This is a genomic window from Butyrivibrio sp. AC2005 (assembly GCF_000424145.1).
Lineage (GTDB): Bacteria > Bacillota > Clostridia > Lachnospirales > Lachnospiraceae > Butyrivibrio.
Map to the genome: position 1 here is coordinate 1 of NZ_AUJI01000019.1, position 57,671 is coordinate 57,671.

General features: G+C 35.9%; 47 protein-coding genes. 41 read left to right on the forward strand and 6 right to left on the reverse strand.

Features of this window, described 5'->3' with window-relative positions; translation table 11 throughout:
• Nucleotides 1-158 precede the first annotated feature (158 nt).
• From G602_RS0106480 to G602_RS25485, 3 genes are all read right to left on the reverse strand, one after another.
• Nucleotides 159-962 carry an ExeA family protein gene (locus G602_RS0106480; RefSeq protein WP_026657311.1) on the reverse strand — a complete coding sequence of 268 codons (804 nt, stop codon included), beginning with the start codon at nt 960-962 and terminating at the stop codon, nt 159-161.
• Nucleotides 962-2,206: a DDE-type integrase/transposase/recombinase gene (locus G602_RS0106485; RefSeq protein ID WP_026512086.1), complete on the reverse strand. Its 1,245-nt coding sequence runs from the start codon at nt 2,204-2,206 to the stop codon at nt 962-964. Before G602_RS0106485 ends, G602_RS0106480 begins: the two co-directional genes overlap by 1 nt.
• A 62-nt stretch (nt 2,207-2,268) precedes the next feature.
• Complete coding sequence (locus G602_RS25485; RefSeq protein WP_155829656.1) at nt 2,269-2,787, reverse strand: DUF6431 domain-containing protein; 519 nt, start codon at nt 2,785-2,787, stop codon at nt 2,269-2,271.
• Nucleotides 2,788-3,029: 242 nt separating this feature from the next.
• Here G602_RS25485 and G602_RS25490 point away from each other — a divergent pair, with 242 nt between their 5' ends.
• From G602_RS25490 to G602_RS0106660, 34 genes are all read left to right on the forward strand, one after another.
• Nucleotides 3,030-3,713, forward strand: a complete 684-nt coding sequence (locus tag G602_RS25490) for an aldo/keto reductase (RefSeq protein WP_081675865.1) — start codon at nt 3,030-3,032, stop codon at nt 3,711-3,713.
• Between the two features lie 80 nt (nt 3,714-3,793).
• Nucleotides 3,794-4,222, forward strand: coding sequence for a MaoC/PaaZ C-terminal domain-containing protein (locus G602_RS0106500; protein WP_026658264.1), 429 nt, complete (start codon nt 3,794-3,796; stop codon nt 4,220-4,222).
• Nucleotides 4,223-4,244: 22 nt separating this feature from the next.
• Entirely contained in the window at nt 4,245-4,487 is a 243-nt protein-coding gene (locus G602_RS0106505; protein WP_026658265.1) for an acyl carrier protein, read from the forward strand.
• A 34-nt stretch (nt 4,488-4,521) separates the two neighbouring features.
• The gene (locus tag G602_RS0106510) at nt 4,522-5,541 is read left to right on the forward strand and encodes a DUF1919 domain-containing protein (protein ID WP_026658266.1); all 1,020 of its coding nucleotides are present in this window, start codon (nt 4,522-4,524) and stop codon (nt 5,539-5,541) included.
• A complete protein-coding gene (locus tag G602_RS0106515; protein WP_026658267.1) occupies nt 5,513-6,532 on the forward strand; it encodes a radical SAM/SPASM domain-containing protein in 1,020 nt (339 codons plus the stop codon). The genes G602_RS0106510 and G602_RS0106515 overlap by 29 nt, the downstream gene beginning before the upstream one ends.
• Nucleotides 6,533-6,560: 28 nt before the next feature.
• On the forward strand, nt 6,561-7,661 hold the full coding sequence (locus G602_RS0106520) for a glycosyltransferase (RefSeq protein WP_026658269.1): 1,101 nt from the start codon (nt 6,561-6,563) through the stop codon (nt 7,659-7,661).
• Nucleotides 7,662-7,769: 108 nt separating this feature from the next.
• Entirely contained in the window at nt 7,770-9,134 is a 1,365-nt protein-coding gene (locus tag G602_RS0106525; protein ID WP_026658270.1) for a 6-hydroxymethylpterin diphosphokinase MptE-like protein, read from the forward strand.
• Nucleotides 9,135-9,155: 21 nt separating this feature from the next.
• Entirely contained in the window at nt 9,156-10,046 is an 891-nt protein-coding gene (locus G602_RS0106530) for a class I SAM-dependent methyltransferase (protein WP_155829710.1), read from the forward strand.
• A gap of 17 nt (nt 10,047-10,063) precedes the next feature.
• Entirely contained in the window at nt 10,064-10,741 is a 678-nt protein-coding gene (locus tag G602_RS0106535; protein WP_026658272.1) for an acylneuraminate cytidylyltransferase family protein, read from the forward strand.
• The gene (locus G602_RS0106540; RefSeq protein ID WP_026658273.1) at nt 10,738-12,363 is read left to right on the forward strand and encodes an aldolase catalytic domain-containing protein; all 1,626 of its coding nucleotides are present in this window, start codon (nt 10,738-10,740) and stop codon (nt 12,361-12,363) included. The genes G602_RS0106535 and G602_RS0106540 overlap by 4 nt, the downstream gene beginning before the upstream one ends.
• A 3-nt stretch (nt 12,364-12,366) precedes the next feature.
• Nucleotides 12,367-13,248 (forward strand): TylF/MycF/NovP-related O-methyltransferase, encoded by an 882-nt coding sequence (locus G602_RS25495; RefSeq protein WP_049945089.1) that lies wholly within the window; start codon nt 12,367-12,369, stop codon nt 13,246-13,248.
• Nucleotides 13,241-14,374, forward strand: a complete 1,134-nt coding sequence (locus tag G602_RS28660; RefSeq protein WP_026658274.1) for a glycosyltransferase family 2 protein — start codon at nt 13,241-13,243, stop codon at nt 14,372-14,374. The genes G602_RS25495 and G602_RS28660 overlap by 8 nt, the downstream gene beginning before the upstream one ends.
• Nucleotides 14,375-14,527: 153 nt before the next feature.
• Nucleotides 14,528-15,730, forward strand: a complete 1,203-nt coding sequence (locus G602_RS28665; RefSeq protein ID WP_026658275.1) for a glycosyltransferase — start codon at nt 14,528-14,530, stop codon at nt 15,728-15,730.
• Between the two features lie 34 nt (nt 15,731-15,764).
• Nucleotides 15,765-16,949 carry a radical SAM protein gene (locus tag G602_RS0106560; protein ID WP_026658276.1) on the forward strand — a complete coding sequence of 395 codons (1,185 nt, stop codon included), beginning with the start codon at nt 15,765-15,767 and terminating at the stop codon, nt 16,947-16,949.
• Between the two features lie 145 nt (nt 16,950-17,094).
• Nucleotides 17,095-18,555 carry a glycosyltransferase gene (locus tag G602_RS0106565; RefSeq protein WP_026658278.1) on the forward strand — a complete coding sequence of 487 codons (1,461 nt, stop codon included), beginning with the start codon at nt 17,095-17,097 and terminating at the stop codon, nt 18,553-18,555.
• Between the two features lie 90 nt (nt 18,556-18,645).
• A complete protein-coding gene (locus tag G602_RS0106570) occupies nt 18,646-20,301 on the forward strand; it encodes a glycosyltransferase (protein ID WP_026658279.1) in 1,656 nt (551 codons plus the stop codon).
• A 38-nt stretch (nt 20,302-20,339) separates the two neighbouring features.
• Complete coding sequence (locus G602_RS0106575; RefSeq protein WP_026658280.1) at nt 20,340-21,650, forward strand: glycosyltransferase; 1,311 nt, start codon at nt 20,340-20,342, stop codon at nt 21,648-21,650.
• A gap of 36 nt (nt 21,651-21,686) precedes the next feature.
• The gene (glf, locus tag G602_RS0106580; RefSeq protein WP_026658281.1) at nt 21,687-22,787 is read left to right on the forward strand and encodes a UDP-galactopyranose mutase; all 1,101 of its coding nucleotides are present in this window, start codon (nt 21,687-21,689) and stop codon (nt 22,785-22,787) included.
• 2 nt (nt 22,788-22,789) lie between these two features.
• Nucleotides 22,790-24,190 carry a glycosyltransferase family 2 protein gene (locus tag G602_RS0106585; protein ID WP_026658282.1) on the forward strand — a complete coding sequence of 467 codons (1,401 nt, stop codon included), beginning with the start codon at nt 22,790-22,792 and terminating at the stop codon, nt 24,188-24,190.
• 18 nt (nt 24,191-24,208) lie between these two features.
• Nucleotides 24,209-25,573, forward strand: a complete 1,365-nt coding sequence (locus tag G602_RS28670) for a glycosyltransferase (protein ID WP_049945090.1) — start codon at nt 24,209-24,211, stop codon at nt 25,571-25,573.
• Between the two features lie 13 nt (nt 25,574-25,586).
• Nucleotides 25,587-26,921, forward strand: coding sequence for a glycosyltransferase (locus G602_RS28675; protein WP_049945091.1), 1,335 nt, complete (start codon nt 25,587-25,589; stop codon nt 26,919-26,921).
• A gap of 32 nt (nt 26,922-26,953) precedes the next feature.
• Nucleotides 26,954-28,957, forward strand: coding sequence for a radical SAM protein (locus G602_RS28680; protein WP_049945092.1), 2,004 nt, complete (start codon nt 26,954-26,956; stop codon nt 28,955-28,957).
• Nucleotides 28,935-30,002 (forward strand): glycosyltransferase family 2 protein, encoded by a 1,068-nt coding sequence (locus tag G602_RS25530; protein WP_049945093.1) that lies wholly within the window; start codon nt 28,935-28,937, stop codon nt 30,000-30,002. Before G602_RS28680 ends, G602_RS25530 begins: the two co-directional genes overlap by 23 nt.
• A 3-nt stretch (nt 30,003-30,005) precedes the next feature.
• On the forward strand, nt 30,006-31,367 hold the full coding sequence (locus tag G602_RS0106610) for a glycosyltransferase (protein ID WP_026658283.1): 1,362 nt from the start codon (nt 30,006-30,008) through the stop codon (nt 31,365-31,367).
• Nucleotides 31,368-31,517: 150 nt separating this feature from the next.
• The gene (locus G602_RS0106615; protein ID WP_026658285.1) at nt 31,518-33,173 is read left to right on the forward strand and encodes a hypothetical protein; all 1,656 of its coding nucleotides are present in this window, start codon (nt 31,518-31,520) and stop codon (nt 33,171-33,173) included.
• 106 nt (nt 33,174-33,279) lie between these two features.
• On the forward strand, nt 33,280-34,929 hold the full coding sequence (locus G602_RS0106620) for an AAA family ATPase (protein ID WP_026658286.1): 1,650 nt from the start codon (nt 33,280-33,282) through the stop codon (nt 34,927-34,929).
• Between the two features lie 17 nt (nt 34,930-34,946).
• Nucleotides 34,947-37,277, forward strand: a complete 2,331-nt coding sequence (locus G602_RS31340; RefSeq protein ID WP_242835500.1) for an adenylyltransferase/cytidyltransferase family protein — start codon at nt 34,947-34,949, stop codon at nt 37,275-37,277.
• A gap of 459 nt (nt 37,278-37,736) precedes the next feature.
• Complete coding sequence (locus G602_RS28685) at nt 37,737-38,753, forward strand: LicD family protein (RefSeq protein ID WP_049945094.1); 1,017 nt, start codon at nt 37,737-37,739, stop codon at nt 38,751-38,753.
• A gap of 31 nt (nt 38,754-38,784) precedes the next feature.
• Entirely contained in the window at nt 38,785-39,570 is a 786-nt protein-coding gene (locus G602_RS0106635) for a DUF6270 domain-containing protein (protein ID WP_026658287.1), read from the forward strand.
• Nucleotides 39,571-39,585: 15 nt separating this feature from the next.
• Nucleotides 39,586-40,353: a LicD family protein gene (locus tag G602_RS0106640; RefSeq protein WP_026658288.1), complete on the forward strand. Its 768-nt coding sequence runs from the start codon at nt 39,586-39,588 to the stop codon at nt 40,351-40,353.
• 108 nt (nt 40,354-40,461) lie between these two features.
• Nucleotides 40,462-42,033, forward strand: coding sequence for an AAA-like domain-containing protein (locus G602_RS0106645; protein WP_026658289.1), 1,572 nt, complete (start codon nt 40,462-40,464; stop codon nt 42,031-42,033).
• Between the two features lie 4 nt (nt 42,034-42,037).
• Nucleotides 42,038-43,075 (forward strand): metallophosphoesterase family protein, encoded by a 1,038-nt coding sequence (locus tag G602_RS0106650; RefSeq protein WP_026658290.1) that lies wholly within the window; start codon nt 42,038-42,040, stop codon nt 43,073-43,075.
• Between the two features lie 93 nt (nt 43,076-43,168).
• Nucleotides 43,169-43,966: a glycerophosphodiester phosphodiesterase family protein gene (locus G602_RS0106655; RefSeq protein ID WP_242835502.1), complete on the forward strand. Its 798-nt coding sequence runs from the start codon at nt 43,169-43,171 to the stop codon at nt 43,964-43,966.
• Between the two features lie 132 nt (nt 43,967-44,098).
• On the forward strand, nt 44,099-45,853 hold the full coding sequence (locus G602_RS0106660) for an AAA family ATPase (RefSeq protein ID WP_044931303.1): 1,755 nt from the start codon (nt 44,099-44,101) through the stop codon (nt 45,851-45,853).
• 57 nt (nt 45,854-45,910) lie between these two features.
• Here G602_RS0106660 and G602_RS0106665 read toward each other — a convergent pair whose 3' ends face one another.
• The 3 genes from G602_RS0106665 to G602_RS30185 form a co-directional block, all read right to left on the reverse strand.
• Nucleotides 45,911-47,455 carry a hypothetical protein gene (locus G602_RS0106665; RefSeq protein WP_026658294.1) on the reverse strand — a complete coding sequence of 515 codons (1,545 nt, stop codon included), beginning with the start codon at nt 47,453-47,455 and terminating at the stop codon, nt 45,911-45,913.
• Between the two features lie 73 nt (nt 47,456-47,528).
• Nucleotides 47,529-49,385, reverse strand: coding sequence for a flagellinolysin (locus tag G602_RS30180; protein WP_026658295.1), 1,857 nt, complete (start codon nt 49,383-49,385; stop codon nt 47,529-47,531).
• Nucleotides 49,386-49,651: 266 nt separating this feature from the next.
• A complete protein-coding gene (locus G602_RS30185) occupies nt 49,652-49,978 on the reverse strand; it encodes a hypothetical protein (RefSeq protein ID WP_207638169.1) in 327 nt (108 codons plus the stop codon).
• Between the two features lie 11 nt (nt 49,979-49,989).
• Here G602_RS30185 and G602_RS31355 point away from each other — a divergent pair, with 11 nt between their 5' ends.
• From G602_RS31355 to G602_RS0106705, 7 genes are all read left to right on the forward strand, one after another.
• Complete coding sequence (locus G602_RS31355) at nt 49,990-50,205, forward strand: Uma2 family endonuclease (protein WP_026658296.1); 216 nt, start codon at nt 49,990-49,992, stop codon at nt 50,203-50,205.
• A 125-nt stretch (nt 50,206-50,330) separates the two neighbouring features.
• Nucleotides 50,331-52,217, forward strand: coding sequence for an AAA family ATPase (locus G602_RS0106680; RefSeq protein WP_026658297.1), 1,887 nt, complete (start codon nt 50,331-50,333; stop codon nt 52,215-52,217).
• A 156-nt stretch (nt 52,218-52,373) separates the two neighbouring features.
• Nucleotides 52,374-53,750 (forward strand): ATP-grasp domain-containing protein, encoded by a 1,377-nt coding sequence (locus G602_RS0106685; protein ID WP_026658298.1) that lies wholly within the window; start codon nt 52,374-52,376, stop codon nt 53,748-53,750.
• A 289-nt stretch (nt 53,751-54,039) separates the two neighbouring features.
• Complete coding sequence (locus G602_RS0106690) at nt 54,040-54,405, forward strand: helix-turn-helix domain-containing protein (protein WP_026658299.1); 366 nt, start codon at nt 54,040-54,042, stop codon at nt 54,403-54,405.
• Between the two features lie 3 nt (nt 54,406-54,408).
• The gene (locus tag G602_RS0106695) at nt 54,409-55,212 is read left to right on the forward strand and encodes an ImmA/IrrE family metallo-endopeptidase (RefSeq protein ID WP_026658300.1); all 804 of its coding nucleotides are present in this window, start codon (nt 54,409-54,411) and stop codon (nt 55,210-55,212) included.
• Entirely contained in the window at nt 55,212-56,150 is a 939-nt protein-coding gene (locus G602_RS0106700) for a hypothetical protein (RefSeq protein ID WP_026658301.1), read from the forward strand. Before G602_RS0106695 ends, G602_RS0106700 begins: the two co-directional genes overlap by 1 nt.
• A gap of 77 nt (nt 56,151-56,227) precedes the next feature.
• Nucleotides 56,228-57,568 carry an acylneuraminate cytidylyltransferase gene (locus tag G602_RS0106705; protein ID WP_026658303.1) on the forward strand — a complete coding sequence of 447 codons (1,341 nt, stop codon included), beginning with the start codon at nt 56,228-56,230 and terminating at the stop codon, nt 57,566-57,568.
• Nucleotides 57,569-57,671: the final 103 nt, after the last annotated feature.

Sequence of the window (57,671 nt, forward strand, 5' to 3'; positions counted from 1 at the left end):
TGTTGTCCGGCACATTAAATGAGTCCTCAATCTTCACTTTAAATGAGGCTGCATAGGGTGTCAGACAAAGGGTACAGTTAGATTGTTTGACACCTGATTTTCAGATTATATAAATGAAATCATCCCTCACGCACTTTAAATGAGTGAGGGATGTAATCCTAACCAAGTTCGCAGTCATTGACTGCCTGCATGACGATGTCGGTTGTAATGAGATCAGCTTTGGCGCTGTCACCTATAAGGAGGCTGGCGTTACAGTACTTGTTTATGAGACGCGGAGTTCCATCAGCTGCGTTGAGTATTGCTTCTATTGCTGCACCATCAAAGATGGTCTGATTACAGCCAGCACCTTTGAGCTTTTCAGAGATATAGCTGCGGCCTTCTTCCTTTGTCACACCATCAAGGTTGTAGTTCATGACGATTCTCTGCCTGAGGGGTTCATGAATACCAAGCCCGAGTGTGGAATTAAGGTTCGGAAGTCCGGCAAGCAGAATGACTGCTCTGTCCCTGGAATCCATCTCAAAGTTAAAAAGAATCTTGAGATCGTTAAGGATGGTATTGTTGATATAGTTCGCTTCATCAATGATGATCACAGGCGTTTTCCTCTTTTCAACGGACAGGCGTGTGACTTCTTCCTGGATGATCTTGAAATTACTTGGTTTCTTGAATGCAGGCTGGGCGCCAAACTCTGAAACAAGATTTCTGTAGAAATCATTCGGGGTCAGGGTGGAAAGACTTGAATATATAACTTTATACAGCGAGGGATTCAGCGATGATGACCAGTGCCTTATGACAGTTGTCTTGCCTCTACCGGGACTTCCGGTGAGCAGGCCGAATCCTTTGGTCTTGGCCAGGTAGTCAAGGCGGAACAGGGCTTCCCTGTGTTCTGCGGTATCAACGATTATCTCCCTTGAGTTCTTGATAAATGGGTTAAACTCAAGCCCGTAGCGTGTAAAGTATTCCATCAGTCTTCTCCTCTGCAGATATGTACCTTGTCTCTCTTAACTTTGGAATTCTCCACTTTGTTTAGGAGACGGATTGGCGTAAGTGTTCCATCGGCTTCAACAATGTAAATTTCGTCAAGCCCTGGAGAATAGCGGAGCTTGATATGCTGCTTTGAAAAACGGCAGTCCACTTCGTATTCAACCTGGTCTATGGTGATGACATTATCAGCCGAGACTCTTCTCTCGATTTCGAGGAGGAAGGAGTGGTCTATCTCTTCATCGCTGAGGCGGTGGAAAAGATTTGGTTCTGAGAAGTATCTGTCCTGCGGTGATCTTCCGTTTAAGGAAGAATGTACGGTCTGATTGTACTTCTGCACATAGGCAAAGAGATTACCTCTGAGTTCATCGAGGGAATGGAAATCCCTGATGTCGAGGCCTGACATCCACTGATCTTTCATGGTGCGGAACCAGCGCTCGATCTTTGCTTTCTGTGTAGGCGTGTAAGGCTGGTCATAATGGATGACTGAGCCGATGCGGGCGGCAAGGAGTTCCATCTGCTTGTTCTTGTAGGAACTGCCATTGTCAAAGTTGAACATCTGTGGACGTCCATACTTTGCAACTGCTGATTTTATGACAGACATGAGGTTCACAAAGTTGTCATTGAAGAAAACATCTATGCCAACAATGAACCTGCTTGCATCATCGATAAGGGCAATGATATAGACTTTATGCTTCTTACCATCATCGGTCTTGAGATAAGGGCCAACGCTTGAATCTCCGCACCATACCTCGTTGATGTGTGGGCGCTCGTAACGTCGCATGTCAGGGTTTGTGGTGGTCTTCATTTCAAGTGAGAGCTGATTGACGTAGCGGTTGACTGTTGATTCTGAAACAGTGCCTACTTTTATGCTTCCGTTATCCTGAAGCTGTCTGTGGATAGATGCTGCGGACATGCGGGGGTAGTTGGTTTTGAGATATCTGATCTGTTCCTGAAGATCTGCATCCAGCTTTCGGGGCAGACCCTGATCCACACGGCCTGTAGGGATGAGAGCATCAAAACCGCCTTTCTTGTAGTTACGGTACCAGCGCTCAATGGTCTGTGGTGCAAAGTGCTTGACCGAGCCATCAGGAGCTAAAACTCCCTTGGCTGAGGCGTCATTAAAGAAAGCCGTAAGGGATGAGTAGTCTTCCCAGAGACCTGAAATGATTGGAGAGATAACAGAGTATCTCATAAGAGCAATGTTTTGTTGTTTTTCCTGATCCATGGCGGATCCTCCTTTCGTTTTTTCTTAAGTATATGGAGGATCAGGAGAGAGTTCGTGCCAGGTTATGTGGTATTTAGGAAAAGGATATTTGGAGTACATTTAATCTGCATGAACTGACGCTTGAAGTATTGAAAACAGCTGCTTATAAGGCTTTCGCCATCAACAGAAATACGTTCGGAGATAAGCCGTTGTTTCCAGTGCTTCAGGTACATCCTGATGATGTATCTAAAGTTGCTCTCGTCAAAAGACAGAGCTGAGGAAAGAGTGATGTTTGAAGGCGTCTCTTTTTCATGAGCTGTGATTATCTGAAGGTGATCCTGGAATGATATCTGGGAATAAGGAACCATTGATGACAGAAGGAGAGCGTGAGTGCGTCCACACTGATCGCATTTCACACGGCAGATCCTGAACATTACTTTTCCATCCTCGGTTTTAACATATCTGTTGTAATAACCATGGACGGATAGGCAGCCTGACTGACCACAAGGGCATTTGAGCTGATGGAACTGGAGATTGTTTAGGACAGAGTTGTAGAAACCTGGTGTAATCGGATTGTTTTCTTCGACGTAAAGGGTTATCATTGTCTTGCATGTTTTCGTACACTTCTGTGTACGGAGTTGCTAAGGCAGGATACCAAACTTTGGTCGGGGAGGGATCCTGCCTTTTATTGTCAGTAACTTTCCCATGATAACACAAAAGGCATGGCATTAAATAATCTGGTGTATTATGCACCTGAATAAATAAGTCCACACCTTTAAATAAAGTGATTCAAAAACAGAATTTAGAACGCAGGTAAAGTAACAAACAACAATATAGCAATGAGATCTCATTGGCAAAGGCAATTTCTGCTAAAGGTATTTCAAGAGATGATATTTATATTACTGATAAAGTATGGAATACCAGTAGAGGTTATGAGGCGGTTAAAGAAGCTTGTAAAAAATCATTGAAGAAGCTGAAGACCGATTATATAGATATATACCTTGTCCATTGGCCAGCTGCAATTAAACATCATAAGGATTGGGAAGAAATAAATGCAGATACATGGAGAGGAATGGAGGCATTATATAAAGATGGTCTTGTAAGAAATATTGGTGTGTGTAATTTCAAATTACATCATTTAGAGGCATTAGAGAAAACAGCAGAGATAATGCCTTTTATTAATCAGATTGAGATACATCCTGGCTTACCACAGAGTGAATTAATTGATTATTGTAAAAGCAAGGACATTGTAATTGAGGCATATAGCCCATTAGGAAATGGAAAGATTCTTCAAAATGAAACAATACTAAAAATAGCAAAGACTAAGAGTGTATCAGCTGCTCAAATATGCTTAAGGTGGGCTATACAAAAAAGTATAATTGTAATTCCCAAAACTGTTAATAAGGAACGATTACATTCCAATATAAATGTCTTTAACTTTGAATTATCTGATAGTGAAATGAAAGCAATTGATAGGATTCCGTATTGTGGGGGAATTGGAATAGATCCTGATGAGGCTGATTTTTGATAATAACATTGCGTGAGTGAAGAAAATTATAGTATTAACCGGATAAAGCACGGTAGTTAAGTAGCTTGAGGATACTTTTTGTGAATGAATATAAACTTGATCAAATAGAGATAGGGCTAGAAGCATCATTTAGAAAAACAGTTACGACGGATATGGAAAATGCATTTAGAGAAATATCCGGAGATGATAACCCTCTACATAGAGATGATGAATTTACTTTAGCTATAGGAGATGGGAAATTTAGAAAGCATGTAACATTTGGAATGCTAACGGCATCGCTATATTCTACGGTGGCAGGTATGTATCTACCAGGGAAATATAGTCTTATTCATAGTATCGATGAATTGTCATTTCTTAGACCGGTATATATTGGTGATGAATTGGAGGTTACAGGAAAAGTCATAGATAAAAGAGAAGAACTAAAATTGATTGTGCTTAAAGTGGTGATTTGTAATCAATTCAAAGAGGTTGTGTCTAGAGCAAAAATGAAAGTGATAGTTTTGAAATAGGACACTTCTTGTGGAGGAATTTATGACAAGACAAGATGTATACAAAAGATTAAATAATGTTTTTAGAGAGGTTTTGGATGATGAGTCAATCGAGTTGCATGACGAAACTGTTCCGGATGACATAGATGGATGGGATTCGTTCGAACATATAAATCTTATTGTAGGTATAGAAAAAGAATTTGCATTTAAAATTCCGGTTGAAAGGGCTGTATTATTAAAAAATGTTGGAGATATGGTTGACGTAATATTGGAAATGGGAAAATAGAAAAAACATTTAGCACTTATGTTGAGGACGACAGATGACCTTAAAAACTACAAATGATACAGAAATGTTTATTGAAAAAGAAAAGGGGCCATTATACATATATGGAGCGGGTAAGATTGGTTATAGAGTTGCATGGTTTTTACAAAAATGTGGAATTGAGTTTGAAGGATTTTTAGATATTACCGCAGAAAATTGTGATTATCCACTTAGTGTCAGGGTTGAAGAGGAGATAATAGATGTATATCCATTAAGTCTTATAAATAAACTGAGTGGAAATGTAAGAGTGATTATTGCTATATCTAAAATTGATTCTGCAATGAAAAAGCTTTGCGAAATTGGGGGAGAGGCAGAAGTATTATTACTTACTCCATACCACAGAGATGTAATACATGGCGATATTAGAATAAACATAAATGCAATGCTGAGCTATTTTCGATCAAAATTAGTAACGGTAGAGATTCCAAGCATTATTTCAAATACGTGCAATGCTGGATTTATATATGAGATGCTAGGAATAAAGAGTATGGGACGGACATTAGTAAAATCGCCTACTATTGATACGTATATTGAGGCGAATGATTATTTGAAGCTATGTAAAGAGCCAGAAAAATACTTACAGACAGAGATGACCTTTTCAAGATACGGAGTATATGAGGGGAGAAAGTGTCCAATAGGAAGAATAAACAATATTGAAGTTATGTTTGTGCATAGCTTGGATTTTGAAAAATCAATAATTCGTTGGAATTATTTAAGAAAAATAGTTGATTTTAATAATCTGGCATTTGTTATGGAAGAATATTATGGGAGAGAGACAATTACTTATAATATAGCAAGTGAACTATGTTCTCTTAAGGAAAAGATAATTCTTCTTATGCGTTCTAAAATGTACAGTGGTCTTCAGGATGCAATGCTTGTTTCACATTCGAACTTTCATGAGAGAACATTAGTTGTTGAGGATTGGTTTGATTTATTGGGGGTGGATAAATCAGCCTCATGCTTATTAAGTTCATTATGTTTAGTGATATATGGCAGAATTCAAACAATGGCGAAATGAAAACAGAACATATTTAAAAGATGTTATTCCACTTGATACACCTTTTAATCTCAAGGTAGAAGCATCCTCTATATGCAATTTGAAATGTATATACTGTGCTCATTCCAAAAAGGATCATGGAGTGTATGAAGGCAACATGTCTTTGAAACTTATGGATAGAATTTTAGAGCAATCAAAAGATTTTCCACACAAGTTCAAGGTTATGGAGATGTTCTCATTTGGAGAATCGCTGTGCAATCCTAATCTGGAAAAGATGATATGCATGGCTAAAGGGGCGGATGTTGCTGAAAAGATAAATATCACAACAAATGGCTTGCTTATTAATAAGGAACGAGCGGATAAGCTTATTGCTTCCGGAGTAGACATAATTCGTATATCTTTGCAAGGGATTGATTCGGAAGGATATGAGAAGACTTGTGGAGTTAAGGTTAATTTTGTAAATTTTATCGAAAATCTAAAGTACCTGTATGATAATCGTGGGAATACTTCAGTCCGCATGAAAATCGCTGATATAGCTATTGCAGATATACCTGATGGACAAAAGAGATTTGAAGAGATATTCGGATCTATAGCTGACAGTATTTTTGTAGAAAAGATAATACCAATGTATGCAGATATGGATTATAGTACCATCAACAATAACATATATGATAATGCGATCCATGGTCGAGAGAACATAAAGCAAGATGAAATGCATAAGGTATGCAATAGGCCATTTTATAGACTACGTGTTGCAGCAGATGGAAAAGTAACAGCAGCATGCTGTGATATCCCTAATGATTTTTATTATGGAAACATTTATGAAGATACCCTGGTAAATATATGGAATGGGGAGAAGAGAAAAGCGCTTCTAATGATGCAACTTCAGGGGAAGCGATTTGACCATCCTATATGTAAGACTTGCATGATACCAAATGATATAACTACTGAGGCAGATGTACTTGATCCATGGGCGGAAGAGATACTAATGAAACTATCACCTTCCTATTGATTAGTATATAAGGTATTTGTGAGGAAATATGAAAAGAATACTGCATATGTTTTTGGGTAATTCCAAGGGCGGTAGAACACAATATATGTTAAACACATGGCAACACATAGACCATAATAGATTTCATTTTGATTTTTTAACATTGTGTGATGCCTTGGACTATGAACAAGTGCTATTGAGTACAGGAGCGTATGTCTTTCATATTTCTTGTTATGCAGAAGACAATCCGGAACAATTCAGAAAAGAAATGATGGAGATTTTTCAAAATGGATATGATGCTATTCATGTTCATTTTTCATTTTGGAGAGGATTTTTAATTGAGGAGTGTGCAAAAAAAGCACAAATTCCAAAGATTATTTTGCATTCACATAATAATGGAATAAGTATGGTAGCAGATGAACATGAAGTAAAACTATTAGAAAAAGAACATTTTCGTCTTCGCAAACTAATAGATGTTGGTATTGCTACCCATTTTCTTGCATGTTCAAAGGTAGCTGCTGAATGGATGTATTCTGATATGATTCCGGTCGACAGAGTCAAAATAGTTAGAAATGGGATTGATATTAATAAATTTCGTTATAATGCACAGCTAAGGGATAAAAAGCGTGAGGAATTGGGAGTAAAGGATTATTTTGTTATTGGGTGTATTGCCAAGTTCAATTATCAAAAGAATCATGATTTTTTGATAGATGTTTTTGCAAAAGTAGAGAAATTAAGGGGGGACATCGTTTTAATTCTTGTAGGAGTTGGAGAATTACAGCCAAAAATTGAAGCGAAAGTAAAAGAATTAGGATTGGAAAAGAAAGTTGTTTTTTTAGGAAAAAGAGATGATGTTCCGGAATTGTTGCAGGCTATAGATTTATTTGCATTACCGTCAAGATTTGAAGGCTTTGCTCTTGCTTTCATGGAAGCGCAAACTGCTGAATTGCCATGTGTGGTTGGTAATGTACCTGAGGAGAATTGCCTTACTGATAGAGCACATAGATTACCGTTGAATGTGGGAACTTGGGTTGATGTTATTGTTGATGAAATTGATAAGAATAGTAGGAATCATGTTTCAAAAGAAATTTTAGCATTATATGATATTAAGAAACAAGTTTCTTCATTAGAAGAAATTTATGAAGAGTGAAAAATTTTTATTTACTATAGTTACACATGGGATTTTCTAATAGGTCAGCTAGTGTAATAAGAGATACTTACATTAAGATATGAAAACATTTGAGATATTGGAAGAAGTATGAAATATGCTGAGTTTGTAATTTTTGGTGCTGGGGTACGTGCAAAAAGGATAGTGAAGATATTAGGGATAGATAGGGTTATTGCATTTGTCGATAACTATCCTAGTAGTCATGATTTGTTCAATAAACCAGTTATCAGTATAGAGGATTATCTGAATCATTATAATGATTATATTTTGGTTATTTCGCCTATGATATGCGGTGATATCATTTCACTAGTAGAAGTCAAAGGTATTAAGCATTATTTAGTATATTCAGAGTGCCCTTCAGAATTCATACATGATATACAACTGGATTCAAATATAAAAAAAATAAAGGACTATGTTATAGAAAAGGGAAACTCTATGGATAGAATCTTGGTATATGGAGAATCCCTGTTCAGCATAGTTGTTTATGAATGGTTAATTGAAAGCGGTGCAAGAACAGAATTGAACATATGTGACGAAGACACAGAAAGAAAAGTGGCAATCCAAGAAAGATTGAAGGGGTACGTTTTTGGCGATGGACATGACATAATAGGCAATTATAATGTTGCAGTGTTGAATTGCACAAAAAGGCAAATATCGCAATTAGATGGTATAGGTGATAATAATATTTTTGACATACATAACTTGAAAAGCGCGTTAGGGGAATATATTGATACTAGCATGAGTGTATTCAAAAATATACATAAAAAAGATAAGCGATGTTTTATAGTGGCAACAGGTCCAAGTTTAAAAATATCGGATCTAAATTTTTTACATAAAAATAGAGTTATTTGTATAAGCATGAATAAAATTTTTTATGCATTTGATGAAACAATGTGGAGACCAGATTATTACTTGGCTAGTGATCCTCTCGTTACAAAGGCGTGTAGGGAAGAGATATGTCAAATGGAAGCGAAAGCAAAATTCATTGGAGAATTAGATGCTTCTTTTTGGGAGGGGGAGCAGGACGATAATATTTTTAAAATTCATCAGGAAAAACAAACGAATCATGAATACAGATTTTCTGGTGATTTATCTCGTGCTTTTGAGCAGGCCCATACAACGACATTTTTAGCGATTCAACTAGCTGCGTATATGGGGTTTGATGAAATATATCTATTGGGAGTAGATCATACTGGTGGGGCCTATGTAAACTCTCCTGAACGGCATTTTTATGGGGGAAAAGATGAAAATGCTATTCCTATGCGTATGGAAGAAGAGTCATTTAAAAGAATTGAAGGTAATTATATTGAAGCAGAGAGATATTCTAGAAATAATGGATTTAGAATATATAATGCAACTCGTGGAGGACGCTTGGAAGTGTTTGAAAGAGTTGATATAGATGAGATATTTGATCAAATAAAATATGATGAAAAAAGTGCCGTAACAGACATTTAGGAAAGGAATTGCTTGTGTGAAATGCGTTGTAAAATATGCAATAGTTCAAATGTAAAAGAAGAATACAATGGCTTAATAAGGGATGGAGGATTAGGAAGATATACAAAAAAAAATGTTTCTATGTACCGATGTGCCGACTGTGGAGTTATTTGGCATGAGAAGATATATAAAGCGGATGAATACTATCAAACTGATACATATCGTAATTCCCTTGAAGGAACGATTAAGGAAAGTGATTTTTATAAACTTCACGACAAAGAAAGTCTTGCAAAGTTAACTTATACAGGGACGGAAATATATCGTGATAGTGTTGTTGCAGATATAGGATGTGGATGTGGAGCTTTTCTTGATTATGTAAATGGTGTCGCTAAAAAAGTTGTTGCTATAGAACCGGCAGAGTTCTATAGAGAAGTTCTGAATCGGAAGGGATTCTATACATATTCGTATGCAAGAGAAGCGAAAGATCGGTTTGCAAATAACGTGGATGTAGTAACGTCCTTTGATGTTATAGAGCATGTAGAAAGCCCACAAGACTTTTTGTTGGATGTATATGAATTACTAAAAGTTGGGGGACGTGCATTTATAGGGACTCCTACGGAGACTCCTATAATGAGATCCCTTTTGGGAAAAATGTATGATATGAAATTGTTATTTTCTACCCAGCATATATGGATTTTTTCAAAAGAGAGTTTGAGAATGATGGCAGATAAAGTTGGTTTTTTGCCTCAAAATATAAAATTTAAATACTATCAAAGGTATGGTATTGGAAATATGTTGGGATGGTTAAAATTTCAGGAGCCAAAGAAAGATATTCAAAATGATTTCATAACCAAGACCCTTGATGATGTTTGGAAGCGTGAAAGTGAAAAGCAGGAATTAGCAGATTATATTGTTTTAGAAATAGAGAAATAGGCTAATGAGGATTGTATATGAAAGTGGTGTTGTGGATACCATTAAAGCTGAATAATCAACGACTGCCAGGGAAGAACACAATGGTTTTAAATGGAAGGCCATTGTGTGACTATGTATTTAGTACTGTTTCGGAAATGGATCCTTGCATAGATAAGTATATATATTGCAGTGATGACGCCATTATTCCTTATATTAAACCCTATTATGATAAGGGGTTGATTTATTTGCAACGTGATAATTGCCTTGATGGTGATAAAGTTAAAGGATTGGAGATAGTAGAGCGTTTCGTAGAAGATGTCGATGCGGATATATATATATTGGCGCATGTTACACAGCCATTTATCAAACGAGATTCAATAGAAAAAGCATTAAATAAGGTTATGAGTGAAGATTATGATTCAGCTTTTTCTGCTATTAGATTACAGGATTATATGTGGCTTGATGGTAAGCCGCTTAACTATAATCCAACTGATATTATTCGAACCCAAGATATGGAGCCCATCTATATGGAAACAGGGGCTTTTTTTATTTTTGAAAAAAAAGTATTTACTGAAATGGGAAGAAGAATAGGGATAAAGCCATATGTTTGTGAGGTAGATCAATTTGAGGCCATTGATATAGATGATATGAATGATTTCAAATTTGCAGAAGCTGTAGCCAGATATCGTGATGAAAATAAGGATGTGATGATATGAAGCAAGGGAAAGTTATGCTGTTGGATTGCACATTAAGGGATGGTGGAAGAATTATTGATTGCAATTTTAAAGATGATATCATTAGCGGAATGATAAAGGATTTTGTCAATGCCGGTATAGATATAGTTGAAGTGGGATTTCTCAGGGGAAAAGAGCTTGTTAATTATAAAGGTAATTCCACTTTTTTTACTGAGAATAAGCAAATTGAAAAATTTTTACCCCTAAAGCGTGAAAATACTATCTTTACGGCATTTATTGATTATGGAATGTACGATTTTTCTTTACTTCAAGATTGCTATGACGCATCAGTCTCAGGAATTCGTATTGGATTTACTCATAAGAACTATATAAACGATAAAGAAGAAATAAAAAACACATTAAAGTTAATCAAAGATAAAGGTTATAAATTATTTGTTCAAAATGTAAACACGCCTGGTTATTCAGATAGAGAATTACTGGATGTTGTAGAAATGATCAATGAGATTCACCCGTATAGCTATGGAATTGTAGATACATATGGGAGCATGTATCTGGAAGATATGATGCATTATTACGAACTAGTGGATTATAACTTGAGATATGATTGTAGTATTGATATTCACTCCCATAATAATTTGCAGTCATCATTTGCTTTTGCTCAACAGATTATCAGTATGTCATTAGGGAAAAGAAATATTATTCTTGATTCCACATTAAATGGAATGGGTAAATGTGCTGGTAATTTGAATACGGAGTTGATTGCGGATTATCTCACGAGAAAAAAAGGATTTGATTATGATGTTGATCTAATTTTAGATATGATTGATAGATATATAGTTAATTATGTTGGTACGGAAGATTGGGGGTATTCAATACCTGCATTTATGGCAGGGATATATAGAGCGCATCCTAATAATGTTATTTATCTTACTCAGAAATATCGTCTCAATAATAAAGATATCAAATATATTCTTTCGGCGATAGATGAGGATACTAGACAGAGATATGATTATGATAATATTCAAAATATATATAGTAAGTACAATGATAATCAAATAGATGACAGTACTAATGTTGCTGGTTTAAAAGAAGTGTTCCAAGGAAAAAGTGTACTAATTTTAGCTCCGGGATCATCGGTTACGGAAAATAAGGAGGAAATACTCAGATATATTTATAATTATAAGCCAATTGTTGTGGGGATAAATTATCTATATGGTGATATTAGTACAGACTATTACTTTTTTGCTAATACCATACACTGGGATAGGTGGGAATATAAGTTACCACATGAAAAATGCATAACAACTTCAAATATAAAAACTAATGTAGGATATACGAATAGAGTTAACTATTCATCGTACTTGGCAGAAGGAAGTTTTTTGTCTGATAATAGCATGATTATGTGTCTTAATTTGATGAAGAAACTTGGGGTATCTGATATAACAATGGCAGGTTTTGATGGGTTACGAAGCAATCAAAATAATTATGTGGATGAAGTTTTTCCGGATAGGCAGGGAGAACATTCATTTAGTGAAATTAATGATGAAATCAAAAGGATATATGCAATTTTTCAAAAGAAGGTTGAAGGGAAAATTAGTCTTAGCTTTCTTACAGAAAGTCTTTATGATACAGGAAGGGAATAGATTATGAAAAAAAAGGAGGATGTAATCTGTTTTGGTGCAGGTGGAGGTGGAGAACGATTATTTAATACTATTTCTGATAAATATAATATTATTGCATTTGTTGATAACGATTGCAGAAAATGGGGAACATTTTTAAATAATGTCCCAGTATTACCTGTGTCAGATATTAAATCACTGGTGTGCGAAACTATAATTTTAACAAGCGCTCCTGGAAGAGATTCCATAATAAAGCAACTAGTTGAGGACTACGATATATTAAGGGGGAAAATAATCACTGATTATATCGATGAACCATTAGAAACAAGAAGGATATTTCTAAGAAATTTATCATTGATTCAAGCAGACCTAAATCCTATTTATCAAGTGGCAGAAGCTGGAGTGTTTCAGGGGGATTTTGCAGCATGTATCAATATGTATTATCCAGAGCGAATGCTGCATTTGTTCGATACCTTTAATGGCTTTACTGAGGCGGACATAGCCTATGAAAAAGAAAAGGCTTATTCAAATGCTAGGGAAGGAGATTATGCTAATACCTCTATTAGTACAGTTTTGGGGAAAATGAGTAATCCTAATAATGTGATTATACATAAGGGGATATTTCCTGATTCTGCTAGAGATATAGATGCAACATTTTGCTTTGTGAATTTAGATCTTGATTTATTTATGCCGACATATTTAGGACTATGTTTCTTTGAAAAAAGGATGGCAGAAGGTGGAGTGATTTTAATACACGATTATTTTGCGGATAATTTCAAAGGACCAAAAGAAGCGGTAGATAGATTCGTTAGCGAACGAAGAGGAATATATGATTGCGTGCCAATAGGAGATGGTATTAGTATTCTCATTATAGGATTTGGAAAAGCTTTAAGAGGTATATATGAATAAAGCTATTAGTGTTGTAATTCCAGTTTACAATGAAGAAAGATATATACGTGAATGTTTGGACAGCGTGGTTAATCAATCAAAGAAGGATATAGAAATAATTATAGTTGATGATGGATCAACCGATAATAGTGGTGCTATTTGTGATATGTATAGTGCAAAGGATAGCAGAATTACAGTTGTTCATCAGGATAATAAAGGAAAAATTGCAGCAAGAAGAAAAGGAGTTATGTGTTCCCAGGCAGATTATGTTACTTTTGTAGATGCGGATGATTTCATTGATTCTACATCTTTTATATTAGCAGAAGAATTTATTAGAGCTGATATAGATGTTATTTGTTTTAATATATCGAATTATTACGATGGCATAATAGCTGATCGTAACATATATTTGCCTGAGGGAAGATACGATAAGATTTATGAGAAAACAGGACAATTTGCCAAGTGGATTTATGATGAGAATATTGATGGATTTCAGCTACAACCTTCATTATGTACCAAAATTGTAAAAAGAGAATTATTAAACAATATTTTCAATATAGTAGGAGATTTATCAATAAATTATGCAGAGGATAGATTAATAACATATATGGTTTTAAAGAATGCGAATACAGTACAAATTATTAGTAATTCTTATTATAGGGCGCGTCATAGAAAAAACCATTATGCTAAAGAATATACTAGTGACAATCTATTCTTAGAAAAATTATTTGAGTATTATGAATTTCTAAAAGGCCAATTTAGTGGTAGTCCTGATATAGAGAGAGCATTAGCTCTTTCATATATTCAAATGGTAAACGATAGAAAAGCATTTTACAATGTCTGGGATAAATCATATAGATATTTGTTTCCTTATGAAAAAATAGATAAAGAAGAGAGAATCATTTTATACGGAGCAGGAAAAGTGGGACAGGACTATTATAGACAGATTACGGAGCTATCTTACTGTAAAGTAGTATTATGGGTTGATGGTAACCCTGATTGGTATGGAACTGAAATTTCACCAGTAGAAAAAATAATGAGTATGGATTTTGATAGAATAGTTATTGCTATAAAAAGTGATGCAGCAAGGAGAGACATTAAGAGAAAATTGATAAACATTGGGATAGAAGAAAAAAAAATTATCTAATAATTACTTTAGAGATTGAGGATTAGACTTGTTAAAAGTGAGCATAAAGGGTCAGGGCATGCAAGGAATATTGGAATTAGTTATTTACAAGAAATATTGAAAATGAATGGATGTTGGATGATTTTATGCGTGAAATAGAAAAGGTTTTGTAAAATGACTAAATTATCTGTGGTAATACCTATATACAATGCTGAAAAATATATAGAAAAGTGCTTGTTGAGTGTGATGCATCAAGATGTTACTGATATAGAAATCATTTGTGTTTTAGATGGTGCAACGGATAATTCAGAAAGAATAGTTAGAAATATGCAAACAATGGATGATCGTATCATTATTATTTCAAACGATATTAATAGAGGACAATCCTATTCACGTAACGTAGGAATAAAAAAGGCAACCGGAAAGTATAGTCTATTTTTGGATGCAGATGATTTTATTGATAATAAAGCTTTTGGATTATTGATAAAGAATGCTGACGAAAGAGAATTAGATGTGCTTGGCTTTAATTTATATCAGATTTATGAAGATAAACCACAGCAGACATTGAAAGCGAAAAGTAAAGAAGAAAAAGTATGTTCAGGAATAGAGTTTTTTCTAGATGGATATAAAACAGGCTATCATATGGTTACATGTACATACATGTATAGGACGGACTTTTTAATTGGAAATAGTATATATTTCATAAATGGAATTTTTTACGAGGACAATATTTTTTATTTAGATTGCATGTTTAAAGCTCAAAAAGTTGGTTATGTTGATAAAGCGTTATATTGTTATAGGCGGCATTTACAGTCAACATCTATGACGAGAGTGGATAGAATAAAGCACTTTGAGAGTATGTGTGTTGTTATCGATTATATTTTAAATAAGATAGATAAAGAAAATGATAGAATTATTATTCAAGCACTTCAAAAAATGGCTAGCGGCAAGATACTATATGCATATAAGTTGTATAGTGAAATAGAGTCCTTTCCAACATCATATATTCCTAAGTTTTCACAAGTGGATAAAGTATTACCATTTATACAGACAGCTTTTAGAGATGGATATTACCCATATAAGTTTGATGAACAAACTTTAATGAACCTAAGAAAAGCAGATAAAATTCTGATATATGGTAGAGGGAAATTGGGAATAGCTATGGAAAAATTGCTAAATGAAGTAGGTATAACTAATTATTCTTTTGTTATAACAAAAAGACAAAATGATAATGATATTGATGAGATTACAGATTGGATCGATTCAAAAGATAGAGTATCTGTTATTGTTGCTTCAAGCATATATAGTGAAGAAATGGCTGAAAATGCGAAAAAGCTTGGTTTTGATAAAGTGATAGTTCCACGTTTTTATTTTTAGTCACTTATGAAAAATTGATTGTGGAGAATTAAGAATGAAATGGACAAATCCAGGTTATGAGGATATTTATAACCATTATGATATTGGTAGAGGGATAATACTATTTGGTATTGGTAAGATTGGTCAAAGATATTTGAAATATGCTTCAAAAAGTGGATTATTAAGAGCTTGTGTAGATAATAAGTCAAAGTTAAAAAGTATAAATGATATTCCGGTATGGAATTTTGATGAATTAATAAAAAAGAGGAAAGATGAAAAAATTATTGTTACTGTAGGTAATAAGTATCAAAAAGAAATCGTCGAACAATTAGTAGAGGTTGGGTTAAATGAAGAAATAGATTTTTTTATTAATAATGATGAGTTGCTGATGCTGCTATACATGAAAAGTTTTGGAGTAAATGATGCAATTTTTATTCCGCTAGTTCAAATATCATTAACCGAAAGATGTACTTTGAGATGTAAAAAATGTGCTCATGGTTGCAATTATGTATCTAAATCATCTAGTGATCTGATGGTTGATATAGTGTACAAAAGCGCGGACTACTTTTTTAAATATACGGATTTATGTCAGGAATTTGTTTTAATTGGTGGAGAGCCATTTTTATATAAGGATTTAGATAAAGCTATAGAATATATTGGTAAGAATTATAGAAATAAAATGAGCATTTTTAGTATTACCACAAACGGAACAATTATTCCCACGGACAATATATTAGAATTGTGCAATAAATATAATATGTTAATACGTATATCTAATTATGAACTAGCAATTCCTAAATTAGTAAGGCAACATGAGTTATTGCTAAATAAATTGGAAGAGCATAGAGTGGAATACATTTTAGCTGAAAAAGAACGCGAATGGATGGATTATGGATTTGATAGTGCTGATTATGGGGATGATGAAAAAAGGCTAATTTCTCATTTTGATAAATGTAAAACGCCCTGTCGCGAGATACAAGGAAACAAGTATTATTATTGTGTAATGGCGCATACTGTAGGGAAAAATATGAATCATAAAGGTAATAACAATGATGACTTTTTGGATTTATCTAAGTTGGAAAACTATCCAAACGGTAAACGAGTATTTTTAGAATATAATTTAGGATATTCTAAAAAAGGCTATTTGGATATGTGCAGGTATTGTAACGGGGCATATGCCAAAGAATTACTAATACCAGCAGCTGAGCAAGATATAGATATTTTGTATGAGGATAAATGATTGATAAAGGATATTGATCGTAAAAAATCATATTACTTGGGGCGGGTAGAAGATATGACAGATTATGTGAAATAATGAATGATTTTGACATAAGAAATGTTACAATCTAGGATTCTGATGCTAAGAAAATGGGGTGGAATAGATCATGAATTGTGACACAGGACGGAATAAGAAGTTTTTAGATGTAGTTATTTATGGTGCTGGAAAACGAGCTCATAGTAGGATAGATTTATTAAATTGCCTTGGAGTAAGAATAAGAGGAATTGTTGATTCAGATGTCCAAAAGGCAGGGATGGAAATTGGACATTATACAGTGGGATTACCGTCTGCCCTTTATTCTATATATGATGATTGTAAGATTTGTATTGAAATTGTGGACGAAGAGGCTAAAGAAACAGTAAGAAATAATTTAACAAATTTGTTAGAAGCATATGATGAAATATCTGATATTGAGTTGATAATAGAAGCTTTTTCTAATTCTAATATATGTAATGGCATTGTTGGAGATTATTCAAAAAATAATTATAGGTCAATAATATGGGCGAGTGAAGCGGGACTAGGATTAGGTGGAGTGGAAGAGTATGTAAAAAATGTTAGCATTGCAATGATAAATGCAGGGATAGAACATATACGTATTTTGACAAATTGCAATAAGTATATTGTTCCAGAATCCATAACTAGGATAAGATTGTCAGCTGAATATGATGTAAATAAAAAAAATGGATTTGTTGATGGTATTTATCCATATTTTATAAAAATTATTCAAAATTTGCCATGTGTCATAATAACGAGTGGGATAGATAGTATTTTCTGTGCAGCAGCAATAGCAAAGAATTTGTTTCCACAAGATGTAAAAATAATATCGATGATTCATTTGGGAACAGTAAATATTTGCAAGTTACAAAGTAATGTATCAGATTATGTTGATGAATATGTAGCTGTAAGCAAATGGATTGATAATCAAATGAGAAAGAATGGGCATACTAACATATCGGTTGTTACATGCCCATATATTTGTTTACCCCAAATTGAGAGAGAATATACAGAAGATGAGAGATTGCCTATAAGAATTGGATATGCAGGAAGACTTGATGGGTATGCTAAGAGTCAAAAAAGAATGGATTTATTGATCCTTTTGTTTAAGGAATTAAGGAGAAGAAAAATTTTTTTTATAGCCGAAATTGCAGGGGACGGACCTGCACGTATACAGATGGAGAAGGAAATTAGTCATAATGATGAAATTGATAATATTCATTTTCTTGGAGTATTAGACCGTTCAGATATTCCTGCGTTTTGGGCTAAACAGGATATAGCAGTTAATGTGTCGGATTGTGAAGGTCATAGTATTTCACAAATGGAAGCTATGGCAAATGGGGCTGTTCCTGTGATGACACGTACATCTGGAACAGAGGATGATATTATTGATGGAAAAAATGGTTTTTTGGTAGAAATAGGAGATTATCTAGCTATGGCAGACAAGATTGAGTATCTGTTTAATAATAGATTGCTGCTAAGTGTTATGGGGACTCTTGCGCATGAGGCAGTATATTCTAAAAGTTTAATGAGTGATCATCTAAATTTTTGGAAAAATCTGTTGCAAGTATAGAGAGGAATGGTAATGGAGAACTATATTATTGGGATTAGATAATGATGATGGTATGGATGATAGGAGTTTCTATTTATAGAGGATTTTAATATGGGAATCAGTAGACAGCATATTATAAATACATTTTCGGATGACTTTGGAGATGAGAATATCGCTTGTGAATTGTTGGAAGAGACAGATCCTATTCCTCCACATGAGATTAGAAGCATAGCTATTCAGTATTTCTTTTCAGGAGTGGGAGGAACAGAGAGAGTAATAGCAGAACTAGCAAAAATGTTATTGAATCATGGCTACGACGTTTGCTTGATATTTGATGATACAGAAAATTCATTTTTCTATGACTTTCACGGAGATTATGAAGTTTATTATATTCCGAATGAAGAGGATGCATTTAAAACAAACAATTATGAAGAAAGAGCGAATGCACTAGAATCAATCATTAAAGATAATAGTATTGATTTAATAATTAATAATTCATATTATTCACGCATTTTACCATATGATTTACTTATATATAAACTTTGTTCTACTTATTCTGTGATAATACAACATGGACTTATTTCTCAATCTATGACCAAACTGTTAGATAGCATCTATTTACAATGGAAAGTTTTTCCATTTTTTGATGGTGTGGTCACACTGAACAAAATGGAGAACGAAGTTTGGAAGTGTTTTTGTAAAAATGTTGCACATATTCCAGATCCAGTCAGTTATGTTGATGAATTAAATAAAATAGTTATAGATAAGAAATGGAATCAGATTATTTGGGTTGGGAGATTGGATAATACACAAAAGCAAGTAATGGAATTGATTCCTATAATGAAATATGTATGTGAGAGAATTCCTGAAGCATATGTAGTGATATATGGTCCTGAGGAAGAATTTGGGTTGCTTGAAAGAATGATGCTAGAGATAAAGAGGAATCATTTGGAGAATAATATTATATACGGTGGTGTTTTAGGTAATGAAATACATAACGTATATGAAACTTCTTCAGTACAATTAGTAACGTCAGCATATGAATCATTTGGTATGGCTATATATGAGGGAAAGTGGCATAGTCTTCCACTAGTAACATATGATATGCCATACTTGGATTTGCTTCAAACAGGAGGATATATAGCTGTTCGTCAGGGAGACAAGAAAGCTGCGGCAAATGCATTAGTGAAAATAATGTTAGATGAAGCATTAAAGGAAAAGCTATCTAAAGAAGCACGAGAAAGTGCTGAAATGTATTCTGGAATTGATATATTCCAAAAGTGGAGTGATTTTTTTTCAATTTTGAAAAGTAATACCAACGTTGAGAGACATTATAATAATGAAAAGGATATGCTGAAAACACTACTTGAAACTATTTTTTTTCATTATCATATTGGGGTAGGCAAGAAGAATGTTTTGGCTTCTAAAGTTGTTGAATTGGATAGAAATTTAAAAATACATAAATGTTTATTACATGAATTAAAAAATATAGGTAGGGAGTATATCATATATCCTTATGGGAAAATTGGGAAAATGACAAAAACTATCTTGAATAATGATTTTGGAGTATTAGAGGAGGCTGTGTTAGATAATAATTCTAACGAAAAAAGCGTCAAAACTACTGATTATTTGAATGAATTGGATGTAGGCAATATATATATTTTGTTTGCATGCGGAAATGACACCATACGTGAAGAATTATTTATGGAGATTACAAAATATATCGCAGCTGAGAAGGTTATTGATGTTTTGCTTAATAATAGTTGAGGTTAAGTTGATATGAAGAGTGATTTTGAGATGAGTCTATGAAAAACGAGAAACTAGTGTCAATCATAACTCCATGCTATAATTCTATGCAATTTATATCGCAGTATATTGAAAGTGTTAAAGCTCAAGCATACCCATGGTTTGAGCTTATTTTAGTAGACGATGGTTCTACAGACGACACATATAGCATTGCATATAATTATTCAAAAGACGATGAGCGAATAAATGTATATCATAATACTGGAAAGTATGCTGGGACAGCAAGAAATTATGGACTCAGTCTATCCAAAGGAGAATATGTATTATTTCTTGATAGTGATGATTGGATTGCTCCCGATATGCTTGAAAAAATGGTATCTAAAGCTGAGGAAAGCAATTCAGATATAGTTTTATGTAATGCAGCTTATTATGATAACGATTCTGGTATCTTATACTATCCCGGCTTTGTATTACGTACGGAATTAATTAAATGTTTTAGTACATTCAATGCATATGATGTACCTGATCATATTTTTGAGATAACCACGCCTGCCCCATGGAATAAATTGTTTAGGAAAGACTTTATAGTTAAAAATGGGATTGAGTTTCAATCATTACATAGGTGTAATGATGAATATTTTTCAAATATGTCTTTAGTTCTTGCAGAAACTATTTCATGGATACCAGAGGCGTATGTTTTCTATAGAACTAATAATACAAATAGCTTGCAAGGATATTCAAATAGCGTAGATTCAAAAGATTTCTTTTATGCATTGTTGGAAATAAAAAATCAGCTATTAAAGAGAAATTTATTAAAAGAGTTTGGAAATAGCTTTAATAAAAAAGTACTACTCACCGCATTAGGAGCGCTTAATAGACAAGCTGATTATAGTGATTTTAGTATGCTTTATAAGTTTATACATGATGAAGTACTCTCTAGTTTTGAACTGAAGGGCTATAAAGACAGTGATTATATATGTAGTCTTATTTTGTCTGTAACAGATCCAGGCGAATTTTGCTTTTACAGTTCAAAAAATAGGCTGGACTACAATAGATATGGATATCCGTTTCGATATCTAGATTCAACAGACAAAAGAATAGTTATTTATGGAGCTGGTAAGGTGGGTAAAAGAGTATATACATCATTACGAAGCAACGGTTTAGTGCAAATTGTTGGATGGTTTGATGAGAACTATGAGGAGTGCATAAAAGATGGACTAGGAGTTAGTTCACCGGATGAAATAGGGAATGTGGATTTTGATAAGTTAATAATTGCAATTAAAAATTGTAATGTTAGTGAAAAAGTTAGAAAGATGATTATTAGTAAAGGTATTCCTGAGCATAAAATAATATGTTTTATTGACAACTAAAGCACAGCAAAGTGAATAAGAAGAGGATTCTGTAATATGTATGATTATTTATTAGTTGGATCGGGATTATTTAATGCAGTAGTTGCAAATGAATTAAATAAAACAGGAGCAAAGTGTCTAGTTGTTGAAAGGCGAAATCATATTGGTGGTAATTGTTACACCTATAATCAGGAGGGAATAATTGTTCATGCATATGGGGCACATATTTTTCGTACTTCTGACAAAAGAATTTGGGATTATCTATGTAGATTTGCCGAATTTAATCATTTTATTAATTCTCCTATAGCTAGATATAATGAAGAGATATTTAATCTTCCGTTCAATATGAATACTTTTTCAAGAATGTGGGGAGTTTTTTCTCCAGAAGAAGCAAAAAAAATAATAAGCAATCAAGGAAAAGAAATAGATTATGAACCCAGTAATTTAGAGGAACATGCAATAAAAATGGTTGGAAGAGATATTTATGAAAAGTTAATAAAAGGGTATACAGAGAAACAATGGGGAAAAAAATGTAGTGAACTTCCAATCTCGATAATGCGTAGAATTCCACTTAGATTTACTTATGACAATAATTATTATAATGACTATTATCAAGGAATTCCTATTGGTGGATATACACCAATTATAGAAAAAATGTTTAAAGGTAGTAAGATTGTTTTTCGACGGGACTACTGCAAAGAAAAGACATATTGGAATGCAAAGGCAAATAAGATTATATATACAGGAGCAATAGATGAGTTTTATGATTATAAACTTGGTAGATTAGATTACCGTAGTCTTCGTTTTGAAACAGAGCGCATAAATATAGATAACTATCAAGGGGTTGCTGTTGTAAATTATACATCTAGAGATATTCCGTATACTAGGATAATAGAGCATAAACATTTTGAATATGGAAAACAAACACACACAATTATTACTAGAGAATATCCGGAACTCTTTGGAGATGGTATGGAGCCGTTTTATCCCATCAACGATGAAAAAAATACGATACTATATAGAAAATATGTAGAATTATCAAAATCTGAACCAAAAGTAATTTTGGGAGGGAGATTAGGAACATATCAATATACAGATATGCAGGATACAATAAAAATGGCATTGGATTTATCTGAAAAGGAGATAAGGAATAACTGAATATGGCTGAAACGTTAGAAAAAAAAGAACTATTTGGAATAAAAGTTTCTGTTGTTATGCCATCATATAACGTCTGTCAATATATTGATGAATGCATGAAAAGTGTGCTAGAACAGACTCTATATGATATAGAAATAATATGTGTTGATGCTGAATCTACTGATGGAACACTTGATATTTTGAAAAAATATTCAGAATCAGATAAGAGAGTTACAGTTATTACTACGAACGTTAAGAGTTATGGATATCAAATGAATCTAGGAATAAGTATGGCTTCCGGAGATTATATCGCTCTTATTGATACAGATGATTATATTGAGCCTAATATGTTGGAAATACTTTATGATGAAGCTCGAAATTGTGATGTTGATTATGTTAAAGGTGGAGTTAGAAATATCTATGAATCAATGGAAAGTGGTGGTGTTTATTGCAATATAGATTGGCCATATGGCGATTTCTATCGTGGATTAGCAATAGAAAAGATAATGGTTTCTCCACGCAATGTGCCATATATTATTTTTCAAGATACATATTTATGTAATGGAATATACAAATCATCTTTTCTTAAAGAAAAATTATATAATGAGTCACAAGGTGCAGCAATGCAAGATTTGGGGATGTTATTTAAAACGATAAGTAGCGCTAATAAATCCATTTATATAAGAAAAGTTGTGTATAATTATCGTAGAACTAATCCATATTCATCTGGATATAATAGAAAAGGTGTAAACTTTATAGTTTCCGAATATGAAAATATCAAAGAATACTTGGAATTGCAATCAAATGAATTACAATCGACTTTTTATCATAAAATGATTCAAATGACTAATACAATGTTCAATAAAATGGGGGCAATTGAAGAATATTGGAATGAATCAAAAGAAGGAATAGAACTAATTCGAAGAGTATTAAAAGAAAAAGAACAACTGTTTATTAACGAATTAAATAGTAATGAACTAGTAAGATACAATTACTTAATGACAAATGATTATATGTTATTAGCTCATTATATAAAAATAAATAGGACAAGATATGATTTGTTCACAAAAATATATAGAATGTGTCAAGGGAAAAAAGTATGCGTTTTTGGGGCAGGCAAATATGGAAAATATATAAATTTCATATTACGAGGATATATGCATGTTATTGATATATGTTTTTGTGATAATAATGAAGAATTGGTCGGGAAAACCATTGATGGAAGTGAAGTGTATCATTTAGATGATGTTTTACAAAATAAGGATACTTATGCATTTGTAATTGCAAATAAAAAGTATGGTTTAGAAATGATGATGCAGCTTCTAATAGGAGGGATTGAGAGTGAGCAAATAGTTATATATGATGCTGCTCCCAATCCTGTTTTTGATGTTCTGATATTGAGTAGGACATTTGATAATTGTTGATCAAGAAAAGAGGATCGTATGAGTAAAATATTAGATAGACCGTTGATAACAGTAATTATGCCTTCATATAATGTTTCGAATTATATAGAGGAATGCTTATTAAGTGTAATTGGGCAAACTTTACATGAAATTGAGATTTTGTGTATTGATGCGGGATCTACAGATGGAACGAGAGAGATAATTAAAAAGTATGAAAAGATTGATAATAGAATAAAACTAATTGATTCAGAAAAAAAAAGTGTTGGATATCAAGAAAACATAGGTATTGCTTCTGCAAAGGGAGAATATATAGGATTTGTTGAAACAGATGATTATATTTGCGAAGATATGTATGAAAAACTATATAAACATGCAAAAGCTCTTGATGTAGAGTTTGTTAAGTGCGATTATTTTGAATTTGTTACAACAGATTATGGTAAGTGTTGTTTTGGGCATCGTATTAGTAAATCAATAGGAGCTGGAGAGATTATAAATCCAAGTGTATCACCAGAAAAAAGGGTAGTCGATTCTACTATGTGGAACGGAATTTATAATACTGCATTTCTTCGGCGTAAGAACATCAAATTAAATGAAACGCCAGGAGCTGCGTATCAAGACATAGGCTTTGTATTACAAGTTTATTTAAATTCAGAAAGAGCGTCATATATTAATGAAAGCCTATATTTTTATAGAAAGGATAGCGAAAATGCGAGTGTAATCAATCCTCATGGATTATTGATGATCTATAGAGAACTCCAGTATTGTAAGGAGTATTTAAAAAATTATGTAAGTGAAGACTCATGGTGGTGGATAGTATATTATGAAAGACTTTTAGGGGGGAGTGTTTCAAGTCGAATAATAAGATATTTAGATAATGATGATGGTAAATGTGATGAACTCTATTCAACGCTTGAATTAGTACGGGATGAGTATATAGAGGGTATTGAAAGAGGGTTTATTTCAGCAACTTATACCTCGTTGAACAACGTATTTATTGCTAATTTATTAAAAGATAGTATAGAGATATATTTGAGATATTACGATAGAATACGAATAGGTAAAAAGAACTATATTAAAGATTTGGTGGAGAAAGTCATAAATAGCGAGAATACTATTATATTTGGGGCTGGAAATTGGGGCAAATTATTATATCTATTATTAAAAAAGAACGATGCTGATTCAAAGGTGACAATGTATCTTGATAATGACGAAAAAAAATGGGGGAGGGAACTTTTTGATAAACCCATTTATTCACTAGAAAGCAAAAAAAATGAATCGAGAAAATCACTCATTATTATAGCAAATGGCCCAAGTAGATTTTGCATTTATCGACAACTTATTAGTGAAGGAGTATCAGAAAAGAGTATTATCTTATTTCAACCTACTGGATTGGAAATAAGATAGTAGCGAGGTTAATATGAATAATTATCCCAAAGTAAGTATTGTTATGCCTGTATATAATGCTGAGCGTTATATAGCAAGTACGATAGAAAATTTGCTTGCGCAATCGCTGAAAGAAATAGAAATAATATGTGTGAATGATGGTTCAACAGATTCGACGTGTGATATTTTGAAGAAGTATGCAGATTTAGGTAAAATTATGCTTATGTCTCAGTTACATTCAAATGCCGGAGAAGCACGAAATTTAGGACTTGCATATGCAAAGGGGGAATATGTGTCTTTTTTGGATGCGGATGATTATTTCGAAAATGAAATGCTATTATTGGCATATAATGAAGCGATTATGACGGATGCTGACGTTGTGATATTTAGGAGTGACCAATATGACGAAAAAAAAGGTGATATTCGTTCTGCAACATGGACGATAGATGCTAGAAATATACCTATTAGAAAAGTTTTTAATGGATCAACAGTTAAGGATCTTTTTTTGAGTTTTGCTGATTGGCCATGGGATAAATTGTTTAAGCGTACGACTATTGAGAAATTGAATTTGTCTTTTCAAAGCCAACCATGTGTAAACGATTCGTACTTTGTTAAAAGTTTTTTGGCTGGGGCAGAAAGAATAATTTGTTTAGATGATGTTTTAGTACATAAAAGGGTAAATAATAAAAATTCAATTACCCATAGATACATTGATGTGGGTGGATGGAAATACTCATTTAATGCTATGTATGGACTAAGACAGAGTCTTTATGCATGGAATAAATTTGAAGTTTTTGAGCAAGACTATATTAGATTTGTTATGCATTTTATAGTATGGAATGTTAAACGCTTTATGGAGTCTGATTTTTATGAGGAAATGTTTAATGCTGTAAAAGGTGAATGGCTGAATAAACTGGGAATTAGTCAAAACACAATAAAAACATGTGATTTAAATGATGATGTTAGAGAGATTTGCGAAATTATAAGATATGATTCGAAAATGTATAAATTTATGAAATTGATACAAGCATCTGGAAATAAGGATGAATATGTGTTCCCATTTGAATTGATAGAAAAGGGTGCAAATATAGTGTTATATGGAGCGGGCAAGGTTGGCAGAAGTTTTTATAGACAGATTACTTATACTAGATATGTATCAATGGTTGCGTGGGTGGATGAGAATTATTCTAAATATGGGGGAATTGTAGAATCACCCCAAAGTTTAGATAAATTAGAATTTGATTATATTGTTATAGCGTTAAGTAGTAGAGATACGGCTGAATTTGTTAAGGATAAAATAGAGAAAAGATTAGGCAAAAAAAATAAAATAGTTTGGAGACAACCGCGAGTGGTTTTTACATGTTTATAGAAGTTTAAAGAGGGCGATGAAAGGAGCGGTATATGCTTGAATCAATGTCAGATTTGTTAGAAATTGTTGCAAAAAATGAAGGCTTTTATTTATATGGAGCAGGATTAGTTGGACGTGCGGTAGCCTCTGCTTTAGCAGAATACGGTGCGTCAAATAAAATGATAGTAGCTATTGATGCGAGGGGGGAAAAATTGAGCCCAATTGAAGGACATATAGTGCAAACTGTTTCAGAAGTAATATTTGAAGATGAGTATCCTATAATCGTAGCAACTAGAGCTAAATTTCATTTGGATATTGGGAAAGTACTGCAGGAAAAAAATGCTAAAAATGTATACTATGTGGCTGAAGACCTAAGTCGACTTCTTTTAGATAAAGTGCAACCAGATCATGTAAATGTTATGGAATGTTTAAGGCGGATTATGCCACAGCCTAGACTTTCATATCTTGTTATTGATATTTTGACTCATTGTAATCTTAATTGTGCAGGATGTGATCATTTTGCTTCTATTTCTAAGAAAAATATTATTTCAGCTGAATCAATAATAAGTGACGTTAACAGATTTGCTGAAATTATGACATCTGGTATTGATAGAATAGGAATAATGGGGGGAGAACCATTACTCCATCCGGAATTGAAAGAAATTGTTAGGGCTGTAAGAAATGCTTTTCCTAAAGCTAGAATTCAATTAGATACGAATGGAATAACATTGCTAAAGCAAGAAGACGAATTTTGGGAGGTGTGTCGGGAATCACATATTGTTATTACTAATACGAAATATCCTATTGATTTAGATTTTAGTGCGATGGAAAAGAAATGCTATGATGAGAATGTTGAGTTTGAATATTATGGCAATTCTGGTGAAGTTCAAAAGACTTTATATAAAGTGCCACTCGATATAACAGGTGGGCAAGATCCTAGAAAATCATTTATGAAGTGCTTTCATGCTAACTACTGCGTTACATTGATGAATGGAAAGCTTTATCCATGTACTATAGCTCCTAACTCATATATATATTGTGAGAAATATGGAAGGAGCCTTGAATTATCGGAGAATGATTATATAGATATATACAACAAAAATATTTCCGAAAAGGAAGTATTAAGATTTCTTGCTGAGCCTATACCTTTCTGCAGATATTGCGACATAGCGCATAGAATGAGTGGATTAAAGTGGAGGGTCAGTTCTGGGGAAGAAAGGGAATGGCGGTTTACGGATAGAGAGAAGAACCCGAAAGAGGAGTTTCGTATTAGAACACCCAGAAAAGAACTGAAATTTGAAGTTCATTTAACAGAGCATTGTAATTTAAATTGTAAGGGGTGTTTTCATTTCTCTTCTATTGCTGATCAGGAATTTTTGGATTATGAAGATTATAAACGCGATTGCGAGAGACTTTCAGAATTATATAATGGCAAAGCATCTCAAATTCTTCTATTAGGAGGAGAGCCACTCCTTCATCCAAATATAGAAATGTTTATAGAATTAACAAGAAATTGTTTCAGAAATTGTAAACTTACAATTGTTACGAACGGAATTTTGCTTCCAGATATGCCTGATAGTTTTTGGGAATGTTGTGCTAAGAATAAAGTATCTATTGAGCCTACTAAATATCCGATAAAGGTTGACTATGATGCAATTGAAAAAAAAGCAAATGAGATGGGCGTTGATATAAGTTATTTTAATAATGGAAACATTGAAAAAACACTTGTATTTCAACCTTTGGATGTAATGGGAAGGCAAAATAAAGAGGACAATTTTTATGGATGTTATAGAGCAAATAATTGCATTACTTTAAAACATGGAAGATTATACACGTGCATTATGCCTGCGCACGTAATACATTTTTCAAAACGATTTAACGAAGATCTTCCATGTTTTGAAAATGATGGGATAGATATATATGCCGCTAATTCAGCAGAAGAAATCAGTGAATTTCTGACGAGACCCATAGAAATGTGTAGATACTGTGATCTTTTGAATGTAAAGAAGGGGTTGAAGTGGGAAGTATCTAGACATGAACGCTCAGAGTGGGCTTGAATGTCGAGATATAGATTTATATAACAAAAAAGGAAATATTTACATGTGTAAAGTTTCGGTTATAATGCCATCATTAAATGTTTTCAGGTACATTGATGAGTGTATTTTAAGTGTTCTTAATCAAACACTATCTGATATAGAAATACTATGTGTGGATGCGGGATCTGATGATGGTACATTAGAAAAGTTAAAGTTATATGAAAAGAAAGACAACAGAATAAGGATAATAGAAAGTAAAAAAAAGAGTTATGGATATCAAGTTAATATCGGGATTGCCGCTGCGAATGGCGATTATATTGGTATAGTTGAAACAGACGATTTTATAGAACCTAATATGTATTATGAATTATATGATGCTGCCATAAAATATGATTTGGATTGTGTTAAAGGTGATTATTGGTACACCATTGGTGAAAAGGATAATTATATAAGAGAGCGAAAGTATGCATTAAGAGAGCAAGCACAGTACTATGGAAAGGTAATAGGGAATGATGTGCGTGATAAATTTCGTGGATACATGTATACATGGGCGGGAATTTATAAGAAGGATTTTTTGACATCAAAACATATAATGCATAATGAGACGCCGGGAGCTTCGTATCAGGATAATGGTTTTTGGTTTCAAACTATGATGTATGCAAACAGAATTATGTATATCAATAAGGCATATTATAATTTGAGGAGAGATAACCCAGAATCGTCTTTTTTTTCAAAATCAAAGTTGAGGGCTATACATGATGAATACGACTTTATACGCAAAAAAATAGTAGAAGGAGAATTTGAAGATAAGCAAATACTATTGCAATACTGTTTTTATTATCGTTTTATTCATCAAATTGGACGTTTGGATAAAGTAGATAATGAAAGTGTATCAAAATGTTACAATCTTTTGAAAAGTGATGTAAGACTAGCTGCTCTATCAAATGAAATTGATGAAGGACTATTTAATGAATGTTTGAAAGCCTTTTTTAGTTATGTAAAAAATAATAGTCTTCCTATTAGATATTCGGAATTTTTAGTGGATTATTTGAATAGTCAGGAATGAGATATGATAAGATTATCGATTATTTTGCCATCATATAATGTCGCAGATTATATAGAAGAGTGTTTAAATAGTGTTCTTGCTCAAGAGATTGGACCCATTGAAATAATATGTGTAGATGCATGGTCTGATGATGGAACATTGGAAATAATAAATAACTATGCTGTTAATGATGGGAGAATTAGGCTGTTTTGTAGTGACATTAAGAGTTATGGGAAACAAGTTAATATTGGTATAGAGGCTGCAAGAGGAGAATATATTAGTATTATTGAAACCGATGACTATATAGAACCCAATATGCTAAAACATTTATACTGGAATGCAAAGAAGAATAAGGCTCAAGTGGTTAAGACGGAATATAAGATGCTTTATGGAAAGGGTGACGAAGAATTATGTGAAAATGCTTTTTATATTCCTAAAAATATAAGGACACAGTATGCTTTTGATACTGATGTTGAAGCTGTAGTTCATAATTGGGATAGTTATATTTGGAATGGGATATATCAAAAGGATTTTTTAAATGCATATAAAATTAGAATGAATGAAAGTCCTGGAGCAGCATATCAAGATATAGGATTTCAGCATAAGGTATTAAATTATGCTGATAGAATAATGTATATAAGGGGAAATTACTACAATTATAGGGTGGCGCGTGAAGGAGCTTCTTCGCTTAATCGTAATTGTCTTAGGTATGTTTATCAGGAGTATAAGAATATTATTGAAAGCACATGGTTGAAAAAAGGACATTTTCCGTTTGTGCTTTTGAGAATGCATACGGCATTCACACGTGAAATAGGGAAAGCATTAATGTTTGAAGAAGCAGAAAGAGATCCTGATATTGATGAAGAATTTGAGTGGTTTATCAAAACTATTGTTGACAACAATGAAAAATTGCTGTTTTCGAGAAACATTCTATCTGACGAACAGATAGAATGTTATAAAAAGATTTTTGATAATTATAAAGAATATAAGGCAAAACAGGAAGAGGAGATTTTATTTATTAAAAGATGGTATCGAGAATTTACTACCAGATTAGGGGACTTTGATCTGGTTCTATTTGGTTGTGGAAAACGTGGGATAGCGTTATGTCATTTTTTTCTGCGTAATAAGTGCAAGCTGGTAGATGTAGTAGATAATGATTGTAATAAATTGGGGAAGGCATATGGCCCATTTATAGTTTCGAATCCTAAAGATGCAATAAGAAAGCATCCAGATGCAGTGTTTTGTATCAGTAATAAAAATAATACACAGGAAATATGTAGCCAGCTAAAAGAAGCTGGAATTAAAGATAATCAAATAGAATTACTTGTAGGAGATTTTGAAAGTATTCCATCTATTGCACAGCGACATCCTGAAATTATTACTTAATATGGCAGGATTGTGTGATGATTAATAATTTGCAATGGAAGATTAAGTTGTCTCGTATATTATGATATATGAATATCAGCAACTACACCTATACAAAATAAGCAGTGCTTTATGGAGTATATGAGAATATAGGAAAGTATAATAGCATTTATGGCAGGAGGACAGAAAAAAGGTGAAGAAATAATCATAATAGACTCAGAGTTACTTAAGCAAGTAAATATAAGTACGAATGGATATGCCGTACTGGCAAGTGGAGTTTTTGACAAACATAATGCAAATGGCGTATCAGAGCATGAGTTGTATGGCCCCGGATCTTATTTACATATTTTTAGTCAGAATAATAAGCTAGTAATAGCCCAAGATTTTCTCGGTTCCTGGGGCTTATATCTCTACAAGAAAGACAATTACTTTGCAATTAGCAATTCTATTCTTGATCTAATATCCTATTTAAGCAATAAAGTAGAACTCACCTTGAACTATGATTATGCAAATGAGCTTATCTTAAGCCCATTATCCAGCCGGGCATATAAGGAGACGATAGTTAATGAGATTGAACTTCTTGATAAAGATGTACGGGTTATTATTGACATAGACAAGAAGCGCCTCGAACTTGAGCATATTGACTATGGTGAGACGTCACTTGGAATCGACACTTTTGAAGGAATGCAACAGCTTGATAAGTGGGCTTTGAAATGGGGACGAATAGTCAATGGGCTTACTAAGAAGACAGATCAGATACAGTTCGATTTAAGTGGTGGCTTTGATACGCGAATGGTTTTAGCACTCCTTCTTGGAAATGGGGTGGATATAAACCGGATTCGCGTAAACTCTATGGAGGATGGATTACATACTCATTCTGAGGATTATGTTATTGCGAAGAAGATAGCAGATGACTTTGGTTTCAAGCTTAATTCCAGGAAGCTTAGAATGGATTCAAGGCCATATACTGCAGAGGAGAGTCTGGCCATATCGACCAGAGTAAAGATGACTACACATAAGGAATTTTGCTATCCGGTTCGTAAATATAAGTATAAAAGATATAATATTAGCGGTGGAGGAGGTGAGATGATCCGTGGTCAGTACGGATGCACAGAAGCTCAATTTATTGAAAAAGAAACAAGGGCAGCAGATAGATTTTCAGAGCCACTATGTAGTAATCTAAAGGAATCATGTAAGAGGCTGTATCATAGAAGCTTTAAGGCACTAAGAGAAAAATATGGTAGCTCAAAATGGTCCTCTGATGGAATCATGTATTATGTAAATACCAGATGCAGAACACATTTTGGGAGAGTAAATGCGGAGGGCTTTTTTGCTAACAGATATACACTGGCTCCACTTATGGATCCGGATCTCTTGAAGCTTCGCATATCAACTGATGAATGTAAGGATCCTAATCTACTGATGGCTATTATATTCACTAGGTATTGTGATAAACTGCTAAACTATGAATTTGAAGGTGGTAGAAGTATTGACGCAGGGACAATCGAATATGCCAGAAGTTTAAATAATAGGTTTCCTTTTCATAGAGATACTTCTGATGATGTAGAAATAGATGTTGTTACTATGGATGAGAGTGTCATTCCTGAGCCTGATACATCAGCGTCGTGGAAAGAGATAGATGATATATTACTGAAGCGATTTAAATCAGATGAAGTTAAGGAAATATTCAGTAAGTATTTTGATATGGAAATATACGAATATGCCTTAAAGAATGCAAGAGAAAAGGAGTACTTCCCACTACGAGAGGTGTACGCGGTGATGGGGATAGTAGAAGTGCTCAAACTGATAAATACTAGTAGGGAATAAGATGGTTGAACCGCTCGTCGCAATTGCGGCGAGATTTTTCATTTAGTATAATATTTTTATCGATAAATTGTAGGGGATGGCTCCAAGTAGCCATTAAGGAGTAGCGTTGGGTACATATATAAATCCTGGAAAATTTCAATTTGAAATAACACTTAATTCTGAAATATATGTTGATAAGACAGATATGATTCTATATCTGAATACTCTTGTAAATACAGAGCAGAGATATGTTTGCGTATCTAGGCCCAGACGCTTTGGTAAATCTGTTACTGCAAATATGTTATGTGCATATTATGGTGAGGACGAGGGTAATTTTGAGCTGTTTAATGATAGGAAGATTGCCGAAGCAGAGTCTTGGGACAAGTATCTGGGGGAATTCCAGGTTGTGAGGTTGGTTATTACTGACTTTATGAAGAAAAAGTCAAAAAGACTTTCTATTGCTGATATGATAGATAATATCAACGAGAAGGTAGCAGGGGAAATATCGAAGGCTTATACAGATGTGGATTTTTCTGATAAAGAAGATTTGATTCAGACAATGGAAGATCTTTATCAGGCTAAAAAGAAGCAGTTCGTAATTGTTATAGATGAGTGGGATGCTGTTTTCAGAGAATACAAAGAGGACTTAGAGGGGCATAAGCTCTATCTGGATTTCTTAAGGGACTGGCTTAAAGGGAAGAGTTATGTAGCACTTGCTTATATGACAGGAATTCTTCCTATAAAGAAGTATGGGAAACATTCAGCATTAAATATGTTTGATGAGTATTCAATGATTGCACCGATGCAGCTTGCAAGATATACGGGATTCACTGATAAGGAGATGACCGATCTTTGTAAAACTTATAATATGAGCATTAGTGACATGAAGGAATGGTACGATGGGTATTTGATCTCTGATGAGATTCCGGTTGAATTTAGAAAGGCCTATAGATCGGGTGATTATCATGGGAATAATTATCATGAGTATAGTCCGTTATCTGTTGTAAATGCTCTTCGAAGCGGAATTATCCGAAATTATTGGAATCAGACTGAAACGTATGAGGCATTGGCCGAGTATATCAATAAGGATTTTGACGGCCTGCGGGAAGTTGTTGCTATGCTCATGGAAGGTGGAAGAGAGAAAGTTTCTATTGGCAATTACCAAAATGACATGACCACCTTCAATAGCAAGGATGATATTCTGACACTTCTTATTCATCTTGGATATCTTGGGTATGATTTTGATAATAAGGAAGTCTTCATTCCAAATAATGAGATTTTGGATGAATTTAAAAACTCTACCAAAGCGCAGAGTTGGGATTATTTGTTTGCGATATTGCAAAAGTCACAGGATATTCTGGAAGCTACTTGGAATCTTGATGAACAAAGGGTTGCTGCGCTTTTAGAGGAAGCACATAATAAAGCGGATAATAAAACATATAATAGCGAAGCTGCGCTTAGTTATGCAATTCAGCTGGCATATTATAGTGCTCAGAATTACTATACGTCAGTACGCGAATTGGATAGTGGGAAAGGCTATGCTGATCTTGTATATATTCCGGCACCTGAGTATTCAGATAGACCCGTGTTACTTATTGAACTTAAATATAATGAGCGAGCTGAAACAGCGATAGATCAGATTCTAAGAAATGATTATCCACAGGTGCTTGAGCACTATAAAGGGAATATATTGCTTGTGGGGATAAATTATGATAAAGATACCTCGCCTAAAAGCGAAGGTTATAAGCGCCATGAATGTAGGATATTGAAGGCTTAGCTAAAGTAAAGAAAAGTATGAACGAAACTCATATTTTAAAAGAACTAAAGAAGGGTCTTATAGCCTGGTATGATTTCAGACCGGGTTCTAAGGTGCTGTATATAGGTGATGCGTCAGATGCTATTGCAGAGTATCTGACTGCGAAAATGGGAGAGGTTTTTGATTCTGATGGAAATCAGATTGGTCAGAACCTCTCTGTTGTTATAGCACCCATTACAAGGGTGGTTACTAAAGAGTTTTGTAATGCTTACGCAGGTGCTTTTGACTATGTGATCTGTGTGGCCGGTGCTGAACTTGTACCTGACTTAGAGGGTACTTTTAATGCTATCAGAATGATTTGCAGCGAAGGTGCTGTATGCCTATTTGGTATGAATAACCGCATGGGAGTAAGGTATTTCTGCGGTGACAGGGATATCTATACTGATAGGAATTTTGATGGTGTTGAAGGTTACAAGAATGTCTCTCTTACAAGAAACGAGCCTTTTGCAGGCAGGATGTATGATAAGGCTGAGATAAGGGATAGCCTTGTTCGGAGCGAAGCAAAGCATATAAAGTTTTATTCGTTATTATCTGATTTGGATAATCCTATTTTGATGTTTGCAGAAGGATTTGTTCCAAAGGAAGATCTGACTACCAGGCTTTATCCTGTCTACAATTATCCGAAGTCTGTTTTCCTGGAAGAAGAAGTGTTATATAAGTCACTTGTTGAGAATGACATGTTCCATCAGATGGCAAACGCATATCTTGTGGAGTTTTCATTTGATGATGAAGTTGTTTTATCGGATGCGCTCCAGATTACCAGCTCAATGGTTAGGAGTGCAGCTGATGCTATGATTACTATTATCCATAGTGATGATACTGTAGAGAAGATAAATGTATATCCTGAGGGTAAGGATCGCTTTTCACGAATGCTGACTTATGCTGAAGATTTGAAGGCACATGGGCTTAAAGTGGTTCCAATTGAGCTTACTGATAGAGGTGTGAAAATGCCTTATATTGATGCACCTGTGGGGCAGCTTTATTTAAAGAATCTTTTCTTAAGTGATATGGAGAAATTCTTTAAGGAGATGGATCATTTCAGGGATCTGATTTTATTGTCCTCGGATCATGTGGGTGAGAAGATGAGCGATGAGCTTGGGGTTACCCTTAAGCGCGGATACATCGATCTTGTTCCGCTTAATTCTTTTTATATTGATGGAGATTTTGTTTTCTTTGATCAGGAGTTCAGAGAAGATAAGTATCCGGCAAATGCCATTATAGCAAGAATGGTTTCTACTTTCTATGCGGGAGGTTTTGGCTTTAAAGGTTGCATGACCAGGGATGAGCTTTATGCAAGGTATGGACTTGCTCCTAAGATTACTGAATGGAGAAAGTATGAGATCAGATTCCTTAATGAACTTAGGAATGATGGTGAACTTGGTAGTTATTATAAAAAGCATAGAAAGAATGGTGGAGTTGTAAGTGCTAACAGGTTCAGACTCAATTTTTCCACAGATGATTATTACAGATTTTTTATAAATATATTTGATAAGGCAGATACAAGGAAGCTGATTCTGTTTGGCTCAGGGAAGTATGCGACAGCCTTTATGGAGATGTATGGCCGTGATTACCCGGTATATGCCATTGTTGATAATGATGAGGAGAAATGGGGAACGGAGCTAGAAGGAGTTAAGATTTATTCTTCGGAATATTTGAAAGAGCTGGATGGCGGCGAATATAAGGTGATGATCTGCATTAAGAATTATATGTCTATAATGCACCAGCTTGATGAGATGGGAGTTGTTGAATACAGTGTGTATGATGCCACAAAGCTGTATCCGAAGAAGAGATATCCGGTTGTGGAGGAATCTGGGGATGGAGTTACAAGTAAAGTCCAAAATGAGGGGGATGGATTAGCAAAAGATAATAGTGCTAAGAAGTATCACGTCGGTTACATAGCTGGTGTGTTTGATCTTATCCATGTCGGTCACCTTAATATGTTCAAGAAAGCAAAGGAATACTGCGATTATCTGATTGTGGGAGTAGTTACGGATGAAGGTGCAGCTAAGCATAATCATAAGAAGACTTTTGTACCTTTTGAAGAGCGTATAGAGATGGTTCGCGCATGCAGGTATGTTGATGAGGCGGTTAGGATTCCTGTGGATCAGAACGATACTCAGCATGCTTTTGAAATGTATCATTTTGATGTGCAGTTTTCAGGAAGTGATTATGTATTTAACCAGAGCTGGCTTAATAAACAGAAGTGGTTGAGGGAGCATGGTGCGGATCTGGTGTTCTTCCAATATACGCAGAGTACAAACTCCAGTAGTATTAAGGCTTTGATTGAAAAGGAATTGATAGGACAATAATCCGTAAATTTTAGCGCTGAATAATAATTATTGCATGTCGAACAAATGTGCGATAAAATAATCAAGGTGCTGCCATTTACGGTAGGCGGTTGGCTCTTTGCCGGATAATCAACAATCCGAGAACTCTCAGTATTGGGAGGGATGCGTATGAGAAATCTTGACAGGAGCAAACTTGGTGATAGAAATTGCGATTACTCTTGTGAGTATTGTAGTTACGGTTATCAGTATCATCGTAACAATCATCAGTATTTACAAAGAATCAAAAAAGTAAGCATCAAAAAAGACCGCCAGTACTCTGCAAAAGCTGCGGTCTTTTTGATTTGTAGTAATTAACAGGGTCAACCGTCTATCGGCAGCACCTTTTATATGTATATATTAACATATTATATCTGTTTTTCAAGATGGCTATATTAGTTTTTGATTAAAAAGGATTAATGGAATAATTGTGAGGGGATGACTATGATTGATAACATAACAAAGTTACGAGAGATACAACTGGAATTATTAAGGGAATTTGCAAAGGTCTGCAAGGAGCATAACCTTAAATGGTATGCATTTTTTGGAACACTTCTTGGTGCAGTGCGATATGAAGGATATCTTCCCTGGGATGATGATGTGGATGTAGCAATGCCTGAGGCAGATTATTTTGAATTGTGCAGGCATAAGGAGTGGTTTGGGGCTGCGTATTTCCTGCAGACACCTATAGATCAGGGGTTCCCTAGCTTCGTGAAACTCAGAAAAAATGGGACTACCGCTTTTAAGGGCAATTTTTTAGAAGTATTAAGAATGGGTGGACATCTAGGCATAGCAATAGATGTTATTCCGCTGTCGGAGGTCACCGGAACCGGTTGCTATAAGACACCTACTCTGGGGGCGGCTAAGAGGAAAGCGGTTTATTTAAAGGAGTGGTTCGAGCCTGCAGGGACAGTGATGTTTGAAGGTTTGGAGCTACGGGCGCCGGCTAAGCCAAGGAAGATTCTTACAGAAGTATATGATACATGGAACTGGCCAAGTGGTGCTCAGAGGTGTATGCCCTGTACCTGGTTTTTTGATACGGAAGTGGGTTATGAGATTTATTTTAAAAGATATACGGGAATGCTGGATGATATAGAGGGCAAGAATCTTTATATTTTCGGGGCTGCTGATAGTCTCCGTGTATGGCTGGAAAGGTTTGGCCTTAAGAAGCAGGTTATATGTACCTATGATAATGATAAGAATAAATGGGGCAAAAAGACCTACGATGTAGAAGTAAGGAACCCTGCTGAGATTCCGGATACGCTTGCAAAGGATGAAAACAGTCGTCTTATTATAGTTAGTCTGTGGCATCAGGAGATTGGCAGACAGCTGGAGAAGATGGGTGTTAAGGATTATTATGTTTTCCTGGATAAGCTATATGATGAGAAGGTAGGAAATAAAGTGGTTTATCGTGAGGACCTGCCTAAGGGTGATCAGTCAATACCTATGTGGAACGGCTGAGTTAAACTGTGGATTATTAGGTAGAAATGACATGAGCGAGTATAAAGCATCTTTGAATTTGCTTGGCTGCTGCGTTATAAGGGATATATTTGGTCTTCATGAAAATGACGGGGGATATCAAATTAAGCGATATGTTCAGCTTCCAAGCCCTGTTTCCATCGTTAACAAATCGCCGCTCTTACGAGAAATTAAAATTGATGATGTTGTTTTTTTAGGTCAAAATTCCTTTGTTTCGAGATGCCAGTTTTTGGAACTGAACAAGCAGGTGGAGCATTATATAGCGGAAGATCCGGCTGATTTTTTCGTAGTAGATGTGGCTGAGTTCAGGCGTAAGCTCTTATATTTTCCGGAGACAGACGGGTGGTTATCTGAGAATTACAGATTGAAGGGCATGCTGGATAAGTATATTATGGCAGGTATTGTACCAGGTACTTATGAGACTTATGATCCACTGGAGCTTAATGAGAGTGAGTTGACACGTTATCTGACAGCGTATTGTGAAATGTTGGATAGGCTTTATGAACGTGAGAAGATAATTCTGGTGGAGGTAAAGACCGGCAGGATTCCAACAGGATGTGAGGGTGATGAGCTTGCTAAAGCAGAGGCAGTGACATCCCGGATTTTTGATAAGAGAATGGAATATGCATATGAATTTGTCAAAAACAGAATGGCAGGTGTTAATGTAATAGAGTTCCCTGATAATGTTATTCTGAATTATAAGCATAAATGGGGAAGAAACCTTCTCCATTATGAGAACGATTACTATGATTATGCACTGACTGCCATAGATAACATTATTTGTGGCAAGGTAAAATGAAGGTGGATAAATCTTATGAGTAGTGATACTAAAAGGGTTCAGGAAAAATTGCTATCTATGGCAGTGATAATAAGTGGGATTTTGGATAAGCACCATATTCCGCATTCTATGGTGTACGGAACATTCCTTGGTGCTATCAGACATCAGGGATTTATTCCATGGGATGACGATTTTGATTTCTGCATATTTGATGATGTATATGATGAGGCGATACAGTGGCTTAGAGAAGAACTTCCTAAAGATTTATTTGTTGAGGACGGAAAAACTGAACCACTGTATTTTCATTCGTGGGCGCATGTGAAGGACTTATATTCTGAAGCCATAAGCAAAGCTTTCCCACAGGATAACGCATATTTGCACAAAGGACTGTCAATAGATTTATATCGAATGAAGAAACTTAGAATGGCAGATGTTTCAACTGAGTTTGTGAAGCAGATTCATAAGTATATAGACAGGCGGAGGGAACTGGGGCTTATTGATGATGCGGAATATAATCGCAGACTTTCTTATTCCAAGATGGTTCCGGAATATTTTAAGAAAAGGTTCCCTAATGAGACGGAAGAATCACTGCAGAGAGAGGTATATGCAAATATTTATACTTCTCAATTTTGTGTTGATGTAGATGATTTTTTACCGCTTAAGAAATATAAGTTTGAGGATACGGAATTCTGGGGATTAAATAATGTTGATAAAGTGCTTAAACACTGGTACGGAGATTATATGGCGCTCCCTCCGGAGGAGAAGAGAAGAAGCCATTATGATGTGGTGAAGTTTTTGAAATAACAGATAGTTATTGTAAGTAGTCAACGTCTCGCTGCAATTGCGGCGAGATTTTTCATTTAGTATAATATTTTTATCGATAAACTGATACATGGGGAAGTAAATAATTAAATGAGATTTTTTGCTACAACTGGGATATGTAATCCCGAAAAGCATTATATGGTTGATATAACAAGTCGCCTCTATCAGATGGAAACAATGATTGATAAAGGCGAGTATTTTACTATTAATCGCTCCAGGCAATTTGGGAAAACAACCACTATAGTTCAGCTTAAGAAGTACCTTGAGGATAAATATGAGGTTATAAGTCTTGATTTTCAAAAGCTAAGTGCCGGTAGCTTTAAATCGGAGGAGACTTTTGTAAAGGATTTCTGCAAACTGATTATTGGAAAAACAGAACTTGGTCTTAAATTGCCGGATTCAATAAACGAACAGATTAGAAGCTTTTCGGAGCAGGAAAAAGCTGAAAAACGTCTTATTGATTTGTTTGGTGTAATTACTAAATGGTGCGCTGATTCTGATAAGGAGTTGGTCCTTATTATAGATGAGGTGGATAGTGCTACTAATAATCAGGTATTTCTTGATTTTCTTGCACAGCTTCGAGATGGTTATATCGCACGTGAATCAGAAGGTGCTCATGCATTTAAGTCTGTAATTCTGGCAGGAGTAACGGATGTAAAACATATAAAGAGCAAGATCAGGGATGAGGATCAACATAAGGTTAATAGTCCATGGAATATCGCGGTAGCTTTTAATATTGATATGAGTTTCTCAGCTGTGGATATTTGTGGGATGCTTAAGGACTATGAAGATGATCATCACACAGGTATGCAGGTAGATGAAGTGGCTCAGTACATTCGCGATTACACTAGTGGATATCCATTTCTTGTGAGTAAGCTTTGTAGCATAATTGATAATTCTAATGGCAAATTGCAGTGGTCCATATATGGAATTGATGAAGCGGTTAAGCTCCTTTTGAAGGAAGAGAATGTTACATTATTTGATTCGCTCATGGGAAAGTTGACGAATTATCCTGTATTGAAAGAAAAGCTGTATAGGATTTTGATGAATGGTGAGGTACTGGAATACCTTCCTTATGATGAAGCTCAGAAGCAGCTACGAATGTATGGATTTATAAAGGAACAGGATGGAGTAGTTGTTATTTCCAACAGGATTTTCGAAACGCTTCTTTATAATCATTTTTTGGGAGAAAATAATGATTACAACGATATCAAGCAGACCGCAAGCTATGAGAAGAATTTGTTTGTAAAGGATGGCATGCTTGATGTTAAGCTTATTCTGGAACGCTTTATTGTGGCATATAATCAGATTTTTGGGGAGCTTGAAGATAGATTTAAGGAGAAGGATGGAAGAGAGATATTTCTGTTGTTTTTAAAGCCTATCATAAATGGAACCGGAAATTATTACATAGAAGCCCAGACAAGAGATCAAAGAAGGACGGATATTATCATAGATTATCTTGGTAAGCAGTATATTATCGAGATGAAAATATGGAGAGGTGAAAGATATAATTCGGAAGGCGAAAAGCAGATATCGGATTATCTTGAATACTTTGGCTTAGAGACCGGATATATGCTTAGCTTCAATTTCAACAAGAAGAAAGAGCAGGGGGTAAAAGAGGTTATTATAGGTAAAAAGAAGTTGATAGAAGGAATGGTATAGCAAAATGGGAATTATCATTTCTGAAAATAATTATAAATGGATATATACCTACGACTACGCACCTGATTCCATATGGGATGAGTGGCGCTTAGATAGTGGTGTGCCAAAATGGATATATGAGGAAGCTTCTGATGTTGCAGCTCGTGTGCACACAGAGCTTCCTTGTTTTGTTTTGCTTACAGATTCGCATTTTGCGTATAACGGAACGTGGGAGGATACGATCAGGAGTATAGGCGCTGTTGTGGATCTGGTAAAAAGAGAGCATTCTCTGTTCACGTTAGAGGATTCAGAAAGCAATAATATGGATCATTCTACACAGGGGCTTTGCGGCATCGTTCATCTGGGAGATCTTTCGGACGGACTTCTTCCTTTGGATAAGACAAGGGCGATTGAAGACAGATGCATTAACGATATGCAATCTGTAGGAGTGCCGCTTTATCTGACTCCGGGAAACCATGATTACAACTATTTTCGAGGAAATCCGGAGGTTACCTATCCTGCTACTCCGCAGTACTATGTGGATTTTGATACTATTAAGCTTCGCATGATATTTATTGATTCTTTTGATCCGAAAGAACAGGTTCGCTATGGTTTTACGGATTACTGCATTCATTGGCTTGATGCAGCGCTGAGGTCTATGCCGGAAGGCTTTGTTTCAATCATTTTTTCTCATGTGCCGCCACTGGTGAGATTGCAGGCATGGACTAAGGATATTCGAAATCGCAACAAGCTTATGGATGTTTTGAATGTCTATGCAGATAGAATTTTGGCATTTATAAATGGGCATAATCATTGTGATCTTCTGTATAACGAGTTGTATAATGGAAAGTTCCCTGTCATTTCTATAAATTGTGCTAAGTGCGAATATTTCCTTGAGCATAAGCCGGAGGGAGCACATGTACCGGAGAGAGCACTTGGAGACAGGACGCAGGAGAGCTTTGATATTTTGCAGATTGATACGGAGAATCGCAAGTTGTATCTTACCCGTTTCGGAGCAGGTGAGGACAGGGTAGTAGAAGACGGCAAAGCAAGGTTTATATAATTGATAAATGAAAAAGAGATACCTTCCCCTTGGGGGCGCTCTACGTCCGGGGGGGACGTTGGTTTAGCGTGGACCGAAGCGGAGCGAAGGCAGATGACAGCGAAGCAGATGGATGAGGGGAATGCAAAGGAGGCAGCCATGAGAATATGGGCACACAGAGGATGCAGTCAAAGGTATCCTGAAAACACACTTACATCTTTTGAGAAAGCGATGAATGTTCCAGGGGTAACCGGAATTGAGCTGGATATTCAGCTTACAAAGGATGGTGAACTTGTTGTCATTCACGATGAGAAGGTGGACAGAACAACTGATGGAATAGGCTATGTGAGGGATTTTTCATTAAAAGAATTAAAGACTTTGCATATCCGCACCGGTAATGAGACACCGGAATTTATTCCGACGATGCGAGAGGTTCTGGAATTATTACGCCCTGCCATGCTGAAAGATGACAATCCTTTATGTCTTAACATAGAGCTAAAAAACGGTGTATATCAGTACGAGGGTATTGAGGAGAAAATAGTGAGTCTTGTAGCTGAGTTCGGGGTAATGGATACGGTCGTTTTCTCGACTTTTTATCCCCACTCACTTATGAAGATCAGGGAGCTGGCTCCGCTGGCTGAGATAGGGGTGCTGAATACCTGGTTGTCTAACTGTCTGTTTATGGCAAAGGGAATGGAACAGATACTGGGACTTCCGCAGGGGAGTATAGCGCTTCATCCCTGTGGCAATAATCTTGATATTCCTTCGGAATATCTGGAAAATAGAACAGTACGAGCCTGGTTTGGAGGGCATCTTTTCCCGTCTGAACCCACCGGTGGAAGGATGGATTTCGAAAGGTTTGAAAAGGCCGGTGTTACCGATGTTTTCATAAATGAGCCTGAGGTATACTGACATAAGGTTAATGAGGAAGGTGGGATTATTAAAGTAAGTTGTAAGTACCTTTGTCTTACCACAATTGCGGGCTAGGTGATTTATTCATTATAATTGTTTTATTGATAAACAAATGTCTTAGGGGCTCGGATAATGCAAAAAATTGGCATAGGATATGAAAACTATAAAAAAATAATTGATGAAGGTTGCTATTACGTAGACAAGACTCTTTTGATAAGAGATGTTATGGAAAAAGGCGGAATGGTAACTCTTTTTACGCGCCCCAGACGTTTCGGTAAAACGTTGGCATTATCAATGTTACAGACATTTTTCGAAGAGGAACATGATTCAGAGGGGAATGTCGTAGATAATAAAAAATACTTTAAGGATAAGTTGATAATGTCTGCAGGCGAGGATGTTCTTTCAAAAATGGGAAAGTATCCTGTTATTCATTTATCTCTTAAGTCTGCAAAGCAGCCTGACTTTGAAACCGCCTTTTTGAAGCTTCGTGAAGAGATAGTGAGTGAGTTTATAAGGCATAGCTATGCTATCTTATCATCTGATGTAGATGAGGAAATGAAAAAGAACTTTGCCTTAATAAAGAGTGGAATAAGCGACTGGGATGAGAAGACTGCGAATATTACAGATTTTCATGAAAGAAAAAGATTATTAAATGGAGAGGTTGGAAAATATTTGACTTCACTTTTAACACTTTCGAAAGTCCTTCGAGCATATCATAAACAGGAGGCTATTATTCTTATTGATGAGTATGATGTTCCTCTTGAAAACGCCTATCGTCTTGGATTTTATGATGAAATGGTGGGATTTATCAGGTCGTTGTTTGAATCTGCTCTAAAGACTAATGATGCACTTGAATTCGGAGTTGTTACCGGCTGCCTAAGGATTAGTAAGGAGAGCATTTTTACAGGTCTTAATAATTTGGAGGTTGATTCTGTAAGGGGATATGCTTTTTGGAATTATTTTGGATTTACGGAAGAAGAGACAAGGCAATTTCTGGCTGAATATAACCTGGCAGATCATATGGATACTGTCAGGGAATGGTATGACGGGTATATTTTCGGGGAAAACAAGATATATAATCCCTGGAGTGTTATAAAATACGCAAAGGATCATATAGAAGCTCCACAAAAATTTCCAGAAAGCTATTGGAGCAATACTTCAGCCAATTCGATAATTAAGGATATGGTTGAAAGGGCAGATGCTTCTGTGAAGGACGAACTCGATATTCTCATTTCTGGTGGCACGATAGAAAAGAGAGCTCATGAGGATATTACTTATGATGATATAGATAAAAACGATGATAATTTATGGAACTTCCTGTTCTTTACCGGCTATATGAAAAAAGTTTCCGAGAGAATGGAAGGCGATGATATCTATATGAAAATGATGGTTCCTAATAGGGAGATAATGTCTATATATAGGAATCAGATAAAGGCCTGGTTTGATGAGACGGTAAAAGCGGTGGATTTTTCTGATCTTTACAAAGCTATTAAGGAAAAAGATACAACGAAAATAGAAGAGTTTGTCAGTAATCTGCTGGCAAAGAGCATAAGCTATTTTGATAGTGATGAAACATTTTATCATGGATTTTTCTTATCTCTTATGTATGGATTTTCAGGGTATACGCCTAAATCAAACAGAGAAGAGGAAAATGGCAGACCGGATGTGGTTCTTTATCCTGAACGTCCCAAAGATCCGGTATATTTATTCGAATTGAAGATCCGGAAGAAATTTAATGAGATGGAAGAGGGAATTCAGGAAGCTTTTGAACAGATTAAGGAAAAGAAGTATGAGGAAGGTGTTCTTGATGATGGATATGCAGGTGTAGTTTCCTTTGGAGTTTGCTTCTGCAAAAAGAGTTGTATTGTTGAACTATATCGGAAGTGATTAGTTTTGTTTTCGATGTCGGTTATTATGTTTAAGGTATGAAAGACGCAGCAGTAATCACTGCGTCTTTGCTATTTCAAGGATTTTATCTATGACAGTTTGCATATCGCTTTTAATGTCTTTTGAAAACAGGGTTCCAAATTTTGCCTTGGCTTTATCGGATTGTTGTTTGTAATATTCTTTATCTGTGATGTAGTGAAGTGTATCGGCTATCATCTCATTATAATCTTTACATATAAAATCTTCACCCGCAAAGCCTGCTACATCACTATCCGGCAGTGTGGTAACAGGAATACCTGCGCGCATTGCTCTTGTGGCACCGCCGGCACCTCCGGATCGCTTGGGGTTTATAAAAAGGTCGATTATTTTTAATACGCTGAGGAAGTCTTTTCTGTATCCGAGGCGTAAAGATCTCTTTTCAAGTATTTCTGGCAGTTCCTGCTCAAAATCCCCTATGAAAACAAAATATGCTTTGTCATTCTGCTCAGCAATGGAGGTCATGACATTTCTGAATTCTTCTGTGACTTCCCTTTGGATTCGGTTTCCGATGATACCGAGGGTAAATGTGTCCTCAGGGATTCCGAACGCTTTTTTGGAATATTCGTCTTCCTTCTTTTCCTCTGTATAACCAAAGCCTGTCATATGAAAGAAAATGGACTCCTGGCCCTGTGCTTTTACATAGGCATCAGCTTCCGGTGAGATATCACCTGTCTGGTATCTTGCAAGGAGATGGGCGTCTGAAACCTCGTGGCCATGGGTTACAGGCATTGCAATATAGGTTGTGATGGAGCGCCATATCTGATCCATGCGGGGGAGGCCGTTTATCTGCCAGATAAACTCCGGTCGCAGGTTATATATTTCGCCGATAAATGAAATCATGTCGTCCCTTGATGCTTTGTTTATATCGATCTGATGGCAGTGAATTATCTGGTCATGATAGTTGAAAGCAGTGGTTCCCCAGTCGTCTGTGTAGTTGGGAAGCATTATATCTCCGGTCCAGATTTTTGAAAATTCATTTACATCAATAGGTTCGCCGATGACGATGAGTAAGACTTCATAACCAAAGTGGTTTTGCAGGTGGTGACATACGGAAAGAACCATGTTTGTCGGGGCGTGTCTTACGCCAAGAAGTTGATATGTGGTGACTATGGCAAATTTGTGGTCTCTCTTTTCATAAGGAATCATCTCGATATTGCAGTCGAGTTCCTTTAAATATCTCTGGGAAATATATCGGTGTAGTGTTCTGCGAATTGCATAGTCATCAAGCGCACCGTTTAAGAAGCGCTGGTGGTAGGTCTGAAAATGAGCAGCGCAGGTGAGATTCATGTTGAAGGCGCCGGTCATGAGGATTTCCTCGACCTTATACATGTATTTCATGTCGGGAGCAGCCCAGTAAACTGCGGACAAGACCATCATGTAGAGCTGCGGATCCGATGCGAAATTCTGATCGAAAAGAGGCAGCAGTTCATCTGCAGTCCAAGAGTCCTTTTTTATTTGCTCCGACAGCTTTTTTAACTGGGGCTCGTAGGCCTCGGTTCTGTATGGATAATCTGCTTCTATTACAGTAGATATTTGTTCGCATAAGGCTTCAAAGTTTTTCATATCCCCCTCCGATAATGAAACGTTAAAAAGTCTATACCGTCATTATAACATAGTTATAGTGACGGTATATCGGTTAGGACAAAAGTCCTAATACACCTTGTGGCGTCTGGTTTGCCTGGGTAAGCATTGCCTGACCTGCCTGTTGTAGCAGATTGTGTTTGTGGTAATTGGCGATTTCTTCAGCCATGTCTGTATCTCTTAGTCTTGATTCTGCAGAAGTTGTATTTTCAATAACATTATTAAGGTTCATGATAGTGTGCTCTATTCGGTTCTGAATGGCACCATAGTAGCTGCGGACGCTGCTTACCATCATTATTGCATCGCCGAATTCATCGATGGCAGAGGTAGCTTTGTCCATGGTTAGAACGTTAGTGTCGGTGAGCTTAAGCGCATCGCAATCCATTTTGAAAAGATTTACCTGAATCTTGTTTGGCATATCTGCATCGGTACCAAGGTGTAGACTGACAGTGTTGTAGCCACCGCGTTCGCGGGTATCTTCAAATTGTAGATAGGATTCTTTGACACTAAAAATCTTCATGGGCTGAGCGTCAGGATCTGCAGTATCATGTAGGACAGCTTCGCCACCTGTAGTTAAAGAATCTGCTATAAAAGAAGCTCTGCCATCTTTGCTGTTGTATATAAATCGTCTCACAAACTCTACAACACTAACTTTTTCAGGTGTCGTGGAGAATGAATCTGTTGATCCATTGCTAAAAGCATCTTTTAATTCATCTGGTGTTATTCCGGTCAATTGTTTGAATGTATCTTCAAAGGTTGAGTCTGTATCAATAAGTGACTGAAATATTTTATTTGCCCCATTTAATATATTTTCACGTGTGACATCATTACCGTCGGCAGCGAGATAACTGGAGTAGGCAGCAGCTAAAAAACCGGTACCATATACATTTTCGTCAATGGCTTTTTCAGGTAATTTTAAGTAATTTGCAATACCTTCATCTGCCTGGTTGCTATCTGCATTAGAAAGATTCCTTACCATATATTGGATGGAGTAGACTTTATCCATTCCGCCACCCGCAAGTTGGGCAGTACCCTCTACAAACCAATCAGGGAATTGTGACCACATATTATTATCGTTTGCTGCATAATATGTTAATTGCATGAAACCGTGCATGGTCTCATGTCCCAGAGCAACCTCCAGGTAGTCCTTTTGACGCTGGGTAAGATTTCCGGGAGGAAAATCGTAATCATCTACATATAGTTCCAGTTTATAATTGTACTTGCCATTTTTCATGGGATCATGGGTTATTCCCATCATGGCTGCTATTTTGTTGGTTCCATCCAGACCATCTATATAATCCAGGAATAATGTGGTATTAACAACACCATTTTCTTCTGCATATTTCTTTACAGCATCTCCCAAAGAAGGAAAAGCATTAGCTATCTGTTCAACGGCATTTGGGTAATATTCGTTTGCGATTCTCCATGACAGAAGTGTGTAATCATCAGGAATTAACTTTTCTTTAGCTTGAGTCGGTAATGGTGGCAGAACACCATCCTTAACAAACACATTTAATTCATTAAATTTGGTTCTGCTTGTAATTGAATCAATTTCTTTTTTTAATTGTGTTATCTCATTATTTACTGCTACGCGGTCTGAGTCTGATAGTGTTCCGTTTGCAGCCTGAATGGCAAGTTCATTTCCACGTTGAAGCATATCGTGAACTTCTGCGAGGGCACCATCTGCTATCTGAGAAAGACCGATGCCGTCTTCGCCGTTTTTAACAGCTCTGCCAAGGCCACGTATCTGCCTTCTCATTTTTTCGGAAATGGAGAGACCTGCAGCGTTATCTGCAGCACGATTAATCTTCAAACCGGAGGAGAGTTTTTCCTGGGATTTGGAGACATTGGAAAGAGTATTCTTATTTTGGATAGCAGAATTCATAGCTGCTATGTTGTGCTGTATCCGCATAAGGCATCCATTCCTATCTTGTTGAGATAACCGATATTTTTAAAATATCACGCTATAGTCCAACTGGTTAGTTCCTTGTATATCGTATATCGGCAGAATGGGTGTGGGAGTTTAGTGGAGTCTTTATCACATATTTTTCATTACATCACCTTTTGAAAAAAGGTTGCCCTTAACATTATTTCTTACCGGATTGAGTTGTTCCTTTTTTATCATGTAGGTCAAATTCTGTCTGGAGCAGTCCAGAGTGCTGCAGCATTGTGCTGTATCTAATTGTTGCAGAGGATGTCGCTTAATGGATCAAAAGCTGCAGCGTCAGCATCTGTCATACATGGGTAAATAAGTGACAAACCATGATCAAACAGTGACGCAATTCTAAGGGCGTGCATTCTTGAATTGCGTAGAATTTCTATGTTTGCACCATGCCTGTCTCTGTTCAGTATTATGTAATCGATTGCGATCATGCGGTCAATATATTCTTCGAAGCCATTACGCACGCAAAAATCATAGTGGGTTTCCCTGGGATCAGCGTTAACTGTGTAATAATTATTTTGGAGCGCCTGATTTTGTTTTGGAGATATTGTCTCCATCAACAAGACGAAAGGATATGTTCATTAAGAGTAAGAAATATTGTTATGCTGGCGTAAAAGAGTATTGGATGGTTGACCCTAAAAAGAAGGTTCTGATTGTATATGATTTCCTTGACGAGGATGTGACGCCGGTTATTGTGCCGCTTAAAGGTGAGTATGCATTATCGCTTTATGATGGTAAGCTGAAAATCAATCTGGATGAACTATCTGAAGCAATTGAGCAGTTTGGTTGATATAGACTTAACTATTAAGCAGTCCAAAAACCCTAAAAGCAACCCTAAAAGCAACCTCACATAGTTGCTTTTAGGGTTGCTTTTGATATATAATATTAATGCAATTAGGCTTGGAGGCACTTTTTATGGAGAAAAAATTTACTTCTGCAGAAGAAATAGAAAGCGAAATAGCAGGATTTCCCAAGGGGCATATTACATATAAAACAATTCGCGGTAAAAAGCGGATGTATCTGCAGTGGTATGAGAATGGAGAGAAGAAGAGTAAATATATACGTGCCAAGGAAGAACAGGAAGTTCTCATGCAAGTGGCTAAGAGGAAGGCACTTGAGCGTATGCTTGAAAGCTATAGCCATTCTGTATATGGTTATTCGGATATACAACAGGCAGGTGAACAACTTACTGAAGGAAAGTACATAAGTGAAGATGAGCCTGCTTATGGGAAAGCTGTTTATGGAAAGAGAAGCAATCTCGTTATTAAGTATGAGACCAGTGTGGTTTTGGGCGATCAACTGACAGAAATGTGTAGCTACGTAGGGGGATTTGCTAAGCGGGAATGTTTTTCGGATTTACAGAGATATCTTGATAAGGCACCTGATGGTAGGGTTTGCATTATATATGGACTCAGACGCACGGGGAAGACAGTGATGGTTTTGCAGGCTATTTCTGATTTGCCGGTAAATGAGGTGGCATACATTAAGGTGACATCTGATGATACGATGGCGGAGTTGAACCGGGATTTGCAGAAATTGTATAAAACAGGAATCAGATATGTTTTCATAGATGAAGTTACACTTATGGAGGATTTTATTGATTCGGCATCGCTGCTATCTGATATATATGCTGTTACAGGAATAAAAATTGTTCTTTCAGGTACGGATTCGTTGGGGTTTGCGTTGTCTGTTGATGATGAACTGTACGATAGGGCATACATGATACATACTACATTTATTCCGTTTAGAGAGTATTCAAGACTGTTGGGAATTCATGATGTAGATGAGTTTATAAGATACGGTGGTACTTTTCTGGTAGGTGAAACAGATTTTTCAAATATAAATGAATATGGGAGTGGGGTTGCTTTTAGGGATGAAAAATCTGCAAGGAAATATATTGATACTGCTATTGCGAGAAATATACAGCATAGTCTTGCATGTTACCAGGGCGGGGGTCACTTCAGACATTTGATTGCGTTGTACGAGGCCGGAGAACTGACAAGTGCGATAAACAGGATTATTGAGGATATGAACCACAGGTTCCTGATGGAGGTGCTTACGAAGAAATTCAAATCTCATGATTTGGGTTCTGCGAGGCAGATAGAGAGAAAAAAGGCAGCAAGGAACCGTTCTGAAAGTATACTGGACAAAGTTGATACAAAAGAGATAACTGAGCGACTAAGGGGCATATTAGATATCAAAAATGCTGAGGAAAGACAGATTCAAATTTTGCCTGAACATGTTATGGAGATAAAGCAGTACTTGTTTTTGCTTGATCTAATTATAGATTGCCCCAGCGAAACAATAGGTTCAGGAAAAGCGGTGGAACATATCATTTTTACTCAACCCGGGATGAGGTATTGCCAGGCACAGGCACTAGTTCATTCACTTATGCAGGATGAAATATTTAAGCAATATCCAATTGTCCAGAGGCGTGCTATATGCGATAGTATCCTCAAAGAAGTCAGAGGAAGAATGCTTGAGGAGATTGTTTTGGAGGAAACTGTGAAGGCTCTGCCAAAAGGAATGAAAGCTTTTAAGCTTGAATTTGAGGTGGGCGAATTTGATATGGTTATATGGGATGAGAATAAGCTGACATGCGAATTGTTTGAGATAAAGCATAGCGATATAGCTACAGAGGAACAATGTAAGCATCTTAAGGATTCCCATAAATGTGAGCAGGTGGAATTCCAGTACGGCGAGATCGTAGGCAAGACTGTATTGTATAGAGGAGAAGACGAGGAGATTGATGGAGTGTCATATAAAAATGTTGTGAAGTATCTGGAAAATCTTAGGAATTGATCACTGTTAGATGCCATGTAATCTATATAATTGGCATAGGATATTTTTCTAAACGGTTGTGATCAGTTTGGTTGATGATATGCCGCTAATGTACTAAAATTAGTATATGTATTAGTGTAATAGTATTTATGCATTGTGTTTTACGAGGGGGACATTTTGCAGAAAAATATACTGATATTCCCTGCGGGGACAGAAATAGCATTTGAAATACAGAATTCTCTAAAGTATTCGAAGTTCGTAAGACTCTATGGTGGGACGAGCGCGTCTGATCATGCGGAGTTTACTTACGAGCGTCTTATTGACGGTTTTCCTTACGTGGACGATGATGGTTTCCTTGATTATCTCAATAAAGTAATTGATGAAAATAAGATAGAATGTGTGTATCCTGCCCATGACAGTGTGTGTCTTTTCTTTAGTGAGCATGCGGATGAGATACATGCACAGGTGATAATTACTGATGCACATACAACCGGGATTTGTAGGTCTAAGCAGAAGACCTATGAGTTTTTTTCAGGGGAGAGTTTTGTACCTAAGAATTTTGAATCACCAGATGAAGTTACTGAATATCCTGTTTTCGTAAAGCCTGCCGTGGGACAGGGCTCTGTTGGCGCGAGGAAGGTTGATGACCGGGAGGAACTGCTCAGGGTTTTGAGGGAAAATGGTTGTGTAGATGAAGATAGGATAAAAACATCTGAAAAGGATACTAATTCTAAGAAGGAAGATAATTCTGAGAAGACAAATTCGATTAATAGTAAAAACATGGTAATATGTGAGTACCTTCCGGGGATGGAGTATACAGTCGATTGCTTCACAGATGGTGATGGTAAGTTACTGTTTTGCAGACAACGAAACAGAGAACGCATTAAAACCGGAATCAGTGTGCGCACGCGGAGTATGAATACTGATGATGCCGTGAGGACTATTGCTGAGACGCTGAATGATAAGCTATCCTTTAAAGGGGCATGGTTTTTTCAGGTAAAAAAGAAATCTAATGGCGAGTACAGACTCATGGAGGTTTCGCCCAGGATTCCGGGAACCGCAGGACTATACAGAAACTGTGGGATAAACCTTCCTATGCTGACGCTTTTTACATTCTGGGGATATCCTGTTTCGATAATTGAGAATGATTATGACATTGTTCTGGACAGGGCCTTTTACAGTGCATTCAGGATAGACTTTGAATATGATTACGTTTACCTTGATTACGACGATACGCTGACACTGGGAGATAAGGTGAATGCGGATGCGATGAGATTCTTGTACCAGGCAAAAAATGCGGGGAAGAAGATTGTTCTTTTAAGTAAGCATGCGACAGATCTTCACGTGGATCTTAAGAAGGCGGGGATTTCAGAAGAGCTTTTTGACAAGATTATTGTTCTTCGCAAGGACGAGGATAAGAGTGACTACATTACTGAGAAAAAGGCAATTTTCATTGATGATTCTTTTGCTGAGAGGAAAAGAATTAAAGAAAAATGCGGAATTCCGGTTTTTGATGTGGATATGATAGAGAGTTTGATTGATTGGAGAATGTGAATAGGGATCCCTAAGCAACATTTATTACAGTGAGGTTGCTTGGGGATTTTTTATATGGCGAAAAAGAATAAAACGCATACAATGATATAAGACAAGGGTATGATGGATGAATATGAGTGTTTATGGTAGAGAATGATTCACGAAATATCAATATATGATATATTGGCTTAACAAAACCATAGCAAGGTGATACTATAAATATGGAAAGCATAAATATAAAAGCATAGAAAAAAACGGCTAAATATAGAAGAAAATCCTAATTAGTTATTATTTTTGGAGGAATGAAGGAATGACTCTTTTTATAGAAAATGTAAATAGATATATAGATCATATGAAAATTAAACAGGTTTATTTGAGTAAAATAACCGGTATAGAAAAAAATAAACTGTCTCGTATCCTGAAGGGAACTCAGGATGAAACAGGCGCTGATATGGAAAAGATTTCAGAAGCATTAGGATATACAGTTGACTATTTTGTATCAGATGTATTTTGTTTGCCAAAGGTAACAGATTTTCAGTCTGAGAAGGTAGCTTTTTATGCGGGAGAGCCATCTGAAAAGCAGGAAAAAATTGCTAATGATCTGATAGAAATGCTGAAAAATATAGATTTGGTTCTGGGGGCTAAGAACCGATTTGACAATGTAGGTAGGATTTGAGGAATGAATGCGGATAGATTAAAAAGGATAATCAGTTATAGCAGAGAATACAGGAAAGACATAGCGGCTGATGTGAAGAAATTTTGTGCTTACGCAGGAATTGACAGCGAGAGTGAGGTCCTTAATTTTAAACAGATAGTACGAGATATCTTTTTTCGAAGAGGATATTTTTTGTTTGATATGCCTTTTGAAGATGACGAGATTGGCGGAATCTGCTACAAAGACGATGGGTTGGGATATGTTGTGATGAATACATCTCTTCCTGAAGTTAATTATACCTTTGCTCTTGCTCATGAAACATACCATGTGCTGTTTCAGGAAAGTCAGTATATATCTACTGCGGATCTGGCAGCTGATAGCTATTTTGAACATGAAGACGAGTATGTGGCAAATTTGTTTGCAAGTATGTTACTCATGCCCGAAAACAGTTTTATCAGGATGTATTCGAAATTTATACAGGAAGATAACAATTTAACAACGGCTATTATTAAGCTTATGGCATATTATAAAGTACCATATATGGCGGTTTTGATCAGGTGTCTGGAACTTGATCTTTGTGATAAGAGTGATATATCTCCTGAAGTTATTACGCTTTCACAGCTTAGGGTAAGAGAAATTATGGAAGACCTATGGCTTGATGTTGCAATTCTTGATGCATCGGCAAAAGACGATTGTAGACGAATAGAGCGTATTCTTAATGAGCATGGACAGGAAGGTGTACGGGAAGGGTATATAACGGAAAGTATATTAAAAAAAGCGCTGGCTAATGTTCAAACTCTTAGCAAAAGGATTAAGGAGGGAGTTTGATGCGGACGGTGTATACCGAAGTTCCGAAGAACTGGGAAGATATAGAGGACTATGTTCTCTGTGAAAAAGATGATTTTGTGAATAGAATTATTGGCTCAAAAAAGGTGATTTTCTATGATACCTGCTCGTTTAGATTTCACTCACATATAAAAAAGCAAGAGAGAAAATTTTTGGCGAATTATTATAAAGATGAAGGTGCACTTCTCATTATCACCAGATCTATTCTTATGGAGCTCTCTTCACACAGTGGGATTTTGAATAGGGAGTATATTGAATTTTTTAAGTTTCTTGCAGATGAGAAAATAGATGTACTGGTGCTGTATGAGGAAAGTCTTTTTGATATTCTTGCAGAATGTTTTTCAACAAATAAAAGCATTAACAGCTTTCTTACCTGGTCGGTGAGGATGATGAATTTGTCCGTCAGTTCTATTAAGAAAGCTTTTGAAGAAAATATGGTTATATACCAGACGGTAATAAATGGGAAAAGCTGTGATAAAGGAAGTGTATACAAGGAGTTTTTCTCCCTCGTGAGGTCATACAAAGAGTCCGGAGATAATCTTGGTGAAGAGTTGCTTGCTATTTGTATTCATATTTTATCGCATATACCTATGACGCCTGATGGGAAATACTGTGTCATAACTGATGATAAGGGTGGTGCCGGAATTATAGCGACTCTCATAAGGAAGACTAATAAACAATATGCCGGGGCGAAAATAATTATTTATAGTACGCCCAGAATAGTTCAGACTTTATATAACCTGAATTACGGATTAAAGAAAGGAAATATGGTTTCCATTCTTAATTGTCTGGGTGATGGCAGACTAATTATAAAAGGTGCAACAGAGTATGACTTGGATGTAAATCAGAATATAAGTGTTTCTGCTCTGGAATTGGCAGAAATGATTGAAACACCAAATGGCATAACTATATTGTTTTGAAGACTAGTCATTTGCATGGCTATATACTAAAATTAGTATATGAGTAGGCGTCTTATTGAATAAAGGAGACATTTTTTATGAATGTTGCATTTATCCCTGTGAGAGGTGGCAGTAAGTCCATACCGTTAAAAAATATAAAGCCAATTTGTGGTAAACCGCTTGTTTACTGGACAGTTAAGGCTGCCTGCGAATGTGATTATATCGATAAGGTGTATGTTGCAACGGATAGTGATGAGATCCGTGCTGCGATCAAGACGTGCTGCGATGCAGAGGGAAATGACTTTGGGCAAAGTGAATATGATGCAGATACTACAAATGTAGAAGTGTGCTCGAATGATTTGGATAAAGTGGGTAATAGGAATGCTTTTCGTAAGCTGGAGATAATTGATCGTTCTGCTGAATCCGCATCAGATACTGCATCGACTGAATTTGCGATGCTTGAGTTTGCATCAAAATATGACTTTGACAATATTGTGTTGATCCAGGCGACATCTCCGCTCTTGGCGGCAGATGATTTGAACAGGGGATTTGAAGCATTTGAAGAAGCCGGCGTGGATAGCATTCTTTCTGTTGTTAGACAGAAGCGCTTTAACTGGAGTGTGGATGAAGAAGGCTTCGCACATCCTTCCAATTATGATGTTTTCAAAAGACCGAGACGTCAGGAATTTGATGGTTACTTAGTTGAGAACGGTGCTTTTTATATCACAGAAAAAAAGTATTTGATGGAATCTAAAAACCGAGTATCCGGAAATATTAAGGCTGTTGAGATGCCCGAGGATACATTTTTTGAGATAGATGAGCCATCAGATTGGGAGATTATTGAAAGACTGATGAGGAAGCGTCTTGGCATAGCATCTGAGCATGTTGCTAATAAGCTTGCATCAGATGAATCTACATTAAAAGGTGGGAATAATATAGGACAGAATAATGATGATACTGTCCCTGAGATTAAAATGTTCCTCACCGACTGTGATGGCTGCCTCACCGATGCAGGTATGTATTATTCGCCTGAGGGTGATCTTCTGAAAAAGTACAACACGAAAGATGGTATGGGAATCAGACTTCTCCGTGAGCACGGAATTCTCGTAGGTATAGTTACGGGAGAAAATACCGATATAAATAAGAGAAGAGTCGAAAAGCTAAAAATGGATATCTACGAACCGGGTTGCAGGGATAAGCTAAGTACTGTACAGCGGCTCTGCAAGGAGCGTGGGATTGATATGCAAAATGTTGCTTTTGTTGGTGATGATGTAAATGATCTCGAGGCTATGAAAAATGTCGGTTATCCCTGCACAGTTGCTGATGGACATAAGAGTGTTAAGGCTATAGCAAAATTTATTGCAAATGAACCCGGCGGCCACGGAGCGGTGAGAGAAATTATAGACCATATACTTGGGAAGCAATTCGGAACATCATGAGTCGTATACTAGATATTCGGTATTGATTATCAGAAATCATGTTATGAAAAGAATTAGAAGATGTAGATGATTATAATAGAGCCTTTCCCCTAGGGGGAAGGTG

Excerpts from the sequence above, each read along its gene's own strand:
- G602_RS0106660 (WP_044931303.1), top strand. The coding sequence starts at position 44,099 with ATGCAAAAAATTGGCATAGGATATGAAAACTATAAAAAAATAATTGAT.
- G602_RS0106565 (WP_026658278.1), top strand. The coding sequence starts at position 17,095 with ATGAATTGTGACACAGGACGGAATAAGAAGTTTTTAGATGTAGTTATT.
- G602_RS0106680 (WP_026658297.1), top strand. The coding sequence starts at position 50,331 with ATGGAGAAAAAATTTACTTCTGCAGAAGAAATAGAAAGCGAAATAGCA.
- G602_RS0106575 (WP_026658280.1), top strand. The coding sequence starts at position 20,340 with ATGAAAAACGAGAAACTAGTGTCAATCATAACTCCATGCTATAATTCT.
- G602_RS0106640 (WP_026658288.1), top strand. The coding sequence starts at position 39,586 with ATGAGTAGTGATACTAAAAGGGTTCAGGAAAAATTGCTATCTATGGCA.
- G602_RS0106695 (WP_026658300.1), top strand. The coding sequence starts at position 54,409 with ATGAATGCGGATAGATTAAAAAGGATAATCAGTTATAGCAGAGAATAC.
- G602_RS25495 (WP_049945089.1), top strand. The coding sequence starts at position 12,367 with ATGAAAAAAAAGGAGGATGTAATCTGTTTTGGTGCAGGTGGAGGTGGA.
- glf (WP_026658281.1), top strand. The coding sequence starts at position 21,687 with ATGTATGATTATTTATTAGTTGGATCGGGATTATTTAATGCAGTAGTT.
- G602_RS0106530 (WP_155829710.1), top strand. The coding sequence starts at position 9,156 with ATGCGTTGTAAAATATGCAATAGTTCAAATGTAAAAGAAGAATACAAT.
- G602_RS31340 (WP_242835500.1), top strand. The coding sequence starts at position 34,947 with ATGAACGAAACTCATATTTTAAAAGAACTAAAGAAGGGTCTTATAGCC.
- G602_RS0106645 (WP_026658289.1), top strand. The coding sequence starts at position 40,462 with ATGAGATTTTTTGCTACAACTGGGATATGTAATCCCGAAAAGCATTAT.
- G602_RS30180 (WP_026658295.1), bottom strand. The coding sequence starts at position 49,385 with ATGCGGATACAGCACAACATAGCAGCTATGAATTCTGCTATCCAAAAT.
- G602_RS0106515 (WP_026658267.1), top strand. The coding sequence starts at position 5,513 with ATGGCAGAATTCAAACAATGGCGAAATGAAAACAGAACATATTTAAAA.
- G602_RS0106505 (WP_026658265.1), top strand. The coding sequence starts at position 4,245 with ATGACAAGACAAGATGTATACAAAAGATTAAATAATGTTTTTAGAGAG.
- G602_RS0106705 (WP_026658303.1), top strand. The coding sequence starts at position 56,228 with ATGAATGTTGCATTTATCCCTGTGAGAGGTGGCAGTAAGTCCATACCG.
- G602_RS0106615 (WP_026658285.1), top strand. The coding sequence starts at position 31,518 with ATGGCAGGAGGACAGAAAAAAGGTGAAGAAATAATCATAATAGACTCA.
- G602_RS28665 (WP_026658275.1), top strand. The coding sequence starts at position 14,528 with ATGACTAAATTATCTGTGGTAATACCTATATACAATGCTGAAAAATAT.
- G602_RS0106700 (WP_026658301.1), top strand. The coding sequence starts at position 55,212 with ATGCGGACGGTGTATACCGAAGTTCCGAAGAACTGGGAAGATATAGAG.
- G602_RS0106485 (WP_026512086.1), bottom strand. The coding sequence starts at position 2,206 with ATGGATCAGGAAAAACAACAAAACATTGCTCTTATGAGATACTCTGTT.
- G602_RS25530 (WP_049945093.1), top strand. The coding sequence starts at position 28,935 with ATGAACGCTCAGAGTGGGCTTGAATGTCGAGATATAGATTTATATAAC.
- G602_RS0106655 (WP_242835502.1), top strand. The coding sequence starts at position 43,169 with ATGACAGCGAAGCAGATGGATGAGGGGAATGCAAAGGAGGCAGCCATG.
- G602_RS0106535 (WP_026658272.1), top strand. The coding sequence starts at position 10,064 with ATGAAAGTGGTGTTGTGGATACCATTAAAGCTGAATAATCAACGACTG.
- G602_RS28660 (WP_026658274.1), top strand. The coding sequence starts at position 13,241 with ATGAATAAAGCTATTAGTGTTGTAATTCCAGTTTACAATGAAGAAAGA.
- G602_RS0106510 (WP_026658266.1), top strand. The coding sequence starts at position 4,522 with ATGACCTTAAAAACTACAAATGATACAGAAATGTTTATTGAAAAAGAA.
- G602_RS28670 (WP_049945090.1), top strand. The coding sequence starts at position 24,209 with ATGAGTAAAATATTAGATAGACCGTTGATAACAGTAATTATGCCTTCA.
- G602_RS25485 (WP_155829656.1), bottom strand. The coding sequence starts at position 2,787 with ATGATAACCCTTTACGTCGAAGAAAACAATCCGATTACACCAGGTTTC.
- G602_RS0106540 (WP_026658273.1), top strand. The coding sequence starts at position 10,738 with ATGAAGCAAGGGAAAGTTATGCTGTTGGATTGCACATTAAGGGATGGT.
- G602_RS28680 (WP_049945092.1), top strand. The coding sequence starts at position 26,954 with ATGCTTGAATCAATGTCAGATTTGTTAGAAATTGTTGCAAAAAATGAA.
- G602_RS0106520 (WP_026658269.1), top strand. The coding sequence starts at position 6,561 with ATGAAAAGAATACTGCATATGTTTTTGGGTAATTCCAAGGGCGGTAGA.
- G602_RS0106585 (WP_026658282.1), top strand. The coding sequence starts at position 22,790 with ATGGCTGAAACGTTAGAAAAAAAAGAACTATTTGGAATAAAAGTTTCT.
- G602_RS31355 (WP_026658296.1), top strand. The coding sequence starts at position 49,990 with ATGTTCATTAAGAGTAAGAAATATTGTTATGCTGGCGTAAAAGAGTAT.
- G602_RS28685 (WP_049945094.1), top strand. The coding sequence starts at position 37,737 with ATGATTGATAACATAACAAAGTTACGAGAGATACAACTGGAATTATTA.
- G602_RS28675 (WP_049945091.1), top strand. The coding sequence starts at position 25,587 with ATGAATAATTATCCCAAAGTAAGTATTGTTATGCCTGTATATAATGCT.
- G602_RS0106610 (WP_026658283.1), top strand. The coding sequence starts at position 30,006 with ATGATAAGATTATCGATTATTTTGCCATCATATAATGTCGCAGATTAT.
- G602_RS0106665 (WP_026658294.1), bottom strand. The coding sequence starts at position 47,455 with ATGAAAAACTTTGAAGCCTTATGCGAACAAATATCTACTGTAATAGAA.
- G602_RS0106690 (WP_026658299.1), top strand. The coding sequence starts at position 54,040 with ATGACTCTTTTTATAGAAAATGTAAATAGATATATAGATCATATGAAA.
- G602_RS0106560 (WP_026658276.1), top strand. The coding sequence starts at position 15,765 with ATGAAATGGACAAATCCAGGTTATGAGGATATTTATAACCATTATGAT.
- G602_RS0106525 (WP_026658270.1), top strand. The coding sequence starts at position 7,770 with ATGAAATATGCTGAGTTTGTAATTTTTGGTGCTGGGGTACGTGCAAAA.
- G602_RS0106480 (WP_026657311.1), bottom strand. The coding sequence starts at position 962 with ATGGAATACTTTACACGCTACGGGCTTGAGTTTAACCCATTTATCAAG.
- G602_RS0106635 (WP_026658287.1), top strand. The coding sequence starts at position 38,785 with ATGAGCGAGTATAAAGCATCTTTGAATTTGCTTGGCTGCTGCGTTATA.
- G602_RS0106570 (WP_026658279.1), top strand. The coding sequence starts at position 18,646 with ATGGGAATCAGTAGACAGCATATTATAAATACATTTTCGGATGACTTT.
- G602_RS0106650 (WP_026658290.1), top strand. The coding sequence starts at position 42,038 with ATGGGAATTATCATTTCTGAAAATAATTATAAATGGATATATACCTAC.